Annotated in this window: 53 protein-coding genes and 3 tRNA genes (1 of these 56 running past the window's edge); 34 read left to right on the top strand and 22 right to left on the bottom strand. The window is 60.3% G+C overall.

Annotated elements, in window-relative coordinates; all coding sequences use genetic code 11:
• The first annotated feature begins 49 nt into the window (after window positions 1–49).
• From arsB to CXQ94_RS07185, 3 genes are read left to right on the top strand one after another with little or no spacing between them, the layout of a single operon-like run.
• The gene (arsB, locus tag CXQ94_RS07195; protein WP_104087766.1) at window positions 50–1,186 is read left to right on the top strand and encodes an ACR3 family arsenite efflux transporter; all 1,137 of its coding nucleotides are present in this window, start codon (window positions 50–52) and stop codon (window positions 1,184–1,186) included.
• Window positions 1,183–1,605: an arsenate reductase ArsC gene (locus CXQ94_RS07190; protein WP_104087763.1), complete on the top strand. Its 423-nt coding sequence runs from the start codon at window positions 1,183–1,185 to the stop codon at window positions 1,603–1,605. Before arsB ends, CXQ94_RS07190 begins: the two co-directional genes overlap by 4 nt.
• Before the next feature lie 10 nt (window positions 1,606–1,615).
• Window positions 1,616–2,983, top strand: a complete 1,368-nt coding sequence (locus CXQ94_RS07185; RefSeq protein WP_104087760.1) for an FAD-dependent oxidoreductase — start codon at window positions 1,616–1,618, stop codon at window positions 2,981–2,983.
• 45 nt (window positions 2,984–3,028) lie between these two features.
• Here CXQ94_RS07185 and CXQ94_RS07180 read toward each other — a convergent pair whose 3' ends face one another.
• Together CXQ94_RS07180 and CXQ94_RS07170 are read right to left on the bottom strand one after the other, a co-directional pair.
• The gene (locus tag CXQ94_RS07180; RefSeq protein ID WP_104087757.1) at window positions 3,029–4,237 is read right to left on the bottom strand and encodes an AI-2E family transporter; all 1,209 of its coding nucleotides are present in this window, start codon (window positions 4,235–4,237) and stop codon (window positions 3,029–3,031) included.
• A 405-nt stretch (window positions 4,238–4,642) separates the two neighbouring features.
• On the bottom strand, window positions 4,643–6,109 hold the full coding sequence (locus CXQ94_RS07170) for a polysaccharide deacetylase family protein (RefSeq protein WP_104087754.1): 1,467 nt from the start codon (window positions 6,107–6,109) through the stop codon (window positions 4,643–4,645).
• Between the two features lie 211 nt (window positions 6,110–6,320).
• Here CXQ94_RS07170 and CXQ94_RS07165 point away from each other — a divergent pair, with 211 nt between their 5' ends.
• Together CXQ94_RS07165 and CXQ94_RS22155 are read left to right on the top strand one after the other, a co-directional pair.
• Window positions 6,321–6,968, top strand: coding sequence for a dihydrofolate reductase family protein (locus CXQ94_RS07165; RefSeq protein WP_219817004.1), 648 nt, complete (start codon window positions 6,321–6,323; stop codon window positions 6,966–6,968).
• Between the two features lie 61 nt (window positions 6,969–7,029).
• Complete coding sequence (locus CXQ94_RS22155; RefSeq protein WP_146070247.1) at window positions 7,030–7,221, top strand: hypothetical protein; 192 nt, start codon at window positions 7,030–7,032, stop codon at window positions 7,219–7,221.
• 78 nt (window positions 7,222–7,299) lie between these two features.
• Here CXQ94_RS22155 and CXQ94_RS07160 read toward each other — a convergent pair whose 3' ends face one another.
• Genes CXQ94_RS07160 through pdhA form a run of 3 tightly spaced genes read right to left on the bottom strand, consistent with a single transcriptional unit; the run spans window position 7,300 to window position 10,625 of the window.
• Window positions 7,300–8,520, bottom strand: a complete 1,221-nt coding sequence (locus tag CXQ94_RS07160) for a dihydrolipoamide acetyltransferase family protein (RefSeq protein WP_104087748.1) — start codon at window positions 8,518–8,520, stop codon at window positions 7,300–7,302.
• Window positions 8,521–8,532: 12 nt separating this feature from the next.
• On the bottom strand, window positions 8,533–9,528 hold the full coding sequence (locus CXQ94_RS07155) for an alpha-ketoacid dehydrogenase subunit beta (RefSeq protein ID WP_104087744.1): 996 nt from the start codon (window positions 9,526–9,528) through the stop codon (window positions 8,533–8,535).
• Window positions 9,525–10,625 carry a pyruvate dehydrogenase (acetyl-transferring) E1 component subunit alpha gene (pdhA, locus tag CXQ94_RS07150; RefSeq protein WP_104087740.1) on the bottom strand — a complete coding sequence of 367 codons (1,101 nt, stop codon included), beginning with the start codon at window positions 10,623–10,625 and terminating at the stop codon, window positions 9,525–9,527. Before pdhA ends, CXQ94_RS07155 begins: the two co-directional genes overlap by 4 nt.
• Before the next feature lie 143 nt (window positions 10,626–10,768).
• Between pdhA and CXQ94_RS07145 the strand changes: the two genes are divergently transcribed.
• The gene (locus CXQ94_RS07145; protein ID WP_104088466.1) at window positions 10,769–11,377 is read left to right on the top strand and encodes a TetR/AcrR family transcriptional regulator; all 609 of its coding nucleotides are present in this window, start codon (window positions 10,769–10,771) and stop codon (window positions 11,375–11,377) included.
• A 35-nt stretch (window positions 11,378–11,412) separates the two neighbouring features.
• Here CXQ94_RS07145 and CXQ94_RS07140 read toward each other — a convergent pair whose 3' ends face one another.
• The gene (locus tag CXQ94_RS07140; protein WP_104088464.1) at window positions 11,413–12,294 is read right to left on the bottom strand and encodes a helix-turn-helix transcriptional regulator; all 882 of its coding nucleotides are present in this window, start codon (window positions 12,292–12,294) and stop codon (window positions 11,413–11,415) included.
• Between the two features lie 132 nt (window positions 12,295–12,426).
• Between CXQ94_RS07140 and CXQ94_RS07135 the strand changes: the two genes are divergently transcribed.
• Genes CXQ94_RS07135 through CXQ94_RS07120 form a run of 4 tightly spaced genes read left to right on the top strand, consistent with a single transcriptional unit; the run spans window position 12,427 to window position 14,939 of the window.
• A complete protein-coding gene (locus tag CXQ94_RS07135) occupies window positions 12,427–12,843 on the top strand; it encodes an alcohol dehydrogenase catalytic domain-containing protein (RefSeq protein ID WP_104087737.1) in 417 nt (138 codons plus the stop codon).
• Window positions 12,840–13,715: an aldo/keto reductase gene (locus CXQ94_RS07130; RefSeq protein WP_104087731.1), complete on the top strand. Its 876-nt coding sequence runs from the start codon at window positions 12,840–12,842 to the stop codon at window positions 13,713–13,715. The genes CXQ94_RS07135 and CXQ94_RS07130 overlap by 4 nt, the downstream gene beginning before the upstream one ends.
• A 9-nt stretch (window positions 13,716–13,724) precedes the next feature.
• Window positions 13,725–13,868 carry a hypothetical protein gene (locus CXQ94_RS22500; RefSeq protein WP_181034107.1) on the top strand — a complete coding sequence of 48 codons (144 nt, stop codon included), beginning with the start codon at window positions 13,725–13,727 and terminating at the stop codon, window positions 13,866–13,868.
• A 54-nt stretch (window positions 13,869–13,922) separates the two neighbouring features.
• Window positions 13,923–14,939 (top strand): aldo/keto reductase, encoded by a 1,017-nt coding sequence (locus CXQ94_RS07120; protein ID WP_104087727.1) that lies wholly within the window; start codon window positions 13,923–13,925, stop codon window positions 14,937–14,939.
• A 145-nt stretch (window positions 14,940–15,084) separates the two neighbouring features.
• Here the strand turns inward: CXQ94_RS07120 and CXQ94_RS07115 are convergent, their stop codons facing one another.
• Entirely contained in the window at window positions 15,085–15,447 is a 363-nt protein-coding gene (locus CXQ94_RS07115; RefSeq protein ID WP_104088462.1) for a UBP-type zinc finger domain-containing protein, read from the bottom strand.
• A gap of 309 nt (window positions 15,448–15,756) precedes the next feature.
• Between CXQ94_RS07115 and CXQ94_RS07105 the strand changes: the two genes are divergently transcribed.
• The 5 genes from CXQ94_RS07105 (at window position 15,757) to CXQ94_RS07085 (ending at window position 21,241) form a co-directional block, all read left to right on the top strand.
• Window positions 15,757–16,884: a substrate-binding domain-containing protein gene (locus CXQ94_RS07105; protein ID WP_104087719.1), complete on the top strand. Its 1,128-nt coding sequence runs from the start codon at window positions 15,757–15,759 to the stop codon at window positions 16,882–16,884.
• Window positions 16,885–17,018: 134 nt separating this feature from the next.
• Window positions 17,019–18,332 (top strand): sugar ABC transporter substrate-binding protein, encoded by a 1,314-nt coding sequence (locus CXQ94_RS07100; protein WP_104087717.1) that lies wholly within the window; start codon window positions 17,019–17,021, stop codon window positions 18,330–18,332.
• A gap of 58 nt (window positions 18,333–18,390) precedes the next feature.
• Entirely contained in the window at window positions 18,391–19,320 is a 930-nt protein-coding gene (locus CXQ94_RS07095; RefSeq protein ID WP_104087714.1) for a carbohydrate ABC transporter permease, read from the top strand.
• Window positions 19,317–20,225: a carbohydrate ABC transporter permease gene (locus CXQ94_RS07090; protein ID WP_104087711.1), complete on the top strand. Its 909-nt coding sequence runs from the start codon at window positions 19,317–19,319 to the stop codon at window positions 20,223–20,225. Before CXQ94_RS07095 ends, CXQ94_RS07090 begins: the two co-directional genes overlap by 4 nt.
• Window positions 20,222–21,241 (top strand): hydroxyacid dehydrogenase, encoded by a 1,020-nt coding sequence (locus CXQ94_RS07085; RefSeq protein WP_258066826.1) that lies wholly within the window; start codon window positions 20,222–20,224, stop codon window positions 21,239–21,241. Before CXQ94_RS07090 ends, CXQ94_RS07085 begins: the two co-directional genes overlap by 4 nt.
• Window positions 21,242–21,752: 511 nt before the next feature.
• Here CXQ94_RS07085 and CXQ94_RS07080 read toward each other — a convergent pair.
• From CXQ94_RS07080 to CXQ94_RS07070, 3 genes are all read right to left on the bottom strand, one after another.
• The gene (locus tag CXQ94_RS07080) at window positions 21,753–21,953 is read right to left on the bottom strand and encodes a hypothetical protein (protein ID WP_104087708.1); all 201 of its coding nucleotides are present in this window, start codon (window positions 21,951–21,953) and stop codon (window positions 21,753–21,755) included.
• A gap of 168 nt (window positions 21,954–22,121) precedes the next feature.
• Window positions 22,122–23,615: a M17 family metallopeptidase gene (locus CXQ94_RS07075; RefSeq protein WP_104087705.1), complete on the bottom strand. Its 1,494-nt coding sequence runs from the start codon at window positions 23,613–23,615 to the stop codon at window positions 22,122–22,124.
• 36 nt (window positions 23,616–23,651) lie between these two features.
• Window positions 23,652–25,328 (bottom strand): AbgT family transporter, encoded by a 1,677-nt coding sequence (locus tag CXQ94_RS07070; RefSeq protein WP_258066824.1) that lies wholly within the window; start codon window positions 25,326–25,328, stop codon window positions 23,652–23,654.
• Window positions 25,329–26,341: 1,013 nt separating this feature from the next.
• Between CXQ94_RS07070 and CXQ94_RS07065 the strand changes: the two genes are divergently transcribed.
• From CXQ94_RS07065 to CXQ94_RS07055, 3 genes are all read left to right on the top strand, one after another.
• Complete coding sequence (locus CXQ94_RS07065) at window positions 26,342–26,587, top strand: type II toxin-antitoxin system RelE/ParE family toxin (protein WP_258066822.1); 246 nt, start codon at window positions 26,342–26,344, stop codon at window positions 26,585–26,587.
• 22 nt (window positions 26,588–26,609) lie between these two features.
• Window positions 26,610–26,915 carry a helix-turn-helix domain-containing protein gene (locus CXQ94_RS07060; protein ID WP_104087699.1) on the top strand — a complete coding sequence of 102 codons (306 nt, stop codon included), beginning with the start codon at window positions 26,610–26,612 and terminating at the stop codon, window positions 26,913–26,915.
• A 335-nt stretch (window positions 26,916–27,250) separates the two neighbouring features.
• Complete coding sequence (locus tag CXQ94_RS07055; RefSeq protein ID WP_104087696.1) at window positions 27,251–29,689, top strand: hypothetical protein; 2,439 nt, start codon at window positions 27,251–27,253, stop codon at window positions 29,687–29,689.
• Window positions 29,690–30,010: 321 nt separating this feature from the next.
• Here CXQ94_RS07055 and CXQ94_RS07050 read toward each other — a convergent pair whose 3' ends face one another.
• The 4 genes from CXQ94_RS07050 to CXQ94_RS07035 all read right to left on the bottom strand — a co-directional run bounded on the left by CXQ94_RS07050 (window position 30,011) and on the right by CXQ94_RS07035 (window position 33,620).
• Complete coding sequence (locus CXQ94_RS07050) at window positions 30,011–32,104, bottom strand: KAP family NTPase (protein ID WP_104087692.1); 2,094 nt, start codon at window positions 32,102–32,104, stop codon at window positions 30,011–30,013.
• 181 nt (window positions 32,105–32,285) lie between these two features.
• Entirely contained in the window at window positions 32,286–32,852 is a 567-nt protein-coding gene (locus CXQ94_RS07045; RefSeq protein WP_104087689.1) for a hypothetical protein, read from the bottom strand.
• A 136-nt stretch (window positions 32,853–32,988) separates the two neighbouring features.
• Window positions 32,989–33,162, bottom strand: a complete 174-nt coding sequence (locus CXQ94_RS23300; RefSeq protein WP_368665579.1) for a helix-turn-helix domain-containing protein — start codon at window positions 33,160–33,162, stop codon at window positions 32,989–32,991.
• A 382-nt stretch (window positions 33,163–33,544) separates the two neighbouring features.
• A tRNA-Arg gene (locus tag CXQ94_RS07035) sits at window positions 33,545–33,620 on the bottom strand.
• A gap of 186 nt (window positions 33,621–33,806) precedes the next feature.
• Between CXQ94_RS07035 and CXQ94_RS07030 the strand changes: the two genes are divergently transcribed.
• The 3 genes from CXQ94_RS07030 (at window position 33,807) to ettA (ending at window position 36,821) form a co-directional block, all read left to right on the top strand.
• Window positions 33,807–34,484, top strand: a complete 678-nt coding sequence (locus tag CXQ94_RS07030) for a single-stranded DNA-binding protein (RefSeq protein ID WP_104087683.1) — start codon at window positions 33,807–33,809, stop codon at window positions 34,482–34,484.
• Between the two features lie 31 nt (window positions 34,485–34,515).
• Window positions 34,516–35,019, top strand: a complete 504-nt coding sequence (locus CXQ94_RS23035) for a hypothetical protein (RefSeq protein ID WP_258066821.1) — start codon at window positions 34,516–34,518, stop codon at window positions 35,017–35,019.
• A 119-nt stretch (window positions 35,020–35,138) separates the two neighbouring features.
• Window positions 35,139–36,821 (top strand): energy-dependent translational throttle protein EttA, encoded by a 1,683-nt coding sequence (gene ettA / locus CXQ94_RS07020; RefSeq protein ID WP_104087680.1) that lies wholly within the window; start codon window positions 35,139–35,141, stop codon window positions 36,819–36,821.
• Between the two features lie 120 nt (window positions 36,822–36,941).
• Here the strand turns inward: ettA and CXQ94_RS07015 are convergent, their stop codons facing one another.
• The 3 genes from CXQ94_RS07015 to CXQ94_RS07005 form a co-directional block, all read right to left on the bottom strand.
• On the bottom strand, window positions 36,942–38,177 hold the full coding sequence (locus tag CXQ94_RS07015) for an RNA polymerase sigma factor (protein WP_146070246.1): 1,236 nt from the start codon (window positions 38,175–38,177) through the stop codon (window positions 36,942–36,944).
• A 59-nt stretch (window positions 38,178–38,236) separates the two neighbouring features.
• Entirely contained in the window at window positions 38,237–38,605 is a 369-nt protein-coding gene (locus CXQ94_RS07010) for a YciI family protein (RefSeq protein ID WP_181034106.1), read from the bottom strand.
• A 112-nt stretch (window positions 38,606–38,717) separates the two neighbouring features.
• Window positions 38,718–39,626: an acyl-CoA thioesterase II gene (locus CXQ94_RS07005; protein ID WP_104087670.1), complete on the bottom strand. Its 909-nt coding sequence runs from the start codon at window positions 39,624–39,626 to the stop codon at window positions 38,718–38,720.
• Window positions 39,627–39,741: 115 nt separating this feature from the next.
• Between CXQ94_RS07005 and CXQ94_RS07000 the strand changes: the two genes are divergently transcribed.
• Complete coding sequence (locus CXQ94_RS07000; protein WP_104087667.1) at window positions 39,742–40,257, top strand: thioesterase family protein; 516 nt, start codon at window positions 39,742–39,744, stop codon at window positions 40,255–40,257.
• Window positions 40,258–40,926 (top strand): hypothetical protein, encoded by a 669-nt coding sequence (locus tag CXQ94_RS06995; RefSeq protein ID WP_104087664.1) that lies wholly within the window; start codon window positions 40,258–40,260, stop codon window positions 40,924–40,926.
• A gap of 110 nt (window positions 40,927–41,036) precedes the next feature.
• Here CXQ94_RS06995 and CXQ94_RS06990 read toward each other — a convergent pair whose 3' ends face one another.
• From CXQ94_RS06990 to pepN, 5 genes are all read right to left on the bottom strand, one after another.
• Window positions 41,037–41,504 (bottom strand): globin, encoded by a 468-nt coding sequence (locus tag CXQ94_RS06990; protein WP_104088454.1) that lies wholly within the window; start codon window positions 41,502–41,504, stop codon window positions 41,037–41,039.
• 122 nt (window positions 41,505–41,626) lie between these two features.
• Complete coding sequence (locus tag CXQ94_RS06985; protein ID WP_104087661.1) at window positions 41,627–42,340, bottom strand: mechanosensitive ion channel family protein; 714 nt, start codon at window positions 42,338–42,340, stop codon at window positions 41,627–41,629.
• Window positions 42,341–42,410: 70 nt separating this feature from the next.
• Window positions 42,411–42,893 carry an OsmC family protein gene (locus tag CXQ94_RS06980; protein ID WP_104087657.1) on the bottom strand — a complete coding sequence of 161 codons (483 nt, stop codon included), beginning with the start codon at window positions 42,891–42,893 and terminating at the stop codon, window positions 42,411–42,413.
• 134 nt (window positions 42,894–43,027) lie between these two features.
• Window positions 43,028–43,861 (bottom strand): SGNH/GDSL hydrolase family protein, encoded by an 834-nt coding sequence (locus CXQ94_RS06975; RefSeq protein WP_104087654.1) that lies wholly within the window; start codon window positions 43,859–43,861, stop codon window positions 43,028–43,030.
• Window positions 43,862–44,083: 222 nt separating this feature from the next.
• Window positions 44,084–46,633 carry an aminopeptidase N gene (pepN, locus tag CXQ94_RS06970; protein ID WP_104087652.1) on the bottom strand — a complete coding sequence of 850 codons (2,550 nt, stop codon included), beginning with the start codon at window positions 46,631–46,633 and terminating at the stop codon, window positions 44,084–44,086.
• A 260-nt stretch (window positions 46,634–46,893) separates the two neighbouring features.
• Here pepN and CXQ94_RS06965 point away from each other — a divergent pair, with 260 nt between their 5' ends.
• The 11 genes from CXQ94_RS06965 to CXQ94_RS06915 all read left to right on the top strand — a co-directional run.
• Complete coding sequence (locus CXQ94_RS06965) at window positions 46,894–47,919, top strand: DUF1648 domain-containing protein (RefSeq protein WP_146070245.1); 1,026 nt, start codon at window positions 46,894–46,896, stop codon at window positions 47,917–47,919.
• Between the two features lie 4 nt (window positions 47,920–47,923).
• Window positions 47,924–48,913, top strand: a complete 990-nt coding sequence (locus CXQ94_RS06960; protein ID WP_104087646.1) for a hypothetical protein — start codon at window positions 47,924–47,926, stop codon at window positions 48,911–48,913.
• A 71-nt stretch (window positions 48,914–48,984) separates the two neighbouring features.
• Window positions 48,985–49,458, top strand: a complete 474-nt coding sequence (locus CXQ94_RS06955) for a ribose-5-phosphate isomerase (protein WP_104087643.1) — start codon at window positions 48,985–48,987, stop codon at window positions 49,456–49,458.
• A 105-nt stretch (window positions 49,459–49,563) separates the two neighbouring features.
• Window positions 49,564–50,520, top strand: a complete 957-nt coding sequence (locus CXQ94_RS06950) for an Fpg/Nei family DNA glycosylase (protein ID WP_104087638.1) — start codon at window positions 49,564–49,566, stop codon at window positions 50,518–50,520.
• Window positions 50,521–50,605: 85 nt separating this feature from the next.
• Window positions 50,606–50,676: transfer RNA gene (locus tag CXQ94_RS06945), tRNA-Gly, on the top strand.
• Between the two features lie 156 nt (window positions 50,677–50,832).
• Window positions 50,833–50,905: transfer RNA gene (locus tag CXQ94_RS06940), tRNA-Pro, on the top strand.
• 86 nt (window positions 50,906–50,991) lie between these two features.
• Window positions 50,992–52,362, top strand: a complete 1,371-nt coding sequence (gene tig / locus CXQ94_RS06935) for a trigger factor (RefSeq protein WP_104087635.1) — start codon at window positions 50,992–50,994, stop codon at window positions 52,360–52,362.
• Window positions 52,363–52,645: 283 nt separating this feature from the next.
• Window positions 52,646–53,266, top strand: a complete 621-nt coding sequence (locus CXQ94_RS06930; protein ID WP_104087632.1) for an ATP-dependent Clp protease proteolytic subunit — start codon at window positions 52,646–52,648, stop codon at window positions 53,264–53,266.
• Window positions 53,267–53,299: 33 nt separating this feature from the next.
• Window positions 53,300–53,974 carry an ATP-dependent Clp protease proteolytic subunit gene (locus CXQ94_RS06925; RefSeq protein WP_104087628.1) on the top strand — a complete coding sequence of 225 codons (675 nt, stop codon included), beginning with the start codon at window positions 53,300–53,302 and terminating at the stop codon, window positions 53,972–53,974.
• 184 nt (window positions 53,975–54,158) lie between these two features.
• Window positions 54,159–55,445: an ATP-dependent Clp protease ATP-binding subunit ClpX gene (gene clpX / locus CXQ94_RS06920; protein ID WP_104087625.1), complete on the top strand. Its 1,287-nt coding sequence runs from the start codon at window positions 54,159–54,161 to the stop codon at window positions 55,443–55,445.
• 66 nt (window positions 55,446–55,511) lie between these two features.
• On the top strand, window positions 55,512–56,097 hold the 5' portion of the coding sequence (locus CXQ94_RS06915; RefSeq protein WP_104087622.1) for a DsbA family protein. Its footprint extends 41 nt past the window's final position; the window shows 586 of its 627 coding nt (coding positions 1–586); the start codon lies at window positions 55,512–55,514; its stop codon lies beyond the right edge, outside the window.

Raw genomic sequence — 56,097 nt, 5'->3', positions numbered from 1 at the left:
CTCTTTATATCGACAATCATCAATCTTAAGTGGACCGCCCGGGAGCCGTATGACTACCATGACCGCTACGCCCTCTTCGCCTAGAGAGACCTCGGTCGTCGGCAAGCTCTCCACCCTGGATCGTTTCCTGCCGGTCTGGATTGCCATCGCCATGGCAGTGGGCCTGCTGTTGGGCAAATTCATTCCGGGATTGAACACCGCACTGGATGCCGTGAAGATCGGCTCCGTGTCCCTGCCCATCGCCATCGGCTTGCTGGTCATGATGTACCCGGTTCTGGCCAAGGTCCGCTATAACGAGACCGGCAAGGTACTGGCCGACCGCAAGTTGATGATCACGTCCTTGATCCTGAACTGGGTGGCTGCACCTGCCTTCATGTTTGCCCTGGCCTGGATCTTCGTCCCCGATCTCCCCGAATACCGCACGGGCTTGATCATTGTGGGTCTGGCCCGCTGTATTGCCATGGTCATGATCTGGAACGACCTAGCCTGCGGTGACCGTGAAGCCGCCACCGTGCTGGTGCTCATCAACTCCGTGTTCCAGGTTTTCGCTTTCGGTGCCCTGGGCTGGTTCTACCTGCAGGTGCTGCCGGGCTGGTTGGGACTGCCGACGACGTCGGCCGACTTCTCTTTCTGGGCCATCACCGCCTCGGTGCTGATCTTCCTTGGCATACCGCTGCTGGCAGCTTTCCTGACCCGCACCATCGGCGAGAAAACCAAGGGCCGAGACTGGTATGAAGGCAAGTTCCTACCCAAGCTCGGTCCGTGGGCGCTCTACGGCTTGCTGTTCACCATCGTGCTGCTGTTCGCCCTCCAGGGTGACTCGATCACCTCGAAGCCGCTGGATGTGGCTCGCATTGCCCTCCCGCTGCTGGTCTACTTCATCGTGATCTTCACCGTCAGCATGGTGGTTGGCCGGACCTTGAAACTGGGCTATGCCAAGACCACTACGCTGGCCTTCACCGCCGCCGGGAACAACTTCGAGCTCGCCATCGCCGTCGCAATTGGCACCTTCGGCGTCACCTCCGGACAGGCCTTGGCCGGCGTCGTCGGACCCCTCATTGAGGTGCCTGCACTAGTTGCCTTGGTTTATGTTGCCCTCTGGGCGCGCAAACGATTCTTCACAAACGAGGCGTACTCAAGTTCCCCCAACACCCCGTCATTTTCCTCCAGGAGCACGAACTCATGAACACCACTGACACCGCCAAAAAGCCTTCCGTTCTCTTCGTCTGCGTGCACAACGCCGGACGCTCTCAGATGGCCGCCGCCTACCTGACCACCCTCTCCAACGGGGCCATCGAGGTCCGCTCAGCCGGATCCCAGCCCGCTGCATCGGTCAATCCGGCCGCCGTCGCCGCGATGGCCGAGGAGGGCATCGACGTGTCCACCGAGATCCCCAAGGTCCTCACCACCGACGCGGTGCGGGAGTCCGACGTCGTGATCACCATGGGCTGCGGCGACACCTGCCCCATCTTCCCCGGCAAGCGCTACGAGGACTGGGAACTAGAAGACCCCGCCGGACAGGGAGTAGAGGCTGTTCGCCCCATCCGCGACGACATCAAGGCCCGCATCCAGGCCCTCATCGCCGAACTCCTCCCCACAAGCTAAGGACAATTTCATGACGAATCAACGGAACGACCTGCCAGTTGCCATCATCGGCGCCGGCCCAATCGGCCTGGCCGCGGCCGCGAACATGATCGAACGTGGACTCACGCCCCTGATCTTCGAAGCCGGCGCCGGCGTCGGGGCAGCTATCCGCAACTGGGGCCATATTCGGATGTTCTCTTCCTGGGAACACAACATTGACCCCGCCAGCCGGCGCCTCTTGGAACCCGCCGGCTGGACCGAACCGCGCCTCACGTCCTTGCCCTACGGCACCGAGATCGTCGATGATTACTTGAAGCCATTGGCGGCCGTCCCTGCCATCCAGGATGCGCTGCACCTCGCTTCCACCGTGACCGCTGTGAGCCGCGTCGGCATGGATAAAACCCGCTCCCGGGACCGCGACGAGCAGCCCTTCTTGATCCGCGTCGAATCCGCCGACGGGACGGTGACCGATCACCATGTGCGCGCCGTGATCGACGCCTCCGGCACGTGGGCCCAGCCCAACACCCTCGGACAGGCCGGCCTGCCCGCGCCCGGCGAGCGGGATGCCATCGCCGCTGGACTAATCACCGAGCCCTTGGCCGATGTCACTGGTAAGGGCCGTGACCGCTTCGTCGGCAAACACGTACTGGTCATCGGTGCTGGCCACTCGGCCGCAAACACCCTCATCGCCTTGGGTCAGCTGGCCAAGAACCAACCCGGCACCCGAATCAGCTGGGCCGTTCGCGGCACAAATGTGTCCCGCGTCTATGGCGGCGGGGATCTGGACGGCTTGCCGGCTCGCGGCCAACTCGGCACCCGGCTTAGGGGTCTGGTCGAGGAAGGGCATATCGAACTGCACACCTCCTTCACTACCACCTCCTTCGCCACTACGGATCAGGGTCTGGCCGTCACCGGCATCACCCCCAACGGCGAGGTGACACTCAACGTGGATCTGCTGATTCCTGCAACGGGGTTCCGCCCCAACCTAGAGATCCTGCGGGAAATCCGGCTTGAACTTGACCCGATTGTGGAAGCTCCCCGGGACCTTGGTCCGATGATCGATCCCGAATTTCATTCCTGTGGCACCGTCCCAGCTCATGGGGCCAAAGTTCTGACGCATCCGGACAAGGACTTTTACATTGCCGGGATGAAGTCCTACGGCCGGGCCCCGACGTTCCTGCTTGCCACCGGCTACGAGCAGGTCCGATCCATCGTCGCGGCCCTCGCCGGCGACCAGGCTGCGGCTGACCAGGTCCATCTCGAACTGCCCGAAACCGGTGTCTGTACCACAGACCTCGGCGGGAGTTGCGATGTCCCCAGCGAGGAAACGACGGTCCTGGACGAGGCGTCGTCGTCGTGCTGTGCGGCCCCGGAACCTGTTCTGACTCGGGTGGAGTAATTCAAGTGCCTAGCGCAGGCGGGGATCCCATGGGCCGGTTTGAGACTACTCCTTCGCTTGGCCGGCCTCGGGCTCAGTCGCGCCCGGTGGCTCGATTGCAGCCGTGGTCGTTGCGGCTGAGGCTGCTGCGAGCTGGTCCCGTCCAGTCCAGATCTTGATGATGGACCAGCCGACGGCGGTGAGCGGCACCGCAAGAAGGGCGCCGACCAACCCCGCCAGAGTGGTCCCGGCGGCGAGGGCCAGGAGAATGACCAGGCCATGGATGCGTAGGACTTTGCCCATTAGCAGCGGCTGCAAGACATGGTGTTCGAGCTGGTTGGCGCCAACAAGGATGATGACCACCACAAGGGCGGGGACAGGTCCGTTAAAAATCAGAGCCACCACTACGGCCAAGGTTCCGGCTGCAGTGGCGCCGATGATCGGGATGAATCCACCGATGAACACGAACACGGCTAGCGGCAGCGCCAGGGGTACGTGCATGATGGTCAGGCCCACGCCGACGATGAGAGCGTTGGTCAACGCCACCAGCGCGGTGCCGCGAACGTATCCGCCCAGAACGACGGCGCATCTATCCGCCGCAACATGAGCCTTCGTCCGTTGGGCTACGGGAAGGAATCCGAACAGGAAGATTCGTATCTTTTCCCCATCTTTGAGGAAGAAGAACAAGATGACAGCCATCAGGACTGCCCCGACGGCGACTTCGGCGGCAACGCGGAGCCCGGTCAGGGCTTCGCTACCAAAGGCGGCGCTGAGGATGAATTTTTGTATGGAGTCACGGATGGAATTGATCTGCTCATCGGTGATCGGGTAGGGGCCTTGGACAAGCAACCCGTGCAGACGGTCGATCCCGACGTCGGCCTGGGCTGATAGGTCTTTTGCCTGGGACCGGATCAGGAAGACGATGCCGGTGATCACGCCGCCGAACACGGCCAGGATGGCCACGAACGATGTCAGCACCGCTGCGGCCCTTGGCCAACGGTGTCCAGTGAGCCAGTGGACCATCGGGCCGATCGCCGAGGCAAGGATGAGGGCTAGGAGGATTGGGGTGACTACCACGGGGACTCGTGTGAGCGCCCAGATGACCACCGAGACGAGGGTCAGAACCAGCAACGCCTGGGCGGCACGGATCGCGGACCGCCCCAGCGCGTCGCCCCAGATTGCGGGCAGTCCCCGTGCGAATGACCCGCCACGGGTATCCGCGGGTGACTCGGGGGGTAGCGGCTCTGCCGGTCCGTTGCTTTGAATTTGCGCCATGGAGGCAATTCTTGCACCGCAAAGGCCAAGATGGTGGCAGTCCGGGGGACTACCTGCCGCGTTTTATAGCCAGGGAAGTTCTTCAGGGTGTACTTTCAGAGCAATTGGCTCCGGAAGTCTCCGTTGACCAAGCAGCATTGTGGGCCCGCGTCAGTGCGAGCGACATGGAACCGGCACGGATGGGAGATGGCGATGGCTGACATCGTGAACTACTTCGAGGTTGGATCGCCCGGGCCGAAGCGCTGGGTGCAAGCGTCGCCGTCCCGTTCGTTGACAACGGGACCATAGAGTTCGCCCACATCGTAGACCCGCAGGGCAACCGCTTCGGCGTATGGCGGCCAAAGCAAATGGACTGAACCGCTGGGCCCAGAGCACGGGCTTGCACGAGGAACAGCCGGTTTTCAGCTACCTGCCTGGGGAGGGTGTGCAGTCTTTGCCATGCCCGCGGCAGCTGAAGACTTGCCCGGGTTGCAGGGCGATGCCGGAGAAGAGCTGTGGGACCGTCACCAGATTGTAGCCAGCGCGCTGCAGGTCCGCGATGACCTCAGGCTGGTGATCAACGGTAGTGGCATGGATGTCGTGTTCGAGGATGACGGCGCCGGGGAAGACCTGGTTCATGATGGCCGGGATGTACTTGGCAGGGTCTCGGCTGAGCCAGTCTTGGGAATCGACAGACCATAAAATGATGGGCATTCCCACGTTAGTCCGGACCATTTGGTTCACACCGCCATATGGTGGGCGCATTAGGGTTGACTCTTCCCCTGTTGCGGCCTTGATGGCAGTGTTGGTCCGCTGGATCTGGTCGACGACGGCGCCCGGGCTGAGTTTGCGCAGGTCAGGATGGTTCCAGGTGTGGTTGCCGACAGAGAATCCGGCGTCGTGCTCGGCAGTGACGAGCTTCGGGCTGTAGTTCACGGCGCCTCCGACGGTGAAAAACGTGGCCCCAACTCCCGCCTGCTCAAGCATCGTCAAAAGTCGGGGCGTGGTCGCCTGGGAGGGACCGTCGTCGTAGGTCAGGGCGGCACAGGCAACGATGTCACAGTTGATGTGTCTGAGGACTTTGGGTTCCGGGGTGGGCGGCTGCCACGGCAGGGCGGCCGCGTCCTGGACACTGCGACCCAAGCCGCTCAGCCAAGGGCGGACGGTAGCAGCCGGAACTGTCACGGTTCGAAATTCGGTGTCGGCTAGGGGCGGGGCAACGTTGGGAACGGTAAGGGTCAGATTCCCTGCATCGTCGAACGCTAGATCCGTGAACACCACGGGTGTTAAGTCGCTAATTCGTGGCGAGGCTTTAGCCAGTGCGGATAGTTGATCATGGTGCGCCGGGGCGATCAGCTCTGCTGAGGAAACGGTTGTCCCCGTCCCGGAGTCGTAGACGACCGTTTCCTCAGCCGTGGCTACTGGGCCCCGCCCGGATGGTGGTGCTGTCCGAAGGCGACCAATGAGAAATGTACCGCCAGCGTGTGCCAGCGATCCCCGGACTATTAGCTCCGTGGCACTCGGGGTGGACGTTTGGGCAGGTCTGACCGCGGGCTGGTACGGTCCGCCGGTGTACTTGTCCAGTTCGGCCAGCAGCTGCTTGTCGATGGCGGCATTGAAGCTTGTTGCCCCGTCCATGTAAACCCACGAGCCCGACGCTTTCGGAGCCTGCAGATTCATGGGGTATGCGCCTGCGACCGTCGACAAGTCCCGCTCATTGGGCAAGGGAGCCATCCAGGCACCGGGCGTCGGTGGGGCGGTTGACTGTTCGGAGGGTGCCGGTGCGGGAGGGGTGATTGGTGCGCAGGCGGTGACCATGGCCAGCACCACGACGGCGGCCAGGGCTCCGGTTCGCCGCAGGAAGACGAGAGCGGAGGGCGAAGCGTGGGTCATGAAACTCCAGACACGGGCGGGATGAGCTGAGCCAATTGTTCCACGGTGAGGTTAACGAACGAACACGGCAGGCCCGCGCCCAAGCGACCTGGCGTTGGCCATTTGGTGAATCCTTATCCGGATGTTCGCGGATCTATCAGTTAATCCTTGACGCCTGCTGCCTCCCCAAGGTAGTCCTTGCATAACGCATCCACTACCGGGAGGACCTTTAATCATGACCGTTCGCGTCGACCTCAACATCTCATTGGACGGCTTCGCTACAACCACCGATGCCACCCCTGAAAATCCGTTCGGTGACGACTGGGGGCGCCTGGTTGCGGCCTACACAGCCACACGTACCTTCCGCGAGCGGGTGCTCCACGACACCAGCGGGGAGGGGACAACCGGCGTCGACGATAAGTATGCAACCGCGTACTTTGAAGGCATCGGCGCAGAGATCATGGGCGCTGGGATGTTCGGGCTGCATAACTTTCCGGACGACCCCGACTGGATTGGTTGGTGGGGCGAGGAGCCTCCCTTCCGGGTCCCCGTGTTTGTGCTGACTCACACTCCCCGCGCCCCCATCGAGATGGCGAACGGCACGAGATTCGAGTTCGTGAACCCCAGCAGCCCCCAGGAGATTTTGGCGCGCGCGCAAACCGCTGCCGGTGGAAAAGACGTCCGCATCGGGGGCGGACCCACTGTTGCGCGAGAGTTTTTGCGAGCGGGGCTCGTCGATCAGCTGCACGTTGGCATAACACCCATCGTGCTTGGTAGCGGTATCCGGCTCTGGGATGATCTGCGCGGATTCGAGGCTGGCTACAGAGTGACAACGGAGACAGATCCGAGCGGTACCATTCACGTCACATACCGCCGCTGAGCCCGTTCCTCACAATTGGCTCGACGTAACACCTGCAACACCAACGGTCCACAGTCCTCGAGTGAGCTATCTTGGCGGATTCCTTACGGGAGCGTTCGTGTTCGACCGGGCAGAGCCGTCGTCGGCGCTTGATATGAATTTCACCTTTGAGGATGAAGGAAGTGGGGACGGGGAAGACTGGTACTACGTGCGTGTGCGCCAGCACAATGACCAGTACGCGTGGAGTTCCCCGATCTGGGTCGAGGCGCTGTAGTCCCACTTGCTCGAGGTCCCGCAGTTTCTGGCTGCGGGACCTCGTCGAATACACGCCAGGGAAGCTGCCTCCACGGGCTCAAGCGAGGATCGCGAGGGGTTGGGCCAGAAGACCAACCAGTGTCTGAAGGAAAGCGGCGCCGTCCGCGCCGTCGATGATGCGGTGGTCGGCAGACAACGTTAGACGCATCCGGTGGCGGGGCACCATGCCACCGTCCATGACTACCGGTTCCCGGGCGGATTGTCCGACGGCGAGAATGGCACCTTCGGGTGCATTGATAATGGCAGTGAATGATTCCACACCGTACATGCCAAGGTTGCTCACGGTGAAGGTGCCGCCGCTCATTTGGGCAGACTGCAGTTTGCGGTCCCGGGCTGCAGCGGCCAAGGCCTTCGCCTCTTTTCCCAGCTGTGAGACCGGCTTGAGCGCCGCGTCCAGCAGCACAGGAACGACTAGGCCGGCTTCGGCGGCCATGGCGACCCCAATGTTGATGCGACTGTGGAGAAGCTTTTGGCCGCCGTCCTCGGGGGAGTAGGAAGCGTTGATCCCGGGGTGTCCCACCAATGCGAGGGCGCTGGCTCGCACAATGAAGTCATTCATGCTCACCTTGGGCAGCCCTAAGGCCTGCCGTTGGGTGTTGATTTCTTCGCGAAGCTGGACCAGTTCCTCGACGTCTGCCACTGCTGTCAGGGAGAAATGCGGGATGGAATGACTGCTGTCGCTCAACCGGGAGCTGATGACTTTTCTGGTGCTCGTGAAGGGAACGGCGAGCGAGCCCTTCAGACCGTTCAAGACGGTGTTCGATTCTCCCTCGACGTTCCCACCGGCAGGGTTCGACTCATTGTCGCTTCGTTGTGCGGCAGCCTGCACGTCGGATCGCACTATTCGCCCGCCGGGACCGCTTCCGGTGAGACGTTCCAGTGCCACCCCGCGTTCTTTGGCATCCTTTCTCGCCAGAGGTGAAGAGAACGTGCGGGCGATTGATGCCCGCGGGTGGTTAAGCTCGGGATTCGGGGCAGGCGCCTCCTTTTGTGTCTTCGCGGCGGGCGGTGTGGTTTCACGTTTGCCATCGTCGAGAACCGCAATCACGGCGCCGATCCTGGCCCTTTCCCCTTCTGGGATCAGCACTGAATGAAGGGTTCCGGCTTCATAGGCCTCGTGCTCCATGACCGCTTTGTCGGTTTCAATTTCAACGAGGATGTCGCCAATGTTGACGAGTTCGCCGGGCTTCTTGAGCCAGGCGTTGATCACGCCCTCCTCCATGGTGTCGGAGAGACGGGGCATCTGAATTTCAATCATGGTGTTTGTCTCCTAAGCGCGCCGGGCCACGGCGGCGAGTGTTTGGCGGATGGCCTCTGCGGCGTCCTGCGCGGATGGCAAGGCAGCAGTTTCGAGGGATTTCGCATAAGGCATGGGCACCTCGGCCATGGCGACCCTTCGAACGGGAGCGTCCAGCCAGTCGAATGCGCCGTCGGATATGGTCGCCGCGATTTCGGCGCCAATGCCGTAAGTCAGCCAGTCGTCCTCGAGCACCACGGCGCAGTGGGTCTTTTTGACGGAGTTAATGATGGTGTCCCGGTCCAGGGGCCGGAGGCTGCGCAGGTCAACCACTTCGACGTCGATTCCATCGCTTTCCGCAAGCTGGCGCGCTACGTCAAGGGCGACGGCGGCCATCCGGGAGTATGCGACAACCGTGATGTCGGCTCCTCGTCGGGTGACGGCGGCTTTCCCAATTTCTGCGGGCGTATTGTGTTCGGGCACCTCGCCTTTGGTGTTGTAGAGGGCAAGGTTCTCCAAGAAGAGCACTGGGTCATCGTCACGGATCGCGGCCAGCAGCAGGGCCTTGGCGTCGGCAGGGCTGCTGGGGGCCACCACCTTCATTCCGGGAATGAAGGCGTAGAAGAGCTCGATGTTTTGTGAGTGCGTGGCACCTAGTTGCTGTCCGCCACCTCCTGGAGTGCGGATGACCATGGGTACCTTGGCCTGCCCGCCGAACATTCCGTAGATCTTGGCGGCATGATTGACAATTTGATCTATGGCGATGAGGGAGAAGTTGATGGTCATGATCTCCACCACCGGGCGCAACCCGAGCATGGCGGCACCAATGGCTGCCCCAGTGAATCCTTCTTCGGCAATCGGCGCATCCCGGACTCGTTTCTCACCAAACTCGGCGAGCATGCCCTGGGTGATCTTGTAGGAGCCTTCAAACAACCCAATTTCCTCGCCGATGAGGAATACCTTGCTGTCCCGGCGCATCTCTGCCGCCAGAGTGTCATGGAGCGCCTGCCTGTAAGTCATTATTGTCATGCGTGCTGTCCTAGCTGGGAAAAGGGAGCGGGTTCGAACAAGGGTTCGCCGGGAAGTCGCCTGGAGTCGTTCGGCACCGGGGTGGCATAGGTATAGTCGAAGAGGGTCTCCGTGGATGGGGGCGGGCTCGTCTCGGCAAATGTCACCGCCTCTTGGACCATGGTGAGGGCTTGTGCATTAATGAGGGCGATGTCCTGTTCGGATAACAGACCGGCAGCAACCAGTGTGGCCGCGAATCCCGCTACGGGATCGGTATCCTTCAACGCGGCAGTCTCTGCGGGCGTCCTATATTTCGCCGGGTCGACTACGGAGTGTCCACGAAGGCGCTTGCTCATGGTTTCTAGCAGGAAGGGCTTGCCGGCGCGGGCGCTGGCGAGTGCCAGCAGTGCGGCATCCCGGACGGCGAGCGGATCGTTGCCATCGACTCGTGCCGAGGCCATTCTGTAGGAGGCTGCACGCTTGTAGATCTCGGGTTCCGCGGACGACTTCTCCACGGTGGTGCCCATGCCAAGTCCGTTGTTGATGACAACGAAAACGATGGGCAGGCCCCACAATGCGGCGATATTCAGGGATTCGTGGAAGGCTCCGATGTTTGTGGTGCCTTCGCCCATGATGCACATGACAGCTTCCCGGCCGCCCTCATAGTCAATGGCCAGCGCCGCACCGGTTGCCAAGGGAATCTGCCCACCCACAATGCCGTAGCCGCCCAACAACCGGGCTCCCATGTCGAAAAGGTGCATGGAACCACCCCAGCCCTTGGAAACGCCGTCGGACCGTCCGTACAACTCGGCCATGATTCGCCCAGGAGCTATGCCCCGGCCGAGCGCATACCCATGTTCTCGGTAATTGGTGAACAGGTAGTCATTCGTTTCCATCGCGGACATCAAGCCCACCACTGTGGCTTCTTCGCCAAGGTTTAGGTGGCAATAGCCGCCAATTTCGGCCTGCGTGTAGGCCCGTGCCGCTCTCTCCTCGAAGCGCCGAATCTCCACCATTTGACGATAAAAATCCAGTTGTTGCTCGGGCTTGGCGGAATCCGGCTGGTCATGCGGTGCTGGTGCGGTGCCGGGTCCACTTTTGGCGCGGGGGGATCTCATGAAAGTCTCTTTCGTTCGCTCTCGTGGAGCCAAGGAATCTTAGGTCACCTGATGATGGCGGCAACCACGTAATGAAACTAAATCGTATCATTATAGAATGGCTACGGGCGCACCTCGCGGCCACTTCCGCCGCAAAGGACGCCATGCTCGAGAACCCCACCACCGGCAGCCGGAAAAAGGGACGACCCAGTGAAGATGAACGGGAAGACCGCAAGACCGCAATCCTTGATGCAGCAGCGCAACTTTTCATTCGCAACGGATATGGACAAACCACCGTAGATCAGCTGGCGTCGGCGGCTCAGGTCACCAAACGCACCATTTACTCCTACTTCGGCGACAAGTCTGCGGTTTTCGCGGCCGTCATTGAACGCTTCCGTCTTGACTCGGTATCCGGCAGTCCGACGAAGGCGGATTCCTTGGCGGAAACTAGCGCCAGAATTGTTTACGCTCTCCACTCGGAGCATGCCGTGGGATTGCATCGGTTGATGATCGCCGAGGCCGCCCACTTTCCAGAACTTGCTGCAGCGTTCTATGCCAGTGGACCCAGCGGCTACATGGCGTCCATAGCCGCGATGCTGCCCGAGCCGGTGTCGCCAAGCGAAGCCGCTTGGATTTCCGAGGCAGTGTTCGGATTGCTGCTTGGCGAACAGCATCGTAAACGCTTACTGGGCTTGTCAGCTGCTCCCGACATGGAAGCCGCCCGCAGGCACGCCAATGAAACACTTCGGATACTTGGATTGTCAGTTCCCTAGGCCAGAACGCAACACCAAAGCACCATAGGGGCGATCTATTGGTTCTCCTCGGCAGAAACCACCGAGGTTTCGCGCGGGGTGGCGGCCCAGCTGGCCAAGACTTTCAGTGCATCTTCGGACGGCGTCCCGGGCTCTGCCGTGTACACGTTGATGCGCAGCCCCGGGTCGCCGGCCAGCTCCAGCGCTTCGAAGCTCAGATCCAGGTCACCCACGATCGGGTGGTGGAGTCGCTTTCGGCCGGTGCGGTGGTATTTGACATCGTGTCTGGCCCACCGGGTGCGGAATGCCTCACTGCGGGTTGAAAGTTCACCGATGAGGTCCGTGAGGTCTCTGTCATAGGGGTTTTTCCCAGCCGCGGAGCGCAAGACGGCGACGACGTCGTCCGCTGCACGTTCCCAATCGGCGAAGAAGTCCTGCGCTTTCGGGCTAAGGAAGGTGAACCGTGCACTGTTCGGCGGCCCGGGCGCCTCTGCCATCATGTCCAGGTAAAGGGCCCGGCCGAGTTCATTGGTGGCAAGGACATCCCCGCGGTCGTTGCGAACCCAGGCTGGGGCCGTGGTGATTGAATCAATAACGCGCTGCACGCTCGGCCGCACCGTCTGGGGGCTGCGCTTGCGTCGCGCACGCGGGGAAGTGGTGGCGGCGCGTGCTAGGTCGAAAAGGTGGGCCGTTTCGGCGTCGTCAAGCTTCAGAGCCCGGGCGAGTCCCTCGATGACGCCGTCGGAGGCGCCGGAGAGGTTCCCGCGCTCCAGACGGACGTAGTAGTCCACGCTCATCCCGGCCAGCATCGCGACTTCTTCGCGACGCAGGCCAGCCACCCGGCGGTTGCCGCCGTAGAGCGGCAGTCCGGCCTCCTCGGGCGTGATCTTGGCTCGTCGGGAGGTCAGGAACATCCGCACGTCATCGCTGTGTGTCATGGCATCCACGCTACGCGGTAGCTGCAGTTTGAGGGAGGGAATGGCAGTACCCGGATCAACAGAGTCTCCCATCCAGCCCTCTTCGGGTGTTGACTGGAAATCATTCCACGACGGACTCTAAGGATCCCCACTATGCGAGCAGCCTTGATCTACGGCGCAGGCGAGATGCGTGTTGAAACCGTGACCAAACAAGCAACCCCAGACGGTGCCAGGATGGGCCATGAGTTTGTGGGCATCGTTGAAGAGCTCGGTCCGGCCGTGACGGGTTTGGCGGTGGGCGACGTCGTTATGGCACCCTTCGTCACCTCCTGCGGCGTCTGTGATTTCTGTTTGGAAGGATTACAAACCTCGTGTCGGAATGGTGCCCACTGGGGAGGGAAGGACGACGGCGGCCAGGGCGAGTATGCCCGTGTCCCGCAGGCGTCAGGCACGCTTGTGATGGTCCCGGAAGGCTTGGATGAGGTGCCGGCTGGCTACCAGGCAATGGCCAACCGTCAAGCACTGAAAGTCATCGTTCGCCCGCAACTAGAGAAAGGTCAAGAATCATGAAATTCACACTCAATAATGGTGTCACCATGCCGGTCATCGGCCTCGGCGTCTTCCAGACTCCGCCCGAAGTCACCATGGATGCCGTCACCACGGCGCTGGAGACCGGATACCGGCACGTTGATACCGCCGCGGCCTACGGCAACGAGCGTGAGGTGGGCGAGGGTATCCGCCGTTCCACGGTTGACCGCTCGGAGATCTTCATCGAAACCAAGATGTGGATCAGTGACTATGGCTACGAGCAGACCCTGCACGCTTTTGACAAGAGTGCTGGAAAGCTCGGCGTCGAACAGTTGGACCTGTTGATCCTGCACCAGCCCCTTTCCACCGATTTCACCAAGACCATCGAGGCCTACAGGGCGCTGGAGAAGCTGCTGGCGGACGGGCTGGTGCGCGCCATTGGAGTCAGCAACTTCATGCCAAACCATCTGCGTGCGCTGCGCGAGCAGACCACAGTGGTTCCCGCCGTTAATCAGATCGAATTGCACCCGTACTTCACCCAAACCAAAGTGCAGCAGGCCAACAAGGAGCTGGGCATTCTGACACAGGCTTGGTCACCAATCGGCGGTATTACCTCCTACCGGGGAGGCAATACCAGAAGCACTTTCAACGATCCAATCATCGTCGACATTGCCGAACAACATGGCAAAAGTGCCGCCCAGGTCATGCTGCGTTGGCAGCTTCAGTTGGGGCATTCTGTCATTCCAAAGTCTGTCCGTTCCGAGCGGATCGCCCAGAACTTCAGCGTCTTCGACTTCGAACTGGATCTCGCACAGATGAGCGCCCTTTCGGCTCTCGATACCGGCGTGCGGGGTGGACCCGATCCTGACTCCATCACCCTGGCAGCCTTCGGCCGTGAGATCCCCGAAGCATGAGCGGGGGAATTGGCACCGTATTGGTCGTGGGAGCTACCGGCAGCGTGGGCCGGAAATTCCTCAGATGGCGTCATGGCTCGGCACCAGATTGCCCCCGTGCTGGTGGGCAGTCTCGCCTCCGACGCCGCCGAACCGGAGACACGTGCGCCGTGATCTCAGGGCACTAACGAATCAGAAATACTGACCAACCACAAAGAGGAGCACCTCATGGATTACCGCTTATTGGGCCGCACCGGCCTGGAAGTTAGCCCGTTGTGCCTGGGCACAATGATGTTCGGTGCTTGGGGAAACAAGGATGCGGATGATTCCATCCGAGTCATCCACCATGCGATGGATGCCGGCATCAACTTCATCGACACCGCTGATGTGTATTCGGCTGGAGAATCGGAGGAGATTGTTGGGCAGGCGCTCCAGGGGCGCCGCGATGACGTCGTGCTGGCCACCAAGTTCTTCATGCCCATGGGGGAGGGGCCTAACCGCAGCGGTGGGTCACGGAAGTGGATCATGCAAGCGGTTGAGGACTCGCTCCGGCGGCTAGGCACGGACTACATCGATCTCTATCAGGTACACCGTCCCAGTGCCCTGATGGATGTTGAGGAAACGCTCGGTGCCCTGACGGATCTAGTCCATCAGGGCAAGGTCCGCTACATTGGTTCCTCGTCCTACTCCGGCAGCCAGATCGTCGAAGCGCAGCTTGCCTCCCGCGAGGGCCGTCTGGCCCGTTTTGTGACAGAGCAGCCACCGTACTCGATTCTTGTCCGAGGCATTGAGGAAGACATCCTGCCCACTACGCAACGGCACGGTATGGGCACCTTGACGTACAGCCCGCTGGCCGGTGGCTGGCTGTCCGGGAAATGGCGTAAAGACGCTGCGCCAGTACCCACATCGGGTGCGCGACCCAAGGCTCGATTCAACATGGAGAGTCCGGCCAACCAGCAGAAACTCGACGTCGTCGAGGCGTTGGCGCAGCTGGCCGAGGACGCCGGGATGAGCCTGATAGAGCTGTCCATTGCTTTCGTGATCAACCATCCTGGCGTCACGTCCGCGATCATTGGGCCGCGGACGATGGAGCAGATCGTCTCTCAGCTACCCGCCGCCGATGTGAGGCTCTCCGCTCAGGTCTTGGATCGAATCGATGAACTGGTGGCGCCGGGGCGTACCTTGAATCCTGATGACGACAGTTATGGCGCCAATGAACTGCTGGCGAAGGCGCGTCGGCGCTGAGCAGCTCAATAACATCCTGTGACTGTCCGGCGAGTACTAATGGAGCCCGACGCCTACTGGCCACGACGTAGCCATGAATGCTGCAGTGATTGTTGGAGTTGAATCCTTGAAGGGTAGGTGTGGAGCACTCCGGCGCGAAGCCACACTAATTCAGGTGATTGCGCCAATCAATTGGTACGCGTTCGGCGGGCCCGGGCACTGTTTGGGTGATCGGGTGGCTGGTGGGCGGAAGCATCTCGGGGCCGTCGAAAAAGGATGAATCCGCATAGTTCCAGAACCAGTCTTCGCCGGGTTCGAAGCTGCCGATGATTGGATGCCCACTTGATTGGGCGTGGGCGGTTGCGTGCTGGGATGGAGAGGTGTCACAACACCCGATGTGGCCGCATTGGGCGCAACGGCGCAGGTGGAGCCACCAACCGGACGTGGCTTCACATTCGACGCAACCGGTTCCGCTGGGCTGAACAGAAACATCGATTCCATTTTGGTCGTCCACGTGGTCATCTCCCATGAATTCAACGCGCATCCGGATGCCCATACTTTACGCTCGCCGTGCCTCCGACGGAAGGAAAGTTCTGAGGGGCGTTTCGTGGCACCAGACGCTTATGGCAGGTATCCGCGCAAACGATCCGGGACGATTCCAAGAGCCGAGCGCACTCGCCGAATGGGCACCGAAAATCGCACAGCAGCAATTCGCACTGATCTCCGATCTGGTCTCCCGCTTGGCAGCGTTGACCGTAACAACCTTGACTTCCAGATGGAAGTGCGTTCTAGTTCATATTGTTCATTTGAACAAAGTGAAACGAGCAGGGAGCTAGCCATGTTGTCGAATGACCGCCGAGCCCAAATTCTGCGCGAACTCAAGCGGCACGGTTCTTTCAATGTCACCGAATTTGCGGCCAGGGTGGGCATATCGGGAATGACCATTCGGCGGGATTTGGAGTCGCTGGAGGGCCAAGGAGCCCTGCAACGCGTTCACGGCGGGGCCATCCCAGTACCCGCTTCCCAGCGGCCCGACGTAATTGGGCAAGGGCGTCAGGCCGGCAGCATGCAAGTTCCGGCAGTCCAAAGAGTCCGAATGCCGGTTCGCACCATCGGCATGGTGATGCCCAGCGCCAGCTACTACTTTCCCTCCGTCATCAGGGGGGCCGAGGAGGCAGCCCGGGATTTGGGGGCCCGGATCGTCTTGGCCGTGTCCAACTACTCTCAGGCAGAGGAAGAGCGTCAGATCCAGCGTCTGCTGGCCAATGGTGTTGACGGGCTGATTGTCACCCCCAGCCGTGAAAGTCTCTCAGGAACCCGGACATTGGAGTTGCTGGCTGCCGCGGAAATCCCCATCGTCATCGCGGAACGGCCCATAGACGACGTACTTGACGAGGTTCAGCTCGAGTCCGTTCGAAGCGACCATTCCCGTGGCGCCGAGATTGCCGTGAACCACCTTCTGGATCTCGGCCACACCAAGATTGGCCTATGCGTGCGCGAGACGAGCCCGACAACCACCAGGGTGCGGATCGGTTACCGGCAGGCACTCGACCGGGCAGGAGTATCCCGAACTGAATCCATGGAACAGTTCATGACACTTGAGCAGGAGGCGCCAGGCGGCCTGCACGCCTACTTCGAAGACAGGGTCGACTGGGTTGTCAGTTCCGGTTTCACGGCACTGTTGGTGCTCAATGATGAGGACGCGCTGGCTTTGGTGGACAGCTGCCAAGCACGCGGCTTGAGTGTCCCCGGGGACATAGCCATTGTGGCGTACGACGACGAGGTGGCCTCCATGGGTGCCGTGCCCCTGACCGCCGTGTCACCTCCGAAGCACGACGTGGGCTACCAGGCCTTGCAGATGTGCCTGAGCCGCATCGAATCGGCACCCGCCAAGGCTCCTGCCATGAAGCAGGTTACGCTCTCACCGCGGCTTGTGGTCAGGGAGTCCTCTGCTCCGCTGGGGTGAGCCCTTAACCGTCCTTGTTTACTTATGTTCATTTCACTGAAAATGTTCAAGTTTGAGTGTTTTATGGATACAGCGCATGTGTCCCCGCACACATGAACATGCACAGTGCATCTATGAATTCAAAGGAGAACAAGATGAAGCGTCGCAGCCTACTTATTGGCGCAGCAGGTCTTTTTGGCACAGGTCTTCTCATGACCGCCTGCGGAACCGATGACAATCAGGCAGTAACCAATGCTCCGGCTGCTGCCCCCAAGGGTGAGGTCACCTTCTGGTCTTCCTTGGCCGGCATGGACAAGGTGACGGAAGCTTTCAACGCCAGCCAGAGCGACATCAAGGTCACCTTTGAATCCGTGCCCAACGGCGCCAGCGGCGGCTATGCCAAATTGTCCACAGCCATCACGGCAGGCAACGGCCCCGATGTCTCGACCATTGAGTACGCAAACCTTCCCCAGTTCGTTAGCAACGGACAGGTTGAGCCGCTCGATAAGTTGGTTGACAAGGCTGCAAGCGTTGACAAGTATTACGAGCAGATTCGCGGCCTCGTCCAGTTCGGCGGAGCGACCTACGGTCTTCCTTATGACGCTGCCCCGATGATCATGTGGTACCGCAAGGACCTGCTGGACAAGGCCGGCGTCGGGGTCCCCAAGACATGGGCCGACTTTGAGGCCGCTGGCAAGGCGCTGCAGCAAGCAGTCCCCGGCACTTATCTGGCCAGCTTTAACCCTAATGAACCGACGGTCACAGCAGCGCTGGCATGGCAGGCGGGCGGCAAGTGGTTCAGTGCCGCCGGTGACAGCTGGAAGGTCGGCATCAACGACGCCAGCAGCAAGAAGATTGCAGATTTCTGGCAGAAGCTCATTGACGCCAAGATCGTGAAGGTTGAGCAGTCCTTCAGCGATGAGTGGAGCATGGACCTGGCCAAGGGCAATGTGGCCGGTGTTCTCGGTGCAAACTGGAGTGCCACTGGCATCCAGAAACGCGTTGAGGGCAGCGACCAAAAGGGTGCCTGGATTGCAGCTGAAGTCCCCAACTGGGGCACGCCCGCAGGCGCCTTCTATGGAGGTTCCAGCTTCAATGTCGCCAAGGGCAGCAAGAACCCGGCAGCCGCCGCGAAGTTCATCCAGTTCCTGGCCACGGACCAGGCAGCTGTCGCCGCTCGTGGGAACACCGGCTCGGCCTTCCTTGCTTTCCCAGGCTTGACCGCAACGGCACAGAAGGCCTATGACGCCAGCTTCTTCGGCAACGATATCTACGCCGTATTTGAGGCTGCCTACAAGGTCATCACACCGGGCTGGCAGTGGGGCCCGAACTGGGAGATCACCAATACGGCCATCAAGGACGCGTTCGGCAAGTTGAGCACCAGCTCCACCATCGGTGCCGCACTAGATTCGGCCCAAAAGGCCACCGTTGAGGGCCTGAAGCAGACTGGCCTATCCGTCACCCAGTAGTTATTCGGCGGGCCGCCTTCACCACGGAGGCGGCCCGCTCCAGCTAGGAGAGCAACCAATGGCCATCAAGGCTCACACATCCATGGCGCCCAAGAAGCGCACCGCCACAGGAAATAGCGGCAGATCCGCAGCCCTCTTTCTCACCCCATTTTTCGCCGTTTTCGCTGTGGCCATGGTCGCCCCGGTGGTCTACTCCATTTGGCTGAGCTTCTTTTCGGAACAGAAATCAGGCCTCGGTTTCGGTGCATCCGTTACCAAGTTTGTGGGACTGGAAAACTACGTTCAGGTCCTCCAGTCAGAAACTTTTGTCAGCGGATTGGTGCGGCTGCTGATGTATTGCGCAATGTACATCCCGCTCATGGTGGGTGGCGCCGTCGTTTTTGCACTGCTGCTGGACGCTGGCGTTGCCCGCGCCAAGAAGCTGTTCCAGCTACTTGTTTTCTTGCCGCATGCCGTCCCCGGCGTGATTGCCGCGCTCATTTGGGCCTACCTTTACACACCAGGCATCAGCCCCTTGGTTCAGGTGTTGGCCAGCGGCGGCATCCAGCTGAATTTTCTTGACGCCCATTTGATTCTGCCCTCGGTGGTGAACATAGCTGTCTGGGAATGGACGGGCTACAACGTCATCATCCTCTTTACCGCCCTGCAGGCCGTGCCCAAGGAAATTCTCGAGGCAGCCCGCGTGGACGGTGCGGGGGAGGCCCGCCTCTCCCTGAACATCAAGTTGCCGCTGATTCTGCCGGCGTTGAGCGTAATCATGTTGTTTACCATCATTGGCACGTTGCAGCTGTTTACGGAACCCACCATTATTGCCAAGGCCACAAATTCCATCACGAGCACATGGGTACCAAATATGTGGGCCTACGACGCCGCATTCAACCGGCACAATCTCAACCAGGCCGCGGCGGCCTCCATCATCATCGCTCTGCTGGCAGCCGTTCTCTCCTTCATCGTCACTCGCTTCAGCAACAAGGCGGACAAATCATGAGCACCCAAACCCTGACCCGTCCCGAGTCGCCACGCATAGAATCCAACGGCAAGCGCGCGTCCAAGCGCGACGGCGGGTTTGCCAGCAAGTTCACCGTTAATGGTCTGCTGATTCTTGGGTCTGCCTACATGGTGGTTCCGGTCCTGTGGCTGGTTTTTGCCTCAACCAAGAACACCGCCGACCTTTACGGCACTAGCGCCTTCTCCTTTGGCGACTTCTCGTTGGTGGACAACATCGTCAACGTTGCAAAGCAAGACGGAGGCGTGTTCTTCCGTTGGATGGCCAACTCGGTGATTTACGCCGGATTTGGCGCCGTCGTGGGAGGGCTGATCGCCGTCATGGCTGGCTACGCCTTCGACAAGTTTCAGTTTCGCTGGAAGGACTCCCTGTTTGGCGTGGTCCTGGTGGGAGTACTCATCCCCAACACCGCCACGGTGCTGCCCATGTATATGCTCGCATCTCAGGTTGGGCTCACCAACACCATGTGGGCTATCTTGATCCCCGTCATGTGCAACCCGTTCGGCGTTTATCTGGCCCGTGTCTACAGCGCCGGATATATCCCCAACGAGACCCTCGAGGCCGCGCGCGTGGATGGTGCCGGTCCCGTCCGTACCTTCTTTTCCATCGGCCTGCCCATGATCATGCCCGGGTTCGTCACCATTGGCTTGTTCCAGTTTGTTGGGGTGTGGAACAACTTCATGCTGCCCCTGGTCATGCTTCAGAACCAGCAGCTCATGCCCGTAAGTGTGGGCATTTCCATCTGGCAGGGCTATGCTGTGCCTCTGCCCGATTTTGTCCCCATGGTCATTACGGGCTCCATGCTTTCGATCGTGCCGTTGCTGGCGGCGTTCATCATGTTGCAGCGGTTCTGGAAGTCGGGTATGACGGCAGGAAGTGTCAAGTGAGCTCTCGCAGTGAACCCTTGAAGGTTGCTCTGGCCATGCCGCGTGTGACGGCAGACCTCATCTTTCCGCCAGCCATGCTTGACGCCTTGGCTGGCCATGTTGAGCTGCTGCGCCTTGCGCCTTTGGAGGAGTTTCACAGTCAAGAGTCGCGTGCCATCCTGGCGCAAGCTGACGCGCTCATCACAGGCTGGGGCTGCGCCATGATCGACGAGGCTGTCCTTGCCGCAGCGCCACGGCTGCGCTATATCCTGCACTCGGCTGGCACTGTAAGAGATCACGTTGGCCCCGCATGTTGGGAACGTGGCATCCAGGTCAGCACTGCAGCCCAAGCCAACTCCATTCCCGTCGCCGAATACACGCTGGCCATGATTCTGCTGGCCAACAAGCGTGTGCTGCAGGTTGCCAGCCTCTTGCGCGCCCGCAAATCTCTGGTTGACGCCCAGCTGGAATTCCCCGACATGGGTAACTACCGCAAACGTGTGGGTATTATCGGGGCCTCCAAGATCGGCCGGCACGTGATCCGCCTGCTTCAGCCCTTTGAACTGGATGTGGTGGTGGCCGACCCCTACCTGTCGGAGGCCGAAGCTGCAGAGCTGGGAGTTTCCAAGCTGACTCTGGCGGAGCTTGCCGCCACCTCGGATGTCATCAGCCTGCACGCACCATCCCTGCCTTCAACGAAAAACATGATTGATGCGCAGCTCATTGATAGTTTCCGCCCTGGCGCAACGTTTATCAACACCGCAAGGGGTGAGCTTGTCGACCAGGACGCACTGCTTCGTCGCATTGAACGGGGGGACCTCTACGCCGCTTTGGATGTCACCACTCCATGGGAGCTGCCGGCCGACTCGGCGCTGTACACCCACCCCAACGTCCTGTTGACTCCGCACATGGCGGGATCACTGGGCACGGAACTTGAGCGCATGGCTGTCAGCACGGTGGAAGAAGCTGCCAGATTGGCGCGCGGCGAGGAGCTGAAGTTTAGGCTGCAGCCTGGTGCCTTGAACCTGACTGCCTGAGCCGTCCTTGTCCAAGGACGCAGTTAGTATGGGTGCCCACCAGTGATTGGTGGAGCTGTGGACTAGGCCACCGGCTGTCCGGGCATCAGGACTGCGGACCTGAGCTGGAGTCAGGGTTTACACTTCCTGGAGTTTCCAGGGATTTTGCCGGGAGCCGGGCCCATAATGCCTGATCGCCTCCAAGATGCTTGCTGCGTGCAGCTTCGTACTGACTTCCCCTTCCGGCGCAGGCGGTATTCGGTGACCTTCTTGGTGGGTGCGAACAGGTTCCTACGAAGGTTTACCAGCGGCCAGAGCTCGACGGGCAGGCCCAGCCCGGTGTCGTAGTCATACGTCGGCGGTCCCGACGTCCGGGCCACGCACGGACCGGTCCTCGCCGACACATACGCGACGATTTCCTTCTTCGTGATTTCCCCAGGTGCAGTATCGGTGACGGTCGAAAAGTGAGCCACCTGTTCTGGACGATTGGCTGAGTTACTACAGTGAAAGAATGGGCGCTGATTCGACGGCCTCATTCGGGAAATCGAGAACGGCGAAATCCAGACACCTTTTTGGGATTGAACGCTGCCAATGATGAGCGACGCTTGCTGAAGGAGATGACCAGAACCTCGGGAAAATTCAGCTGAAATTGATGGGCAAAAGATGGCTGCTTCTTGTGCGCCTGCGATGTCCTCCGGTGATTCGGCTGCGGGTTTTCCAAAAGCAGGGTCATCAGTGATCCTCCTCGAGGCGTTCAGCTCACCGTCCGTGGCTACCAGTTCACGCTGAGGTCTGGGGCAATACGGCAGGAAGCGTTGAACCCGATGCATGCTGCCGAGTCGAACGCTCCTCTGGTAATCGGGCAAGCCCCTGCGGATGGGTGATGGAACCGGGCCGCCGCCTAGTTGACTCCAGGGGATTCAAACTGCAGTGCCAGTTCGGCCAGCAGTCGTGTGCCGAATGCTGTGGGTCCGCGGGGGATCCACCGGCTCGTTGCCGGGGCTTGTGCTGTGCCGGCGATGTCTATGTGTGCCCAGGGTGTTCCAGCTACAAATTCCTGCAGGAAAAGTCCGGCGGTGATCGAGCCAGCATTGACGCCGCCGATGTTTTTGATGTCGGCAATGTCCGAGTCGAGCTCGGCGCGCAGGCGCGGTGGCAACGGCAGCCTCCACACTGGTTCATCCGTTGCTTTTGATGCTGCCTCAACCTGTGCAAGCATGCTCTCGTTGTTGCCCATCAGTCCGGCGATTTCTGTGCCGAAGGTGCGTAGGCAGGCTCCGGTGAGGGTTGCAATATCGACGATCGCGTCCGCGCCAGCTTCTACAGCCAGTACGAGCGCGTCGGACATGACCAGGCGGCCCTCGGCGTCGGTGTTAAGCACCTCGACGGTCTTTCCGCCACGGGTGATGAGCACATCACCCAATTGCATGGCCGAACCCGATGGCATGTTGTCGGTGCACATCAGGTATCCGGTAACCTCGGCGGTGCAGCCAAGCTGGGCAAGTGTCGTCATCGCTCCTAGAATGTCTGCCGCGCCTGTCATGTCGTTTTTCATCTGGGAGTGCGAGAGGTCCCCGGGTTTGAGGCTGATGCCTCCGGAGTCGTACATGACGCCTTTTCCCACCAGAGCGAGGTGCCCTGTAGGGGTGCCGTTTGGGCGGTAGTGCAGCACGATCATGCGCGGTGGCTCCACCGACCCTTTGTTGACACCCAGCAACCCTCCGCAGCCAAGTTCTCCGAGTGCATCCTTGTCGAACACTTCAACATCGAAGCCGAATTCCGCTCCGAGGGACACGGCAACCTCTGCCATCCGCGTTGCGGTGAGCATCCCAGCCGGGCTAGTGGCGAGGTCTCGGGCGAGCATGGTTGCGAGTGCCGTTACGCGTCCGCGCTCGGCGCCACCTCGTGCGTCGGCCAAATCCGCCTCGTTGACGACGAGCGCAAGTTCCTCGACCCTGACGCTGAGTGCTGGTGTGGTTCGCAGGTCAAAGTGGTAGCGCGCCAGGAGAACGCCCTCGACGACGGCGGCGGCCGCGGCACCGACGTCGAGGTTTGAAAGATCCTTGAGGAAAATCGCCAGGCGCCGCGCATTGCCAGTTGCGCTTGCGAAGGCAGCCGCAGCGTCGCGGGCGCCTGTGATGTCCAGGGAACCGGTTTTGCCTATGCCGATGGCAACAAGTGTGACTGGACTAGCGGGGACGGTTAGCGCAGCACCGATCTTGGCGTTGAAACCGGCGCGGGTAAGCGCATCGGTGTCGACGCCGAGAACCTTCGGGGCCTGTCCGTCGATGGACACGGGAATTCCAATGGCATCGACATCTGGGGTGTCACCGGTGACAACATGCACGGTAAAAGGGGCGGTGTGGGAGGGGATGACGGCGTCCGTGGTGTTCATCGTTGGCAGGCCTTTCTCAGGATCCGTGGTGTTGTCTTACATGTTCACCGGGGCGCCGGGACCCCAAGGTATGCCCAGCAGGAACCAGGCGGCGAAGAGGACGACCCATGCAATCAGGATCCACATTGTGTAGGGGACCATCAGGGCAATAACTGTGCCGATTCCGGCGTCCTTCTTGTAACGTTGGGCAATCGTGACGATGAAGGGCATATAGACCATCAGCGGGGTCAGGACGTTCATGGGGGAGTCGCCCACCCGGTAGGCGGCCAGTAGCGTTTGGGGGGCGACGTTGAGCGAGGCGAAAATGGGGAGGAATATTGGGGCAAAAATCGCCCATTTTGGAACCAGACCGGGAAGGATGATGTCCAGCACGAAAATCACCAAGACAAAGGCGATGAGCAGCAAGACGGCCGGGATGCTGGCCCGTTCGAGTAGATGGGCAGCTTCGACGGCGGCAACCGTAGGCAGGTTGGTCCAGTTGAACAGGGCGATGAACTGGGAGATCATCAAGAACATGATGAGCAGCCCGCCGAGGCTGCCGAATGTCTTCGCGATCGCCCCCACCACTTCGTCGCCGCCACGCAGGGTCTTCGCGCCCAGGCCGTAGAAGATGCCGCAAATCAGGAACGCCAGGGAGATGATAAAGATCAGGCTCGCCATGAACGGCGTCGCCCCGATGAGTTCCCCGGTTGCGGTGTCACGCAGCGGAGCACCTGGGGGCAGCGAGATGGCCAGCACGCCGACGACGACGGCGACGAGGGCCCAGAGCGCGAACTTCAGTCCGCGAGCTTCCGCGTTCGCATCAACTTCTTCTTCGGCATTAGCGGCAAGAGGATCGGCCAGTTCGTACTTGCCCAGTCGGGGCTCAACAATCTTGACGGTGACGAGAACGGCCACCAGAGTCAGGACTATCGAGGAGACGATGCTGAAGTAGAAGTTCGCGGTAACAGAGAGAGGCGCGGCCCCAATGTTGCCGAGGGCTTCATTGGTAATCTCGGTAATCATTGAGTCCGAAGGCGTGATCAATATGTTGACCCCGAAAATGGCGCCTACACCTGCAAATGCGGCCGCCATGCCGGCCAGTGGGTGCCGCCCAACGGAGAGGAACGCAGCCGCGGAGAGCGGGATCAAGATCAAGTACCCGGCATCGGATGCCACGGAGGAAAGCACACCGACGAAGATCAAAATAAAGGCGAGCGACCAGCGCGGGGCCACCTTCACTATCTTTCGAATCAGTGCCGCCATGAGGCCTGCATGTTCGGCGACGCCGACACCAGCCATGGCGACCAGCACCACAGCAACGACGCTGAACGCTGCGAAGTTGTCCACGAATGAGGAGAAGAAGACCTGAAGGCCGTCACCTGAGAGCAGGTTCTTAACGGCGAAAGTCTGCTCGCTGACGGTATAGTCCGGCAGCGTCACAGGCATGCCAGTTGCCGTGTCGAACGGCACCAGGGTCCCGCCCAAGGCGTCGTTGAGGTGTTGGAGCTGTTGGGTCGGCACCGGGGTCATGACTTTGTCAGATACTTTGACATTGGCCCACGACAGGATCGCCGACAGAACTGCCACAAGTGCAATCAGGTACACAAACATGATGGTGGGGTTTGGAATCCTGTTTCCCAACCGTTCAATGGAATTCAGGAACCGACCGGATTCGTTACCTCGGATAGTACCTGATGCTTTTGCCTCGCTACTTGCCCCATCTGATGACACGGAAGACTCCTGAACATGGTGGAGGTGCCATCGGAACTGACGACACTTGGTCGATTCGGGCCTTTTCATGCACAGCCTAAGAGGGCGCCAAGGCAAATACAAGGGGATGAGTTGATTTGTAACACGAGCAAGCGAAACGGTGCGGGCCTCGATTCCAAAATCCTCGCGACTGGCTGATGCGCGTCCAGGATCTGTTGACCCACGATGGCGAACGCGTATTTTGGTGGCCGTTCTTCTTACGGTTCAGGCAATGCGCTTGAAATGACGGAAGACTCGCTCAATTGCTTGCTCACGCCGCTGTCAGGCCTGTGTTTGCGGCGATCGAAAGGCCAATTGTTGCGCGCAACTGCTGGCCGCATTCGGGAATGTAATATCCGCGGAATCTAGCCACTTTTTGCGACTGAACGCTGAAAATGATGAGCGTCACGTGCTGAAAAAGATGACCAGAAACTCAGGAAAAGTCTGTTGAATTAGATGAGTGAAAGATGAGTTGCGGCAATCCCAATCCCCGTAGTTTTAGACTTTCGAGGTATATCCGCAGGTCGGGCCAAGTTGTGCCCCGGGCGGGAATCGAACCCACGACCAAGAGAAACTCAAGACACTCATGCCAACAGCCTCCATGGACCGCCAAAAACCGCCAGTTTCCGGGGGAGTGTGGGACCACGGGCCCCTTTGACATGCCAAGGATTGGCGTGGGTTTTCGTTGAAAAACGTGAATAAAACGTGACGAGGCTCTGCAGCGTAGCGACGGAGCTGTTGTTTGATGGCCGTTTGCAGGTTCATCAGCATGGCTGGTGACATGTCACCGTTTGTCGTGGGCGGGCCGTGCTGTGCCAACAAACCCTGTCGTTCAGAGAATGGTTTTGTCTTATGTCGGAGAGTGCCCGGTCTGACGGTCAAGTCTGATTCTTGGTGGCGTTTTCGGGTGAGGTGTGATCTTGAATATCAAGACATCAGAGAGGGTATTGGCCCCTGGCATGGCTGTTCGGTCTGGATGACGACCTGATGCGCAAGTGGGCGCTGCCCTTGAGTTGTTGGCCGAGCGTGGCCCGCAGCTTGGCCGGCCCCTGGTGGATACCGTTGTCCGGTCGCGGCACAAGAACATGAAGGAACTGCGGCCAGTGTCAAGCGGGTGTTGTTTGCCTTTGATCCGCAACGTCAGGCGATATTGCTCGTGGCCAGCGACAAGGCTGGAAATTGGTCTAAGTGATACGCGAAGATCATTCCGGTCGCTGATAACTTGTTCGATGATCATGTGAAGACTCTGAAAGGAGAGGCGTGATGACAACGTCCATGGAGGAGGTGCTGGCGAAGCGTCCGGTCGATCGGGCGGTTGTGGAGGGGCATAAGAAGCGGATGCTTGATGAGGTTCGTGCCTATCGTCTGCGCGAACTCCGGGAAGCATCCGAGCTGACCCAGGTCCAGCTTGCCGGGCGTCTGAACGTCACCCAGAATCGGGTGTCACGGATAGAGCAAGGTGACATTGACCGGGCTCAAGTCGACACACTGCGCAAATATGTTGAAGCTATCGGAGGTACTTTGCGCATCGAAGTCGAGCTCGGCGACGAACGCATCCAAATCGCCTAAATCTTCGAAAGCGCAGGAGTGCTTGCGACGGCTTCGTCAGTGCAGGTAGGACCGTCGGGCCATTGCCGTCATGGCGCCAGTATTCGGAATCAATATGCCGCGCCCAGCTCCCGACGGAAGCCCCGGAAACTACCGTCTCGAATGCGCCATACCCGCACCGGGCAGTATTGCCGGGGTCATAAGGCATACGTGTGGAGTTGCAAAGTCAAAAGTGCCGGTCAGAGGCAATTTCGTCCGGAGAAGGACCGGATAACGGGCGCCTGTCGCATCGAAGTGTCGGAGGGCTCCGATAGGCTCCTTGCAGGTCCACCACGAATATTTAGGAGCGTCCGCCGATGAAGCTGACACGTATTGACGTTCGGTTCTATAAGTCCTTCAACTTCGACTTCGAATTGAAAGCCCGGCCGAGTGCCGACCGCGAGTCTTGGGAAGATCAGGAAGGGCCTTGGTATCCGTTCGTTCGTATCCCAATCGACACCGGTATTACAGCGATTGTCGGAGCGAATGAGTCGGGGAAAAGTCACCTTCTTGGGGCAATAAAGGCTGCACTCGGCCTAGTCCGCATTGATCGTGCTGATTTTTGTCGATACTCTTCGCAGTACTCCGTCCAGGTCGATCAGCTGCGATACCCCGAGTTCGGTGCCTGGCTAGAACTGGAAGCCTCAGAAAAGCCAATCGGGATCAGCGCACTAGAGAACGCGAAACGTTTCGCACTATTCCGCCCCGGTGACCGCGCACCTTTCCTTGTCATCGACGGTCATCGCGTTGCCATCACCGATGCAGATCTAGCCATCGTTCAAAGTCGTCTCCCAAAAGTGTTCGAGATGGTTACTGATCTCGCTATCCCAGACAGTGTCTCGATCCGGCGTCTCGCCGGACACAACCGACTCTCGCTACGCCGCTCTCAACGCGGTCAGCTGTTTGATGGCATCGACGCTTCGGATCCGTCCGCGGGAATGCTGGATCAGCTTCTGGCCACGCTGATGGCGGCGCAAAACACTGCCGGCGGTATGTCCGCACTTGATGAAGACGCTGAGTTTGAGCTCGCGCGCAAGTTGCTGATTGATGCAGCAAAAATTGCCCCAGAAGCCTTCGCCGAACTGCTGCGCGGCCTCGAAGAGGGCCGGGAGGGTTACGTGGAGGGGCTTGTGGGCCGCATGAATGCGGCAATTAAGGAGAACCTTAATATCCAACGCTGGTGGACCCAAGACAAACAATTTGATCTGCTCGTCGAGGCACGCGAACACGAACTTGCACTTACCATTCAAGACCGCACAGCGTCAACATACTCCTTCAAAGAACGCAGCCAGGGCCTACGGTTCTTTCTCAGCTACTTTGTTCAGCTCACCGCACATCGTCTTGCCGGCAACGGCTCGGCGATTCTGCTTCTCGATGAACCAGACGCGTACTTATCCAGCGTGGGACAGCAGGATCTCCTTCGCATCCTGCACGACTATGCCAACCCCGAAGATGGAGGAGCTGGTGGCCAAGTCGTATACGTCACTCACTCACCGTTTCTCATCGATAAGAACGCACCCCAACGCATACGCGTCCTGGACAAGGGAGCGGACGACGAGGGTACTCGTGTCGTTAGAGACGCAGCAAATAACCGCTATGAACCTCTCCGTTCCTCGTTGGGCGTCTATATAGCTGAGACAGCGTTCATCGGTGGACAGAATCTCTTCGTGGAGGGAGCTGGTGATCAGGTGCTGCTAGCCGGCCTGTCAGCTCACATTGCCGACCGGGAGCAGACCACGGCGTCCGTGATGGATCTCAACCGGGTAACTATTGTCGGCAGCGGCGGAGCCGACGGAATCCCATACATGGTTTACTTGGCGCGCGGTCGAGACACCGTCAAACCGGCGTGTGTAGCACTGCTGGACGGAGACAATGCGGGCCGCCGAGCCGAGCGCATCCTGCAACGCGGAGACATGAGAAAACAGCGAGTACTGCAGGACGCTTACATCGTCAGGATAGACACATGGGCAGAGCGTCACGGTGTTCAAACCGATTGGGGAACCACACCGGTCGAAATCGAGGATCTCATTCCAATATCGATCGCTCGCCGCGCCGCCCTTAATCACATCGCTCGTTTCATTAGTCTGACTGAGTCTACGGGGCAAGAGTTTTCGGTCGAAATGATCTTGGAGTTCGCACGTTCAACAGACGCTGTCTGGGAGGCGCTAGAGACAACGATCGCGGCGGTCTTCCCCGATGAACACATCGAGAAAGCCGGCTTTGCTCGGGAAGTCGTCAAGCTGCTAGAACTCAACTCCGAGGTGGACGGCGCCGATGAATTGCGAAGGCGCTTCACTCTGCTGCTCGGTGACCTGGCCCAACGGCTTGAGGACGCCGCTGACCACGAGTCTGACGAACGCGCCAACGATCAACTAGCCCGTCACATTCAAGCTTTCCTTCGGGACCATCCCGCAGGCATCCGAAAGTACGATGCAAGTAGGTTGCTCCGTCAGCTTTCCCTCGCAATGCCGAATGACAAGCACTCTGACACAGCACGACTCACCCTCGCCGCGATTGAGCGTGACTACGAATTAGGTGATCGTGCACACCCCGCTGTGCCTCGTTTCGATGCGTTCCGTGACGCCATATCGGCACTTGGACAGCTAGACCGATTGCAGTATCAGGATGACTCGAGCAATGACCCCTCCGATGCGGTCTCGCCGACAAAGAGCACAGCACCCACCGAGACGGACACTGTTCCTGCGCAAGCTGAACGGTTACAGCAGTCGGCATCGATCAAGACACCGACGATCTGAGGCATAACGAAGCAGTCTGGTGAACGTTCGGCTATCGGGCGGCACTGAATTCTCAGCCCAGATTAAGGTTGTGCCACTACATTTGCAACCGCGGGGACACTTGGCGTCGTCCCTGGCAAGCGTGATGAACTGGCCGCTCACCTGTGTCAAGGGCCATGGGTTTCTGCTCACCAGCGGTCAGGTTTTCTACCTGGGGCGAGTTTCGTGGCCGCTAACACGCGAGCAGATTGTTCGGGCTTTTGCTGTGTGTCCGGTCATTCGCTGGTTCTGCGGGGCAGAGCTGCCGGGGCATAAGTCACTATTCGTTTCCGGAGAGTCTCCTCACTCAACAACGTCCGAAGGTGGTGCGCTGACTCTCCCGGCAGCGAACTTGCGGCGGTTCGCCCAGCTCAGATCGCGGACATCAACTTGTTGAACTGGTTCGTTGTACCACGGGTCGTTGCCGGGCGGTGCGAGTTGGTTGAACGTTTCCTGCTCGAAGTCGGGCGACAGCTGCCAGTCGGGCTGGATGCCGGCAAAGGTTCGAACTGATACCAGCCTCGAGGCAAGAATTGACAGGTCCACCTCCTTCGACTCAAGAAGTTGGTGGACTCCCGCCCGAAGTCGTTCCGCACGGTGGCGAAGAACGAAGTTTGCCTGGTAACCGACACCAGAACGAGCAGCAGCATCGTCTCCTTGCTTGAGGTGCCTCAGGAAGTCGGCAATCGAATCATCGACTAGCATTGCTGTCACTTCGTCATACCAGAGCGGCCTATCGGAGGGCTTTGCGTCATTGACGCTGTACTCCACCCTCCTCCATGCTCGAATACGAAGAGCCGGGCCGTTGAATTTCCAGATGACGGCCCGAATCTTCTCCGCTGGTGTCTCCTTAGTGAGCCCAGCGAGTATCTTGCTAATCCAGCCAAGGAGTTGATCTTGGTCGCCGAACGGGCCGGTGTCATCCCCCGGCAGACCTTCCGCTATCAAGGCTAGAACTTCAGCCAGCTGGAGGCGGCGCACATCCGTGGCAGGCTGGTTATGCGGACTGAGGCATTTACTTATCACTAGACTCCTGAGCTCGTCCGATACTCCGACGAGGAGGCCCGTCAACTGGGACCCATCCCCGTCGGTCGCAGAACTGACCGCGGATTCTACCGTCGAATCACTGACATCATGGTCCAAGATACCCATAGCGAAATAGCGGTCGAAGTATTCCTCATGACGGACACTTTGTCGCCGCTGGCTCCCGTGATTTGAGAATCGTTCCTTCTTAGCGACCTTTGGAAACAGCGACTCTAGCAGGTCCCGGGCGGTCCGGCGGAGGTCACTCGGGACGATATCGAGCAGTGGCTCGATATCAAACCGCTCGTACTCGAAAGACTTGGTGTCAGTTCGTATCTCATTAGTATGGCCGGACACGAGTTCGCTTCGGTACCGTGGAATTGCGTTAAACAGCGACGGGAAGCTGACCCTGATGAGTGTAAGCAACTGAACATCTTCGTCGTCGACCTCATTCGGCGGCAGGAGCGGTATGTGGTGCCGCAGTTGAGCAATGTATCGGTCAATCGCCCGTGGGGTCGTCAATAAATTCGTGAAACAGTCGATTAATCCGCTAAGACGTTGACCGGACGAACCGTCGTCGTTGGTGGGTCGAGATATAACCTTGAGTCCACTATCAAGTCGTAAGATCTGCTGGTGCCGCAATAACGGAGGCACGAAGAGTGGATACTGGACAATTTTTTCCATGAACCGCTCAGCCGAACCATCGTTTGGATTAACAGCATTCGACGCAATCATGCTTCGATATAGCGTTTCGTCGTCGTATGCGAGCAGGTACTGGACGCCGTTGAACCGACCGAGCAACCGAACAACTTTCAAGATAGCCAGCAACTCATCGCCATGAAGCCGATCGATATCATCAACCACAACGAGAATCGGTTTCTCTAGATCCTTCAATTCCGCTGATGCCCGACTAAATGCAACCTGCCATGACGGCAACTTGCCTAACGCGTCGCCAGCTAGGCGGATACCTTCCGCGGCAGCGCTGCCTGCGTACGGAATGAGATTCGCCGCCGGGGCAGCGACTGATGCCGTGACGGCGAGGGCCGCTCGCACCTTTCGGCCTTTTTTCTTGGGAAGTGCCTCGGCGAGGGACGAGTGAAATTCACTCAACAAACCCACAACATCATTTGTGGCCCAAGGAGTGAACCGGGCTACTGCCCACTCACTGTGCTTGCTTTTGAGTTCTCCAACGATCATGTTCACCAATGAAGTTTTTCCGCTACCCCAAGGGCCGCTGAGACCGAAGACTGCACTAGATTCAAACGAGTGAGTTGTGTGGATAAGCTCCGCGGCCCGCAGTGCGTACGGTAGGCGTCCGAGAGTATCGTGTCGACCATCGCGGAGCGCTTCATCTGTCCAAGGGGTATTAGCCATAGGTCAATTATCATCTGCAAACCCTGGCCATTGGACGCGCAACTTAAATCCACAGGTTTTATCGGCAGATGCATATTGCGGTCACGAACTATGGGGGCTCTTCGTGATCAGGCATCGTTGGTGGGCTTCATCCCATAGGGTCGGCAACAAGGCCGACGTCGGACCATCGGCTGGCAAGGGCCTATTCGATCCTGACTCCGGTTGCACGCATGATCTCCACGACGTCCAGGATGTCCTTTTCGTGGACCCCATTTTGGCGGCCGGTTGGTTGCTGCCAGGTATAGACGTCGTGTCGAAGTATGGCCACTTCGTCAATGGTCAGCGCCCCTACTTCCTTGCTGCCGGTGCGGATTCGGGCGACTTCCCGGAGTGAGTTGGCAGCGACGGCGCCATGGCGTGTTGCTAGGGAGAACATGCCGGTCAGCAGCGTTTTGGACATTTTGGCTGTTGCGTTGCCATGTTTGGTTCGCACGCCCTTGAGGAACTTGTCCAGTGTGGAGACGTTGGCTTCGCGGATGGTCAGGTTGCCAACGCCGGGCAGGATGTAAGTGTCGATGACTTCCCGGTACCGCCGGCGTGTATTGGCAGCTCGTTTCAGGTCTTCGAATTCCAGCCACCAGAATTTGGCAAGTTCGCTCATGGCCATGTCGGGGCTGATCACATCATCACTGGGTGGCAGCATCGCATTAAGTTTCGCCAGCAGGGCGGCTTCAGCTTGTGCCCCTTTTGCCCCAGTTGATTGATACATGCGGGGCTTTCCATCATAACCGCGCATGGTTGCCCGGGCCCTGCATGTGATGGGCCCGAGCTTACGGCGGGTTACTTTTCGCCACGTCCCGAGTGGTGTTTCTGCTATAGCCAATGGGGTCTTCCGTGGTGGCGAGTCACGCGTTGAAATCCGTGCGGCTGATGCGAAGATGGCGTCCGATCCTTTGAGCCCTCGAGCCCGCATGCTTGGCGCGCCACTGATAGAAGGTCTGTTCAGGGATCTGCAACTCGTGACAGATCTCCTTGGGCGTCATCCACTCATCTACGACGCTGCGATTGTGGTTAGATATAGCTCACCGCAGTGTCCTGGCTACCAACTTGGCGCCGTCTCCGAAGGTTTTTTGGGCAATGACGGCGGCGGTCGACTTTCCTTTGTGCAGGCGGCTTAGTAGCCTGTCAACGACATTCTGTCCCTTGAACACGGCAATCGGAGGGCCAAATAATTGGGTCCAGCGGCAGGCAACCTGCATTGGAGCACAGTGACGGCTTTTGGCAGTCTTTAGCAGGTATTGGAAGGCCGGTTGGGGGATCCATTCGCCAGGAATTGGGCCGATTCTCGTTGCACGGGCGCGTAAACTCCGAGCATTCTTTCGCTCAAAAACGTGACTTGGGCCGTTTTTACCCATAAGGGCCTCTGACCTGCGGAACATAACCGCAGTTCAGAGGCCCTTATGGTGCCCCGGGCGGGAATTGAACCCACGACCAAGAGATTAGAAGGCTCCTGCTCTATCCGCTGAGCTACCGAGGCGTGGTTCGCACGAAACGAACCTTGTCTAAATTATCAGGTTTGCAGCGGCTTAGCTTCCTCCACAGCTATGGCCCTTAGCGGTGTTGTCCCCAAATTCACTTTGCCCCCTGTAAACCAGGTCCAGACTGGCGTTGTCTTGAAGCAGCCAAAGAACACCAATTCAAGACATCAACGAAAGGACAGGTCATGTCCAACTATGTGACTCTCCATGGATTTGCCTCCTCAGATGTGGAGCTGGATACCAAGGAATCGGGTTTGGTTATCGGGAAGCTTCGGATGGGTTCCACCCATCGGGTGCAGGACCCTGTGACCAATATGTGGGTTGACGGGTCCACCAACTGGTTTCGGGTAAACCTGTTCCGTTCACTGGCCCACAACGTTGCGGCCAGCGTACACAAAGGTGACCACATCATTGTTTCAGGCAAGCTGAGGATCAAGACCTGGTTGAGGCTGGACGGATCGCAGGGCATGGCCGTGGAGATTGACGCCGAAACCGTGGGGAACGACCTGAAGTTCGGCACCTGCACCTACCACCGCAATGCCACGCTGCGAACAGGTGCCCAAGGCCAGTATCCGCAAGGCCAAAGTGGGCCTGCCACGCCCCCTTCAAATCCAATTCCCGACGTCGACGGCGTCCGGGAGGAATCAGCGCTACTCAACGACCGGGAGCCCTACTCCGAAGGGGAGACGCTCGGCGGCGAGACAGGCCCAACGGGTGACCCGGCGGAAGACCTAACCGGGGTAGACGAAGAAGAGGACGACGACCAGAGCGGAGCCGAAAATGCGAAAGTGGACGCCGGTGACGGCCTCGTTGCCTATGCAAGCACGGGTGAACTGGTTGACTCTGTTTCACCACCGTACTAAAGGGATCCGCCAGCCGTGGCAGAATGGCGGGGTGACTTTGGATAACCTGACTCCCCGCCAGTCCTCGCTGCCAACCCTTCGGCGGCTGCGCGCGGTTTCCGTGTCTCTGGTTTTCGCTGCCGCCCTGGCCACAGCAGGGTGTTCGTTGCCCACAGCCGGATCTCCGGCTCCCGCACCAAGCCTGCCATCGGCCAGTGCGGAAGCTGCGACTGACCCGGCTACTCCCGCGCAGCCGCCCACTGCGGAGCAGGCCTTTGCTGATCGAGTTCAGACGTCACTGGACAAATTGTCGGCCACCACCAAGGCACCCAACAGGGACCAGATGATGGCAGCCATGCTTGAAGCCGGTGCAGTGCAGGAAAAAGTCGAGGTCTCAATCGATATCACGCCTACCGGCTTGGCTGTGGATGCCATAGAAGCTGCGTCCCCTGTCGAATCAGCATGTGTCATTGGTCAAGTACGGGACGGCAAGGCCGCCGTGACTATCCTGCCCATCCTTGCCTCCGGTCGGTGCTTTGTAGGCGACCAGCACTAGCGCGGCAGCCTCCCAAATGGTTAGCATGGCGCCGGTCTGGAAACTGGGCGGTCATGGACGCGCCGCGGACATGACAGAGAAATGTGAGTTATCGCCCCGCACCCACTAGCCTTAGGGGTATGGCGGAATTTATTTACACGATGTCCAACGCCCGCAAGGCTGTTGGCGACAAACTCATTCTTGACAACGTAAGCATGTCTTTCTTCCCGGGTGCCAAGATTGGCGTCGTAGGACCCAATGGTGCCGGTAAGTCCACCATCTTGAAGATCATGGCTGGACTGGACACCCCCTCCAATGGCGAGGCCCGCCTCAGCGCCGGTTACACCGTGGGCATTTTGCTCCAGGAACCGCCGCTGAACGAGGAAAAGACGGTCCTGGGCAACGTCCAGGAAGGTGTCGGCGAGATCTACTCCAAGATCACCCGGTACAACGAAATTTCCGAGGAAATGGCCAGCCCCGACGCTGACTTCGATTCTCTGCTCGAGGAAATGGGCAAGCTGCAGGAAGCCATTGACGCTGCCGACGCTTGGGACATTGACTCCCAGCTCGAGCAGGCCATGGACGCACTGCAGTGCCCGCCGGGCGACTCCGACGTTACGGTGCTCTCCGGTGGTGAGCGACGACGTGTGGCCTTGTGTAAGCTCCTGCTGCAAAAGCCGGATCTGCTGCTCCTTGATGAGCCCACTAACCACCTTGACGCTGAGTCCGTTAACTGGCTCGAACAGCACCTGAAGAACTACGCCGGCGCAGTCCTCGCCGTGACCCACGATCGTTACTTCCTCGATCACGTGGCCGAATGGATCGCCGAAGTCGACCGCGGCCACCTGTACCCCTACGAGGGCAACTACTCCACTTACCTGGAGAAGAAGCGCGCTCGTTTGGAAGTTCAGGGCAAGAAGGACGCCAAGCAGGCAAAGCGCCTCACCGAGGAACTCGAGTGGGTTCGCTCCAACGCCAAGGGCCGCCAGACAAAGTCCAAGGCTCGTCTGGCCCGCTACGAGGAGATGGCTGCCGAGGCTGACCGCACGCGCAAGCTTGACTTCGAAGAAATTCAGATTCCGCCGGGCCCGCGCCTGGGTGGGATTGTTCTGGAAGCCGAGAACCTCAAGAAGGGCTTCGGCGACCGCGTCCTCATTGATGGGCTCTCCTTCACGCTGCCGCGTAACGGCATCGTTGGCGTCATTGGCCCGAACGGTGTGGGTAAGTCCACCCTGTTCAAGACCATCGTTGGCCTGGAACCGCTCGACGGCGGCGAGCTCAAGGTGGGCGAGACCGTCAAGATCTCCTACGCCGACCAGAGCCGCGGCGGCATCGACCCCGAAAAGACTCTGTGGGAGGTCGTCTCGGACGGCCTGGACTACATTCAGGTCGGCAACGTGGAAATGCCCTCACGGGCCTACGTTGCAGCCTTCGGTTTCAAGGGCCCGGACCAGCAGAAGAAGGCAGGTGTGCTCTCCGGTGGTGAGCGCAACCGCTTGAACCTGGCCCTGACCCTCAAGCAGGGTGGCAACTTGCTGCTCCTCGATGAGCCCACTAACGACCTTGACGTGGAAACCCTCAGCAGCCTGGAAAATGCGCTGTTGGAATTCCCCGGCTGCGCCGTGGTGGTATCTCACGATCGCTGGTTCCTTGACAGGGTGGCCACCCACATCCTGGCCTATGAAGGCACGGACGAAAACCCGGCCAACTGGCACTGGTTCGAAGGCAACTTTGACTCCTACGAGGAGAACAAGGTCGAGCGCCTCGGCGCCGACGCCGCGCGTCCGCACCGGGTCACCCACCGCCGCCTGACCCGCGACTAGTACACTCAGCCTCCCGGGAAACCGCTTCGCGATTTCCCGGGAACTTGGCAAGTTTGGGTCCCAAAGTAAATAGCAATGGCCGGTCCCGCAAGGGCCGGCCATTGCTATTCATGGAGTGGTTCATTTGCCCTTCAACTCACGGATGCGGCGCAAGAGAAACGTCCGGTCGCCGTCGTCGAGTGCTCCCTCTAGAGCGCAACGGTAGGCATTGGCCGCCTCACTTCCTAGGCCAAGCCGCCGAAGCATATCGGCCCGCGCCGCCCATGCCTGCCATCTGAGTTGCCCACTATAGCGAGGAAAGTCCGAGTCAAGTTCTGCCAACGCCAGTGAAGGCCCGACGTCGGCCATCATGGACCGCGCAATGGTTCGGTTGAGCGCCACTGAGGCCACCGGCCAAATGCCAAGTAGCCCGTCGTAGAGAGCGGCGATGGCATCCCACTCGGTATCCTCCCAGCGGGCCGCCACGTCGTGAAGCCCGGAGATCCCCGCCATCAAGGAGAACCGACCACCTCCGGCCAGGGCGGCCGCGGCAAGCAACAGGCCTTCGTTGATGAGGGGTGAATTCCACTGGGAACGATTGGAGTCCTCCAGGTCGACGTCGTCATCGCCAGCCATCGACGCCCCGTGCCGGAAGTCTGCCGGCGGCCTGCGAGCCTCCGTGAGTAGGATCAGGGCCAATAGTCCTTGCGTCTCCAGGTGTTCAGGGAAAAGTGCGGCCAATTCACGACTCAGCTGAAGGGCGGTAGCGCGGGCCACTGAACCCAGCGGCGAGGAATACCCTGCCGTATAGAGAAGGAACACCGTATCTAGGACAATATCTAGGCGTTGGCCAATGGTGACCGCGGTCGCCGGACCCTCAAGCTGAATCAGTCCGGGATTGGCGTGCAGGCGCTTCTTGGCCCGGGTCAGGCGTGCGGCCAGCGTGGTCGGAGGCACCAAAAGTACTGTTGCAATGTCACTGGTGGGGACCCCGCAGACAAATCGCAGCGCCAGGGCGAGCCTGTCCTCTTCACGGATCCCGGGAACGGCAATGAGGGCGATGAGCACCAAGCGCTCGTCCCCAAGAAAGGTTTCCAAAGTTTCAGGTTCACCTCCCAGCTCAGCGACGGAGTGGGCCAGTTTCGACAGGGAACGCGCCAAGGACCGGTCGCTGCGGATTCGATCAATGGCTATGTGGCGGGCCGTTGTGGTGATCCACGCAGTGGGATTGCGCAACAAGACGGGCGATTGCAGAGCCCTTTCGAAGGCTTCCTGGACGACGTCCTCGGCCAATGCGAGGTCAGAGGTGTACCGGGCGACGGCTCCCACCATCGAGGGCCAATCGCGCCGGAATACCTCCTCCAGCCCAGATTCCACGATTAAGTTCTACACCGGGTTCCAACCCAGAGCCAGGCCAGCCTCCACTAAAAGGGCAGCTACACAGGGTAATCCGCATCGTGGGCCAACGGATAGATTTCCACGTGGCCGCCCGAGGGGATGGCTGCCGCGAGCTCCCTGATGGGTGCATCGTCGGGCAGTTCCAGCAAGTACATGCCGTGGTTGACCTCCCGGGCCTCGGCGAAAGGTCCGTCCGTGACGACGGCGGGGCGACCATCACGCGGCGGCGTGACGGTGAACGCCCCTTCATGCTGCAATCCGGCGGTCTTCAACGCCATGCCACCGGCTGTCTCGACGGCGGCTGCAAACGCGGTGTGCGCAGTCATGGCAGATTCCCACATCTCCTTCGTCACCGCAGACGGGTCAAAAGTTGATTCGACGATGATGGCCAAATATTGCACGCTCATGATGTGCCTTTCGCAAATGAATCGGCTGGATGGTGCCAGCCCTTTTTCGAACTTAACACTCATTAGACGGATGACATCACCGAAAATCGACAGCCGGGGCGAAAAGACTTTTCTAGTCGATCCCGGGGGTACCTGCCGGCAGCCGCATCATGCCCTCTTGGGCAACAGAGGCAACCAGTTTGCCGTCGCGGTTGTAAAAACGGCCAAAGTTCAGCCCGCGGGCACCGGAGGCACTGGGGGACTGGGCGACGTACAGCAGCCATTCATCGACGCGGACCTCACGGTGCCACCACATGGCATGGTCGAGACTCGCTACACTCAACCCGGGGGTGGCCCAGCTGATGCCATGCCGGCGAAGCGATGGCTCCAGCAGCGTGTAATCGCTGGCATAGGCCAGGGCAGCCCGGTGAAGGTTTTGGTCCTCGGGCATGGGGCCCAGAGTCTTGAGCCAGACGGCCTGGTGCGCCACGTGCTCGCCCTTGACATCAAAGTAGATGTTGTCGCCCACGTGACGGATATCGAAGGGACGCTCATAAGCCCACGCCTGCGCTACCGGGTGATCGATGCCCCCCAGCAGTTGCGCGGAGGTGGGCAATGTCTCAGGTGCCGGGATTCCTTCCGGCATTGGTTCCTGATGCTCAATCCCCGAATCAGGGGTCTGGAATGAGGCGATCAAGGACAGAATCGGCGTGCCATTCTGGTAGGCGTGGGTGCGCCGGGCCGAAAATGAGCGCCCATCTCGCAACCGTTGAACACCGAAAGTGATGGGGGAGGCAGCATCGCCGGGGCGCAGGAAATAGCCGTGCATCGAGTGCACCAGGCGGTCCTCGTCCACGGTTTTCGCAGCCGCAACGAGTGACTGGGCCAGCACCTGCCCGCCGAACAGCCTAGGCCTGGGCGCGTTGGCATCACCGGGACCAACGAAAATATCCTCGTCAGTGTGGGCGCCGCCGGCATCGGAAAGCTCCAAAATGTGCAGCAAGGTATCCATGGGGTCAAAATCGGCAGATGTGGCGTTCATGAATGCGACTCTATGTGTCAGCCGTGCACCGGTACAAATGGGAACTGCGGCATGAGAGCGGGTGGCCGTCATCACTTGGCTTGGTGGGGCCAGCCAGCTTTGACATGATGAAGGCATGGCCCAGGCAATTCAGATCTCCCTGCAAGTTCGTTTTGGCGACATCGACGCCTATCACCATGTGAACAACGTGGTGTATCTGCAGTATCTAGAAGATGCTCGCGTGCAGCTCATGCACACACCGCTGCAGTTTGAAGACGGCACCACCAGCAGTTTCGACGGCCTCATCGGCGATGAGTTCTTCACTCTGGTGGGTCGCAACGAGATCGAGTACGTGGCCCCCATCGCTTTCCGCACCGAACCCATTTTCGTCAATACTTGGGTAACCAACATTGGTGGTTCAAGCTACGATTTCGGGTACACAGTTACCGAGGCCGATACATCGGTGGTCTACGCGCAGGCGGCCACGTCCATGGTGCTGGTCTCTCGCGAGACCGGGCGTCCCGTGCGCCTCACCCCGCACCAGCGTGAGGCCCTGGAAACTTGGCGCGGTGACCCCGTACTGTTCAGGCGCCGGGCCACTATGCCGGGCGCCGCCGTCGAACCTTCCACCCCCACAGCAGGAGCACACTAAATGACTACGGCCACCAACATTGATGACCTCCAGCTGGCCGACGCCGGAACCGTTGCTGACCTGCGCACCTTTGTGACCCGCGCCCGTACAGCCGACGACGGCGCCATCCGGCTTCAGGGGGCAGGCCCGGTCCTTGCCGCTTATGTGTGCGTCATGCGCCCGAAGCTCCTGGGTGAAGGGACACCCACGATTCTGGGGCTGCGCACCATGGCACTGAGCGCCGCCTGGCCCCTTGACGTCACGGTGAGCCTGGCCTCGGTAGCCGACAGGCTGGCCCGCATGGATGCCGATGAAACGGCACTGCCCGTCCCGCCCATGACGGTGAATGAGTCGTGGGCCGCCGTCAGCGCACCACGCAGCGCGTGGGAGGAAATTGCCACGGTCTCCGCTGACACACTGATACAGGTAGCCAAGGACGGGGTGCAGGAAATTGGCCAGATCATCCCGATAAATCCCGGTGCGCTGATTGTCAACAATGCCCGTGCCGCCGTCTGGGGCCGCCCCATCGACGGCATCCCCGGGGAACTGCCCGGTGGTGCAGCCTTCGCCGCCTACGCGTTGGGGTTCGTGGCGCCCGGGGAGAGCGGCACCGTGTTCCGCTCCCACAAATGGCTGCGCCTGACCACATCACGCGGCCACATCCTGGTCCGTCCCAAATCGATCCTTTAGCGGACCGCGTTCCCCTGCTTTAACGAAATTCGCGCCCGGTCCCCCTTATCGCTACACGTAGAACTGTAGCGATAAGGGGGAACGGGCGCGGCGACGACCGATGCCAGGGGCTAGGGCTGCTGCGACGGATCCGAGGGGGAGTTCACCAGTGAGGCCGCGGCGCGTTCGATGTAGTCCCACAGCGTGGCCTCGTGCAAAGGCGAGAGCTCCGCGGCATCCACGCCAGCGCGCATAGCGGCGAGCCAGCGGTCCCGGGCCTCCGGTGTGACGGCAAACGGGATGTGTCGCATGCGCAGGCGCGGATGGCCGCGTTCCTCCAGGTACGTTCGAGGCCCACCCCAGTACTGTTCGATGAACATCAGCATGCGGTGTTCGGCCGGGCCCAGATCTTCCTCGGCATACATGGCGCGCAGCACGGGGTCAGCGGCAATGCCCTGGTAAAACACGTGAATGATCTTCTTAAACGTCTCATGCCCGCCCACTTGGCCGTAGAAGGTGTCCGCGTAGTCGGCCTCGGCTTCCGGCGTGGGGGAAGGGACCGGCGTAGGCCGTCCTTGGCGTACGGGAATGGGCAGCATGACCGAGAGCGGCTCACCGAAGCGTGACGGGATGGGCGTGGCCCCGGTGGCGTCGTTTCCGGCCGTGCCGCTGGTGAGGGGGACTGCGGGGTTGTGTTCGGCGTTCATGGAATAGCTGCTTTCTAGTCCGAAGCGGAGGTTGGTTCTTGGGTGCCTGGCGCGGACGACGGCGTCGGGCCGGCGGCTGCGGGGGTGCCGGCAGGTGTGGCCGCGGGCTCCTCCACGGGTGCCACATAGTTGCCTTTGGACCGGTTGCCCAGGCGCAGAATTTCGCCATTGCGCAGGTACCACAAGGTGCCGTCCTCGGCCATGACCCGCGTGATGCGCAGACCCAGGTATTCCACGGTGCCGGTGACCTCGCTGGTCTGGATCACGTCGCCAATGCCGTATTGGTCTTCGATGGTGATGAAAACGCCGGCGAGGAAGTCCCGGATCAGTTGTTGGGCGCCAAAACCGATGGCGATACCCAGGACACCCACACTGGCCAGCAGTGGTGCGATGTTCACATGGAAGGCCAGGAGCACATAAAATCCTGTCACGACGGCAACAACCGTGGTCAGGATGGAGTTCAGCAGGGAGCCAATGGTGCGGGCCCGCTGAACCCGGCGCTCGGTATCCAAGGCCCGCAGGACGGGGTCAATATTGCGCAACACCGGCGCCGCCCACCGCAACGTCCTGTGTTCTAGCGGGGTACCGACAGCCTCGCTGTGTTTGACCACCAGGCGGATGAAATGATGCACCACCAGCCAGACCAGTAGACCAATTCCAATGGCCAAACCGGCGCGGAGGAGGTTGTCCCAGAATCCGCTGCTGGAGTCTTCAATAAGCTGAATCATTTGCACGCGCTGTGTTCACCTGTGTCTTTTGGGGGCTTTGCATTAACCCTAGCGCGGACACGGTGAGTATTTAGTCTTGTGTGGGGGCGAGCACTCCGGGCTCGTGATGCACCGGAAAATTCACGCTGCGGGCAATGAAGCATTTCCTGGAGGCCTCGGCGTGCAGGGAAAGGGCCAGATCGGCTGTGGCGGGATCTGCCACCGAAATCTGCGGATGCAAGGTGACGGAGGTGAACTGGCCACTGCCGTCGGCATTCAGCACCATGGTGCCGGTGGCGTTGTCCTCATACTTGGTCACGACCACCCCGTGCAGAACGGCAACGTGCAGGTAGGAGAGCATGTGGCACTCCGACAAGGCAGCAACGAGCAGCAACTCCGGATTCCACCTGTCCCGGTCGCCATGGAAGGTTCGCGCCGCCGAGCCGAGCAGCGTGGGCACACCAGCGGCCGTGACGGAGTGGTCACGGCCGTAGTCCCTATACCCGGATGTGCCGGTGCCGCGGTTGCCCGTCCAAAAAATGCTGGTGCCGAAATGGTGCTCATCCAATGCCATACGGCTAAGCCTAACGTCCGAGGGTCCCGCCGCGAGCTTGCGAGTGGTGGGAGGACGTTAGGCGCTAACGTCCGAGGGTCCCGCCGCGAGCTTGCGAGTGGTGGGAGGATGTTAGGCGCTAGCGTTCGAGGGTCCTACAGGAACGCTTGGACCGCCACTGCGTAGCCTGACTGGTAGCCTGTCGCGTTGGGGTGGAAGGTGTAGGGGTTGGGTCCGCCAGGGTAGTTCAGCCAGGGGGAAGCTGATGGGAATCCATGGCCTGAGAAGATCCATGCCACGGGAACAAACGCCGCACGGTTGGACACGGCACTGAAGGCGATGACGCCGTTGAGGAGGTCAGCCGCGCCGTTGAGAGTTTTGGCCCCGCTGATCTGATCTGCCGTGAACCCTGCCGCGGCCATGTTGGCCGGCTCAAAGAGCCGGGGGTAGCCCAAAAATAGCACCCGGGCGCCAGGCGCCTTGGCCTTGATTGCCTTCATGAGCGCGGTTATCCGCTTGGGCAGCTGCGTCATTTGGTAGAGGGCGTTGGATACGGCCGACTTGCAGGCAGGCGACGTTGAACTGGTTTGCAGGCACGCGGTGACGGCGGTGGTCCAACCAACGTCGTTGCCGCCCACTGTGAGGGTTACCAGCTTGGTATCTGCTGCCATCAAAGGCACCTCAAGTGTGCGGACCTGGTCAGTGGTGAAGCCTGCACATGCCAGGTTCGTTAGGGTGGCGCCCGTGGCGGCTGCAACGTCGTTGCCGTAACCGTTGGGGCTCTGCCCGCAGGCACCTACTTCACCGCCTCCGCCGGAACCGGCCGAGTAGGAATCGCCGAGCACCGTGTAAGTGATGGGGGGCGCCCCCACGATGGTCGCCGTGGCTGCGTTCGCAGGAACACCGGCAAATCCCGCAATGAGCCCCAGACTCACCAGAGCCGCAGCGCCTGTGCGCGCGGCGAAATTCCTTAATAGTGTTGAGTGCATGCCCTGAAGCTACTCCCCAAAGAGGCGCGCGGGTAGACTCTTGGGCACCATAAATTTTGCCACCGCCGCGTTCGTGGTGGCGCGAAATGGCGCAACCAAAAAGCGCCTCCCCAGCACTATTGACAAGCACTGTCCAGGGGCCGATCTTATGGCAGATCGGCCCCTCAACAGTGGGCCCAAGAACCCTAGGAGCCCGACGCGAGCGTCGCGAGGGCCTGGGGACTAGACGTCCGCTGCTTGGGCCCGCAGTGCCCTGGCAACGCCGTCGCGGCTTTCTACCACCAGGCGCCGCAGCGCGGGTACATCCTCGCCCAACTCGGCCAGGAACGCGTCGGTTGCCTCAAGGGTGGCCGCCGAAACGAGTTGGCTCGGGTAGAGCCCGGTGATGATGGTGGAGGCGGTTTCATACGACTTTTCAGCCCAGACCCCGCGGATCGCGTCAAAGTACTTCTCCACGTAGGGTGCCAGCAGTGAGGTATCCCAGACGTGGCCAAAGCCGGTAATGGCCGCCCGCTGTACGGCGTTCGCCTGCTCGCCCAGGACCACTACGGATTCCCAGGTTTGCGCCTTGGCCTCGGGGGTGGGGACTGCTGCGTGTGCTGAAGCGGCGGCCAGCTGCCCGTTCTGGGTGTTGTCCGAGGCAAGCTCGGCGTCGATGGCCTCCGGACCCCGGCGGGCACCAGCCACCAGGGACGTTAGCAGCTCCCAGCGCAGGTCCTGGTCGATGGTCAGATCGGCCAGCGTGGTAGCCCCCTCCAACAGGGCTTGCACGGCGTCGAGCTGGTCACTGCTTTGAGCATGGGCGGCAAAAGCCTTGACGAACTGCAATTGCGCATCGGATCCGGCAACCGCCGCCTGCGCCAGATCCCACAGGGAGTCGGCAGCCGCCACGGAGGTGGCGTGCTGGTGTTCGGGCGCCACATAGAAATGCAGCGTGGTGGCCAACTGGCGCAGCAACACCATGATGACGGTGGAATCGCTCTCATGCCCAATGTTGCTGAGGACCAGCTCCACGTATTCGCGGGCGGGGGTTTCGCCGTCGCGCGCGGCATCCCAGGCCGACGCCGACACCAAAGTGCGCGGCAAGGAGTCGCGGAAGTCCTTCAAGTGCTTCTTGGCGGTGGCCAGGGAGGCGGGATCGAGGCGGATCTTGGCGTAGGCGAGGTCGTCGTCGTTGAGCAGCACCAAGGCCGGGCGGGCCAGGCCGACCAAGTCCGGAACTTCCGTGACGGCACCGTCCACGTCCAGTTCCACCCGGTGAGTGCGCACCAGTTTCCCGGCATCCTCGCCCTCTTCGGCCAGATTGTAGAAGCCGACGGCGGCACGGTGCGGGCGAAGCGTCGGGTACTCCGCGACAGCGGACTGGAGGATCGAGAACGAGGTGATTACGCCGTCGTCGTTCACCTCGATGGCGGGCTTGAACGTGTTTACGCCGGCCGTTTCGAGCCACTTCTCGGTCCACAGGGCCAGGTCGCGGCCGCTGGCTGCCTCCAGCTCCACCATGAGATCCGGCAGCTCCGTATTCCCCCAGGCATGCTTGCCAAAGTAGGCGCGCACGCCAGCCATGAATTCTTCCTGCCCCACCCATGCCACCAATTGACGCAGCACCGAGGCACCCTTGGCGTAGGTGATGCCGTCAAAGTTGACCAGCACGTCCTCGAGGTCGTTGATCTCGGCCTTGATCGGGTGGGTGGAGGGCAGCTGGTCCTGGCGGTAGGCCCACGACTTTTCCAGTGAGGAGAAAGTAGTCCAGGAATCCACATACTTTGTGTTTTCGGCAGCGGCCAGGGTGGACATGAACTCCGCGAAGGATTCGTTCAGCCAGAGGTCGTTCCACCAGCGCATGGTCACCAGGTCGCCGAACCACATGTGGGCCAGCTCGTGCAAGATGGTGATGGCGCGGCGTTCCACAATGGCGTCGGGCACCTTGGAACGGAACACGTAGCTTTCAAGGAACGTCACGGCGCCGGCGTTTTCCATGGCGCCTGCGTTGAATTCCGGCACAAAGAGCTGGTCGTACTTGGGGAACGGGTACGGGGTGCCGAACTGCTTTTCAAAGAACTCAAAACCTTGGCGGGTCAGCTCAAACACGTTCTCCGCATCCATGAACTCCATGAGTGACTTGCGCGCGAACACGCCCAAGGGCACCACCTGCCCGTTGGAGCTGGTGAGCTCGCTGCGCACTGATTCGTACGGGCCGGCGATCAGGGCGGTGATGTAGCTGGACATCTTCAAGGTGGGCTCAAAGTGCCAGGTGGCCTTCCCTTCACCGGCGGCCACGGAGGCCGGGGTGGGGGAGTTGGAGATGACATCCCAGTAGTCGGGGGCGGTCACGTGGAAGGCGAACGTGGCCTTCTGGTCGGGCTGCTCAAAGACGGCAAACATGCGCCGGCTGTCGGCAACCTCAAACTGGCTGTACAGGTACACCTCGCCATCCACCGGATCTACGAACCGGTGCAGGCCCTCGCCGGTGTTCATGAACAGCGCGTCCGCCACCACCGTAAGCACATTCTCAACCTTCAAGCTGGGCAGTTGAATGCGGACTCCGTCGCTGACCTCGGCCGGGTCCAGGTCCACTCCGTTCAGGGTGACTTTGTGGACTTTGTCGGTCACGGCATCAATGAACGACGACGAGCCCTCCGTTGCGCTAAACCTTACGGTGGTGGTGGAGGGGAAGGTGGTTTCAGAGACCGTCAGGTCAAGGGTGACGTCGTAGCTTTCGACGTTCAGCAGTGATGTGCGCTCAATGGCTTCGGCGCGGGTCAGATTCATGCCAGGCAAGGTGGAGCCTTCCATTCGGTGTCTTGTGGACTGTGGCCGGCGGTCGAACTCACCGGCGAGATGAGGCAATTCTTTCACTTAATCGTCGGGGTGTGTGCACCACCACTCTCAGACGCTGCGCGCCGAATGGGACAGGCGGTGATGGGTGCGGTCCCTTTGGCCCGAGTTGAAGCTGCAGGCCGGGTGGGGCAGGGTTGTTGGTGAATTGAAGACGTTATAGCTGGCTGGGGGAGATTTTAGTGGGGGAACAAATGCGAAGTATTGCGGCAGAGGCGGCTTACAACAAGAGGTGGCTAATCGGGCTGATTGCGGGCCCTTTGCTGCTAGGGGTTCTAGCAGCTGCCTGGATACTCTCCGTGGCAGGGAGCCTGCCAGCTGAACTAGCCTCCCACTGGAACTCGAAGAATGTGGTTGACGGGTGGATGTCCGTGGCCGGTGCCGCCTGGATGGCGGTGGCGATGGGTGCCATGGGAGCGGTCATCGCCCCAACGGCATTGCTGCTAAGGGCAAAATCGCTGCTGTTGGCCCGGGTTGGTGTCGGATTTGGGCTGGCCTTTGGTCTGGCCCTAGTCGCGTTGAGTGTCGCCATGGTGGCAGGCCAGATCAATATTTCAGATGTGTCCCGGGCCGAGATTTCCGGCCCGGTCATGGCCGTCGGCATTGCCCTTGCCTTTGTGGTTGGCTGTGCCGCGGTGTGGCTGTATCGCCCCGGGGAAGTAGACCGGACCATAAGCCCCGAGGTGATGGTTGCCAATATGACAGCCGCGGACGAGGACTCTTTGGTGGCCGTGGCGGCCAAGGAGAAGGCGGCAAGTGGCGAGTCCATGAGCATCAGGGTTTCCATGGGTGTGTGGCGCTGGGTGCTGAGCCTCGGTGTTGGCGCTGTGGTTGCGTTGAGTGTGTCCTTCATCTTCCCCTTTCTGGCCCTGCTGGGAGCGCTGGTAGCCGCGATCATCTGGATGTTCACCTCCGGTATCGCCGGCATTGACCCGGACGGTGTGAGGGTGCGGGTGGCCGGACGCTGGAAGATCATGCCGCTGGGGTGGGGTGAAATCCGCAAAGCCACCGTGGAAGACATCAAAGTTCTTGACTATGGCGGATGGGGTTACCGGATGAGCGCCGGCAGCATTGGCTTCATCATGGGAAGCGGCCCGGCACTGGTCCTGGAAGCAGGCTTCCACCAGAGGTACGTCATCTCCATGCCCGATCTTGCAACAGCCTCGGAAGCTGCCGCATTGGTCAATGCTTACCTCCACAACGGGAAAGTGAAAGGCTAGGGTCATGGCATCCAACCGCGGTCACGGCACCGAGAAGGAACGGCACCAAGACGTCCGGGCGCTGCGGTTTGCCCTAATTTTCCCGGCCCTGCTCGCCGTGGCACTGGTGGTGGGTGGACTGGTCTTTGGCTTACATCGCGTCAGTGGAATGGTGCTGCCGTGGGGCGGCAACCCTGTGTCCCTACCGGGTTTCCTGGTTGTTGGCGCGGCCTGCATTGTGGTGCTCGGGGGTGGCATCGGCAGCCAAGGCGCCCGGACCACCTTGCCGCGCACGCTGCGCAGGGTTCTGCTCGGTATGGCAATGGCCCTGCAGCTGGCAATCTTCACGCTTTTCATGGCCGCCCTATTGGGACAGGCCGGGGGAGCGCCCGCAGTTCGGATCGACGGCTACGTGGTCCTGATGGGTTGCGGACTTGCGGCGGCCATGGGGGTGGTCCTGGCGCTGACCTTCAAACCCGACGAGCAATGGAGTTCCTCGGACGACGTCGCGCTGGCACGGGCGCTCGAGGATGCACAGGACCCCGGGGCTGCCGACGACCGTCTGAGGTACTTCATCCACCCCAGAAGCTCTGTCATCATGATGATCGTGCTGGCTGCCGTCCTGCCCGGGGCGCTTCTTGTATTGATCTCGCCCTGGATTCTGGTGGGGATCGTGGCCCTTGCGCTGCTGATCGTTGCGATGCTGTGCGCCACAGTTCAGTTGGACCGGGGCCAGCTCACGGTGAAACTCTTCGGCGCCGCTCCCGTCATCATCGCCCCTTGCGAAAGCGTGGCGGCGGCGGTGTCCCTGGACATCGTGGCCAAAGACTACGGCGGTTGGGGCCTGCGCAAGCACCACGGCTCCGCTACCTTCCTGAGCTACTCGGGTGCCGCCGTGGTCCTGCGGAACAACGACGGCGGCAGGGTGGTGGTCAGCGCACCCAATCTTGACGTAGCTGACGCACTGTCAGCGATTCTGAACCGCAGAGCCGGGAAGACGCCACAGGATCGTTAGCCGCGGCCAAATCTTGCCGCTTCCGTAGGTAGGCTTGAGGCAGTACCCCAACTTGAGAAAAAGGAATCCTCATGCGCGTTCACATCGCAACCGACCACGCCGGCATGGAGCTCAGCGCCCACCTCATCACGGAGCTGGCTGCCAAGGGCTATGAGATGGTCGACCACGGCCCGCAGGCCTACGACGCCGAGGACGACTACCCCTCGTTCTGCATCAACGCCGCCCTGGCCGTTGTTGCCGACCAGACCGCGGGCATTGATGCCTTGGGCATCGTCCTGGGGGGCTCCGGCAACGGCGAACAGATCGCAGCAAACAAGGTAAAGGGCGTCCGCGCGGCCTTGGCATGGAACCTGTCCACCGCCACGCTGGCCCGCGAACACAACGACGCCAACGTGGTTGCCGTGGGTGGACGCCAGCACAGCGTTGCTGAAGCCACCGAAATCATTGAGGCATTCCTGGCCGAGCCGTTTAGCAACGCCGAGCGACACGTGCGACGCATCGGCAAGATTGCCACGTACGAAACGACCGGCGAAGTGGTCGACTAGTCTTTTTGGCCCCGCCTGCGGGGCCTCTGCGGGGAGGCAGGCGCACGTGTTGCGGTTGCCTCCCTTAGCTGTCCCAGTTCTGACCCGCCACGTCTAGGAGGAACAATGCCTGAGGGCCATTCCGTGCACCGTTTGGCCCGGCAGTTCCAAGACGTTTTTGGTGGGGCCAGGCTTGGCGTGACCAGCCCGCAAGGGAAGTTTGCCGCCGGTGCCGCCAGGATCGACGGCCACGTTTTGGAAACAGCCGAGGCTCACGGCAAACAAATGTTCCTCTATTTTTCCCACGATCTGGTGATACGCGTGCACCTTGGCCTCTACGGGGCGTGGGATTTTGGTGGCGACGCCACTTTTACCGGAGCATCCAGCATTGGCGCACCGCGACGCATCGGCGAGCAGGAAGTCGCCGGGGCCGGCATGCCAAGTGAGCGCTACAACGGCCCGCCCGAGCCCAAGGGTGCTGTGCGTGTTCGTCTGGTCTCGGAGCATGGCTGGGCCGATCTGCGCGGCCCCACTGCCTGCGAAGTGATCACACCGGCCGAAGCTACGGTGGCACGAAACAAGTTGGGCCCAGATCCCTTGAACAATTTCCCGGGCGACCAGGACGAGTTTGTCCGCCGGATCCGCAAGAGCAGTACAGGAATCGCCTTGCAGCTCATGAAACAAGACGTTTTGGCCGGCGTGGGAAATGTGTACCGGGCCGAGGCTTTGTTCCGGCTCGGTCTGGATCCGATGCTATCGGGCACCATGTTGCAGGCTGAGGAGGCGCAGGCGCTGTGGGATGACACAGCGCGCATCATGGCCGACGGCGTGCGCGACGGCCGCATCATCACCACCGAGCTATGCGACCGGCCGTCAGGTCTTGGCGTGGAGGTGGGCCAGCCGGGTTCTCCCGCAGCGGCGCCGTCGCAACCCGCCAAGCCCAATCGGGACGCCCCTGTCGAGGATGCCCACTATGTGTACAAGCGTGAGGGGCTGCCGTGCAGGCGCTGCGGCACCGAAATTGCCATGAAGGAGCTGAGTGGCCGGAAGTTGTATTGGTGCCCGGTCTGCCAAGGCAGCTGAAAATCGAGCCAGTTACTTCCCGATTTGCAGGACCGGCAAAATGGTTGATAGTGTTACGGAGTTGTTCGGCCACAAGCCGAAAAATGGGGGCGTAGCTTAATGGTAAAGCCTTAGTTTTCCAAACTAATGACGCGGGTTCGATTCCCGTCGCCCCCTCCGAAAAAGCGAAATCCCTGGCCATGTGGCTGGGGATTTTTCCATGCCCAAACACACTCGCGTGCCCGGCATTGCGTGCAAAAACGGCAAAAGGCGTGCGGTGAAGTGCCGATTGTGCATCTGGGAACTTTTGCCCGTAGACTGTTGCGGGCACTACGGGGCGTAGCGTAGTGGCTAGCGCGCCTGCTTTGGGAGCAGGAGACCGCAGGTTCGAGTCCTGTCGCCCCGACTCAGCATTATCCGGTTCACGTTTGGTCAGTGACTGCCCATGTGCTGGTCTTTAATCCATCTATAGACCATCAGGAGTACCACGCTGTGAAGAGCGCTGTCGAAAACCTCACGCCCACTCGGGTAAAGCTCAACGTTGAGGTTTCCTTTGAGGAATTGAAGCCCAGCATTGCAGAGGCTTATAAGACGATTGCCACACAGGTCCAGGTACCTGGTTTCCGCAAGGGCAAAGTCCCCAACCGCATGATCGACCAGCGCGTTGGCCGCGGCTACGTGCTGGAAACGGCCATCAACGAAGGCCTCAACGGCTGGTATCAGGAAGCCGTTGTCGAGAACAAGCTCAGCCCGCTGAGCCGTCCCGAGGTTGAAATCACCGAGGTTCCGGACCCCACAGCAACCGACGGCGAACTGAAGTTCCACGTCGAGCTGGACATCCGCCCGGAAATCGAACTGCCGGCATACGAAGGCATTGAGGTTGAGGTTGAGGCTGCAGAAGCATCCGACGTCGACACCGACAAGGCTCTCGATGACCTTCGCGGCCGCTTCGGCACCCTGAACGTTGTTGACCGCCCGGCCGCCGAGGGTGACTTCCTGACCATCAACATCTCCGCCAAGATCGACGGCGAAGAAGTTGACTCCGCATCTGACCTGTCCTACCAGATCGGCTCGGGCAACATGCTCGACGGCCTGGACGAGGCAGCAACCGGCCTGTCCGCCGGCGAAGAAGCAATCTTCGAAACCAAGCTGGCCGGCGGCGAGCACGCCGGCGAAGACGCACAGGTGACCGTCAAGGTAACCTCCGTCAAGGTCCGCGAACTGCCCGAGGCCAACGACGACTTCGCTCAGCTGGCATCCGAGTTCGACACCATTGCCGAACTTCGCGAGGACCTGGCCAAGCAGGCCGCCGACTCCAAGATCATGGATCAGGGCGTTGAGGCTCGTGACAAGGTACTGGAGAAGCTCCTCGCACTGGTCGAGGTTCCGGTTCCGGAATCCGTCATCGCCGAGCAGCTCGAGCAGCACTTCCGCCCGGAGAACTCCCACGGCGCCGAGGAGCACGACACCGAAGAGCACCGCGCCGAGGTCAAGGAAAACACCGAGAAGGCCTTCCGCAACGAGATCGTCCTGGACGCCGTTGCCGAGAAGGAAGAGGTCGGCGTCAGCCAGGCTGAACTGATCGACTACATCGTTTCCTCCGCCAGCCAGTACGGCATGGACCCGAACCAGTTCGCGCAGATGCTCGATTCCTCGGGCCAGGTCAACATGATCGTTGGCGAAGTTCGTCGTCGCAAGGCACTGGCCGCCGTTCTGGCCAAGGCTGTTGTCAAGGACACCAAGGGTGAGATCGTTGATCTAACCGACTTCGTTTCCGTTGCTTCCGAAGAAGAAGAGATCGTTGCAGACGATGAGGCCATCGAGCCCACCGCTGTGGTTGATCCGGGCGAAGCTCGTATCTAATTCTTTGAACGCAATTTCCCTGTACGGGAAAGTCTTTCACTAATACCGTTGCCGGTTTCCTTTTCGAGGGAACCGGCAACGGTATTTTTGTGCCCATTTGGTGGGGTAGCGGGAATCGTGCGCCGTCAGCGAACAGTGCGCTTTTGGGAAACAATTCGGGGCCAAAAACGGCTACTGTCCAAGTAGTGAAGATTAGTGATGACCCGGATTGGGCCGGGCGTGAGGGTATTTGCCAGTCACGGTTACGGCCCAACGGATCGCACGAAGGAGAGGTAAGTCCACCATGGCACAGCACACCACACCGACGATGGCCGGCGCAGATCCGTCCGGCTCGGACCAGTACATTTACAACCGCCTGCTCAAAGAGCGCATCATTTGGCTGGGTTCGGAAGTTCGCGATGACAACGCCAACCTGATCTGCTCGCAGCTGTTGCTGCTCTCCGCCGAGGACCCGGAAAAGGATATCTACCTTTACATCAACTCTCCCGGTGGTTCGGTGACCGCAGGCATGGCCATCTACGACACCATGGAGTTCATCCCGAACGACGTGGTCACCGTGGCAACCGGTCTTGCAGCCTCCATGGGACAGTTCCTGCTGTCCTCGGGCACCAAGGGCAAGCGCTACGCCACCCCGAACGCACGCATCCTCATGCACCAGCCCTCAGGCGGCATTGGCGGAACGGCGTCGGACATCAAGATCCAGGCCGAATTGATCCTGCACATGAAAAAGGTCATGGCGGAGTTGACGGCCGAACAGACCGGCCAGAGCGTCGATAAGATCCTCAAGGACAACGACCGTGACAAGTGGTTTACGGCCGACGAAGCTCTTGAATACGGCTTCTTCGACAAGATCGCCCGTCACGCAGGCTCTGTCGCCGGTGGCGGCGGAACCAACGCCAAGTAAACGCCGAAGAAAAAGATTTCAGGAGCAAAACTAATGACTTACAACTTTGGCAGCACAGCGTTTGGCCACACTGCCGGCAACCTGCCCTCCAGCCGCTACGTTCTTCCCCAGTTCGAAGAACGCACGCCCTATGGTTTCAAGCGCCAGGACCCCTACACGAAGCTGTTCGAGGACCGCATCATCTTCCTGGGCGTCCAGGTTGACGACGCCTCCGCCGATGACGTGATGGCTCAGCTGCTGGTCCTTGAGGCCGACGACACGGACCGCGATATCACCTTGTACATCAACTCTCCCGGTGGCTCGTTTACGGCCATGACGGCCATCTACGACACCATGCAGTTTATTCGTCCGGAAATCCAGACGGTCTGCCTGGGCCAGGCTGCCAGCGCTGCAGCAGTTCTGCTCGCCGCCGGCGCCCCCGGCAAGCGCCTGGCACTGCCCAACGCCCGCGTGCTGATCCACCAGCCGGCACTCTCCGGCGGCCAGGGCGGCCAGGCCTCCGACCTGGAAATCCAGGCTAATGAGGTCATGCGGATGCGCGAATGGCTGGAAAACACGCTGGCAGATTTGTCGGGCCGCACGCCCGAGCAGGTCAGCAACGACATTGAGCGTGACAATATCCTCACGGCCGCCCAGGCTAAGGATTACGGCCTGATCGATGAAGTGTTGGCTCCGCGCAAGATGAAGGCACAATCAATCACCCGCTAGTCAGTGATTTAGCGACGCCGGGGTGAGGCAGTTTTTCCCTCGCCCCGGCGTTTGCATTCCGCTCAATGTCAGTACCGTGGCTTAGAGTGGAAACATAATGCAAGGCGGCGGAGCTCTCCCTGCCACGAAGAGTAAGCAGGAACGGTTTGGCCCAGGGCCCAGCCGTTTACGGAAGGACACCCGCATGGCCAGGATGGGCGAAAGCACCGATCTGCTGAAGTGTTCCTTCTGTGGCAAAAGCCAGAAGCAAGTACGCAAGCTTATCGCCGGTCCCGGCGTTTACATCTGCGACGAATGCATAGAGCTGTGCAATGAGATCATTGACGAGGAACTGGCCGAAGTAGCCGACCTCGACGCCTTTGAACTGCCCAAGCCGCGGGAGATTTTCAACTTCCTGCAGGAGTATGTCATTGGGCAGGAACCGGCCAAGCGTTCGTTGGCGGTGGCCGTCTACAACCATTACAAACGTATCCAGTCCGGCCATGCGCTCAAGAGCAACACCCTGGTGGGCGGGATCCATGACGACGTTGAGATCGCCAAATCCAACATTCTCTTGGTTGGTCCCACCGGTTGCGGCAAAACCTACCTGGCGCAAACCTTGGCCCGCCGCCTCAACGTTCCCTTCGCCGTCGCCGACGCCACAGCGCTGACCGAGGCTGGCTACGTGGGTGAGGACGTTGAAAACATCCTGCTGAAGCTCATTCAGGCCGCAGACTTTGATGTCAAGAAGGCCGAGCAGGGCATTATCTACATCGACGAGATCGATAAAATCTCACGCAAATCCGAGAACCCCTCCATCACCCGTGACGTCTCCGGCGAGGGTGTCCAGCAGGCGCTGCTGAAGATTCTCGAGGGCACCGTGGCGTCCGTGCCACCGCAGGGCGGGCGAAAGCATCCGCACCAGGAATTCATCCAGATTGACACCACCAACGTGCTTTTCATTGTTGCGGGTGCCTTCGCTGGACTTGAGGACATCATCAGTTCCCGGGCCGGAAAGAAAGGCATCGGTTTCGGTGCGCCCCTGAGCGCGTTGAAGCAGTCCGAGGCCAGCTATGCCGACGTCATGCCCGAGGACCTGCTCAAGTTCGGCCTGATCCCGGAGTTCATCGGCAGGCTCCCCATTATCACCACGGTCACTCAGCTGGACCGTACCGCCCTGATTCAGATCCTGACCGAACCCAAGAACGCGCTGATCAAGCAGTACCAAAAGATGTTCGTGCTCGACGGCGTTGACCTTGAGTTTGACGATGAGGCACTTGCGGCCATCGCCGACCAGGCGCTGGCCCGTGGAACCGGCGCCCGAGGCCTGCGCGCCATCCTGGAGGAAGTCCTGCAGCCGGTCATGTTTGAGCTGCCCAGCCGCGAGGACATCGCCACCGTCGTCATCACAGCTGACACCGTAAACAAGAAAGCCGAGCCCGGCCTGATCCCGCACGAAGTTGCCGCTAAACGACGGAACAAGTCAGCCTAGTTTGCTGTTATCCCTCATGGGCACGTAACCGGCCCTGCTCGTTAAAGCGTCTAAAAGGAGACCAACGTGTCCGAAAATGTTGTAGCCGCGCCGGAAAAGGCCGACTTTTGGTTTGACCCGATGTGCCCGTTTGCCTGGGTGACCTCCCGCTGGATTGGCGAAGTGGAGGCCGTGCGGAACATTTCCGTTGACTGGCATGTCATGAGCCTGTCCGTGCTAAACGAGGGACGCGACGAACTTCCCGAGCGGTACAAGGAAATGATGGACAAGGGTTGGGGCCCTGTACGCGTCATCATTGCAGCAGCCGCTGCACATGGCGATCAGGTCATCAAGCCGCTCTACGACGCCATGGGCACCGAAATTCACCACAACGGCAACAAGGATCTGACGAACGTTGTCACCAAGGCTTTGGCCGAGGTTGGCCTGCCCCCGGAACTGGCCGAAGCCGCCACAACCGATGCCAACGACGCGGCCCTGCGCGCCAGCCACCAGGACGGCATCAGCCGGGTAGGCCAGGATGTGGGAACACCCGTGGTCGCTTTCAACGGGACGGCGTTCTTTGGCCCCGTCATCACCCGCATCCCGCGCGGCGAAGACGCTGGCAAACTCTGGGACGCCACCGTTACGTTGGCCGGTTTCCCCTACTTCTTCG

The organism is Arthrobacter sp. GMC3, assembly GCF_002929305.1.
GTDB lineage: Bacteria > Actinomycetota > Actinomycetes > Actinomycetales > Micrococcaceae > Specibacter.
This window is presented reverse-complemented; position numbering and strand designations above follow the sequence as displayed.

Bases quoted from the DNA above. Each gene is read 5' to 3' on its own strand.
- CXQ94_RS06990 (WP_104088454.1), bottom strand. From the start codon at position 41,504: ATGCTGCCCATTCCCGTACGCCAAGGACGGCCTACGCCGGTCCCTTCC.
- CXQ94_RS07045 (WP_104087689.1), bottom strand. From the start codon at position 32,852: ATGTATCAATCAACTGGGGCAAAAGGGGCACAAGCTGAAGCCGCCCTG.
- CXQ94_RS06930 (WP_104087632.1), top strand. From the start codon at position 52,646: ATGGCACAGCACACCACACCGACGATGGCCGGCGCAGATCCGTCCGGC.
- CXQ94_RS07005 (WP_104087670.1), bottom strand. From the start codon at position 39,626: ATGAACGCCACATCTGCCGATTTTGACCCCATGGATACCTTGCTGCAC.
- CXQ94_RS07075 (WP_104087705.1), bottom strand. From the start codon at position 23,615: ATGAACACCACGGACGCCGTCATCCCCTCCCACACCGCCCCTTTTACC.
- CXQ94_RS07120 (WP_104087727.1), top strand. From the start codon at position 13,923: ATGGATTACCGCTTATTGGGCCGCACCGGCCTGGAAGTTAGCCCGTTG.
- CXQ94_RS07160 (WP_104087748.1), bottom strand. From the start codon at position 8,520: ATGATTGAAATTCAGATGCCCCGTCTCTCCGACACCATGGAGGAGGGC.
- CXQ94_RS07135 (WP_104087737.1), top strand. From the start codon at position 12,427: ATGCGAGCAGCCTTGATCTACGGCGCAGGCGAGATGCGTGTTGAAACC.
- ettA (WP_104087680.1), top strand. From the start codon at position 35,139: ATGGCGGAATTTATTTACACGATGTCCAACGCCCGCAAGGCTGTTGGC.
- CXQ94_RS06965 (WP_146070245.1), top strand. From the start codon at position 46,894: ATGCGAAGTATTGCGGCAGAGGCGGCTTACAACAAGAGGTGGCTAATC.
- CXQ94_RS07105 (WP_104087719.1), top strand. From the start codon at position 15,757: ATGTTGTCGAATGACCGCCGAGCCCAAATTCTGCGCGAACTCAAGCGG.
- CXQ94_RS07115 (WP_104088462.1), bottom strand. From the start codon at position 15,447: ATGGGAGATGACCACGTGGACGACCAAAATGGAATCGATGTTTCTGTT.
- CXQ94_RS06925 (WP_104087628.1), top strand. From the start codon at position 53,300: ATGACTTACAACTTTGGCAGCACAGCGTTTGGCCACACTGCCGGCAAC.
- CXQ94_RS07095 (WP_104087714.1), top strand. From the start codon at position 18,391: ATGGCCATCAAGGCTCACACATCCATGGCGCCCAAGAAGCGCACCGCC.
- CXQ94_RS07090 (WP_104087711.1), top strand. From the start codon at position 19,317: ATGAGCACCCAAACCCTGACCCGTCCCGAGTCGCCACGCATAGAATCC.
- pepN (WP_104087652.1), bottom strand. From the start codon at position 46,633: ATGAATCTGACCCGCGCCGAAGCCATTGAGCGCACATCACTGCTGAAC.
- CXQ94_RS06980 (WP_104087657.1), bottom strand. From the start codon at position 42,893: ATGGCATTGGATGAGCACCATTTCGGCACCAGCATTTTTTGGACGGGC.
- CXQ94_RS07055 (WP_104087696.1), top strand. From the start codon at position 27,251: ATGAAGCTGACACGTATTGACGTTCGGTTCTATAAGTCCTTCAACTTC.
- CXQ94_RS07130 (WP_104087731.1), top strand. From the start codon at position 12,840: ATGAAATTCACACTCAATAATGGTGTCACCATGCCGGTCATCGGCCTC.
- CXQ94_RS07185 (WP_104087760.1), top strand. From the start codon at position 1,616: ATGACGAATCAACGGAACGACCTGCCAGTTGCCATCATCGGCGCCGGC.
- CXQ94_RS07155 (WP_104087744.1), bottom strand. From the start codon at position 9,528: ATGACAATAATGACTTACAGGCAGGCGCTCCATGACACTCTGGCGGCA.
- CXQ94_RS06985 (WP_104087661.1), bottom strand. From the start codon at position 42,340: ATGATTCAGCTTATTGAAGACTCCAGCAGCGGATTCTGGGACAACCTC.
- CXQ94_RS07010 (WP_181034106.1), bottom strand. From the start codon at position 38,605: ATGAGCGTGCAATATTTGGCCATCATCGTCGAATCAACTTTTGACCCG.
- CXQ94_RS07100 (WP_104087717.1), top strand. From the start codon at position 17,019: ATGAAGCGTCGCAGCCTACTTATTGGCGCAGCAGGTCTTTTTGGCACA.
- CXQ94_RS07190 (WP_104087763.1), top strand. From the start codon at position 1,183: ATGAACACCACTGACACCGCCAAAAAGCCTTCCGTTCTCTTCGTCTGC.
- arsB (WP_104087766.1), top strand. From the start codon at position 50: ATGACTACCATGACCGCTACGCCCTCTTCGCCTAGAGAGACCTCGGTC.
- CXQ94_RS07030 (WP_104087683.1), top strand. From the start codon at position 33,807: ATGTCCAACTATGTGACTCTCCATGGATTTGCCTCCTCAGATGTGGAG.
- CXQ94_RS07000 (WP_104087667.1), top strand. From the start codon at position 39,742: ATGGCCCAGGCAATTCAGATCTCCCTGCAAGTTCGTTTTGGCGACATC.
- CXQ94_RS07145 (WP_104088466.1), top strand. From the start codon at position 10,769: ATGCTCGAGAACCCCACCACCGGCAGCCGGAAAAAGGGACGACCCAGT.
- CXQ94_RS06960 (WP_104087646.1), top strand. From the start codon at position 47,924: ATGGCATCCAACCGCGGTCACGGCACCGAGAAGGAACGGCACCAAGAC.
- pdhA (WP_104087740.1), bottom strand. From the start codon at position 10,625: ATGAGATCCCCCCGCGCCAAAAGTGGACCCGGCACCGCACCAGCACCG.
- CXQ94_RS07180 (WP_104087757.1), bottom strand. From the start codon at position 4,237: ATGGCGCAAATTCAAAGCAACGGACCGGCAGAGCCGCTACCCCCCGAG.
- CXQ94_RS07050 (WP_104087692.1), bottom strand. From the start codon at position 32,104: ATGGCTAATACCCCTTGGACAGATGAAGCGCTCCGCGATGGTCGACAC.
- clpX (WP_104087625.1), top strand. From the start codon at position 54,159: ATGGCCAGGATGGGCGAAAGCACCGATCTGCTGAAGTGTTCCTTCTGT.
- CXQ94_RS07060 (WP_104087699.1), top strand. From the start codon at position 26,610: ATGACAACGTCCATGGAGGAGGTGCTGGCGAAGCGTCCGGTCGATCGG.
- CXQ94_RS06995 (WP_104087664.1), top strand. From the start codon at position 40,258: ATGACTACGGCCACCAACATTGATGACCTCCAGCTGGCCGACGCCGGA.
- CXQ94_RS06955 (WP_104087643.1), top strand. From the start codon at position 48,985: ATGCGCGTTCACATCGCAACCGACCACGCCGGCATGGAGCTCAGCGCC.
- CXQ94_RS07140 (WP_104088464.1), bottom strand. From the start codon at position 12,294: ATGACACACAGCGATGACGTGCGGATGTTCCTGACCTCCCGACGAGCC.
- CXQ94_RS06950 (WP_104087638.1), top strand. From the start codon at position 49,564: ATGCCTGAGGGCCATTCCGTGCACCGTTTGGCCCGGCAGTTCCAAGAC.
- CXQ94_RS07080 (WP_104087708.1), bottom strand. From the start codon at position 21,953: ATGACCCTGCTTTTGGAAAACCCGCAGCCGAATCACCGGAGGACATCG.
- CXQ94_RS07170 (WP_104087754.1), bottom strand. From the start codon at position 6,109: ATGACCCACGCTTCGCCCTCCGCTCTCGTCTTCCTGCGGCGAACCGGA.
- CXQ94_RS06975 (WP_104087654.1), bottom strand. From the start codon at position 43,861: ATGCACTCAACACTATTAAGGAATTTCGCCGCGCGCACAGGCGCTGCG.